This window comes from Collinsella sp. An268 (assembly GCF_002159765.1).
GTDB lineage: Bacteria > Actinomycetota > Coriobacteriia > Coriobacteriales > Coriobacteriaceae > Coprousia.
In genome coordinates, this window is record NZ_NFJH01000011.1 from 57,672 (window position 1) to 98,903 (window position 41,232).

Consider the following 41,232-nt stretch of genomic DNA (forward strand, 5'->3'; position numbering starts at 1 on the left):
GACACCGCTGATGGCTGAGACGCAAAAGGCACACGCACGCTACATTCGGGCATCGTTGGATCCGCACCACCGACCTTCCCCTCATTCTCCAGCGCGGCGACCAATCGCGTGACCATGCGCGCCTTCACCTCAGGCGCAAGCGCAAAACCGTCGAGAGCCTCCCGATACAGCTCAGAAGTCGAACTCATCCCCTACAACCCCCTTCAACATGCCGCGCAGCCGCCTGCGACCGCGCGAGAGCCGTGCCGCGACCGCGGCCTCGGTGCAGCCGAGCGCACGGGCAATGTCACGGACCTCGTACTCTTCGTAATAGCGCAGGTAGATGGCAATGCGCAGAGATGCCGGCAACCGCATGACCGCATCTAGAACACATGCCATCCGGTCTTGCTCCGCCGCCTCGCTCTGCACGCGCGGCGCGACAAGCTCCGGAGCATCCTCCAGCGAGACCGAGCTGCGCAGCCGATTGCGCCGCAGAATGTCCTTGCAGGCGTTCATGGCCACGCGGAGAACCCAGGCGCGCTCGTGTTCCTCGCTCTCAAAAGGCTCCTGGCGTCGCAGGGCCTTCAAGAGCGTCTCTTGGCAGATGTCCTCCGCATCCTGCGTAGAGTGCAGATAGGTGTAGCTCAGGCGCAAGATGCAGTCCGCATACCTCTGCACCAACTGCTCGGCCCGAGCCGCCGCGACATGGCCCCTCAAAAGCTGCCGGTCTCTCCCGTCGCCCGAAGTAGACAGCTCCTCTTCGCCACGCATCGTCTCACCCCCCCCCTGAGGAGATTGCCTCCCTTTACCTACTACACGAAGAAAGCCCTCGGTTCTGACAGATTATTTCGGCGTCGGCGCTTGTGCACTTTGCCCGCGCCGCGCACGACGGAAAACCGAGCACCGGAGCGGAAGGCGAAGGTGCGCGACATGGGCTTTGCAGGGAGATGGCACACTCGCGACGGAAAACTGCACGAGAGACGAGGCACCCCGCGCAGCCGCATAACAAACAACGCCCTGACCTACAGCTTCATCATGCAGATCAGGGCGTGTACGCGGGCAGGTCCCGTTCTTACTCAGTTTTCCGTCGCGAGTGGGCCAGAGGGCGCGCGGCACTCGGCAGGCACCCCACGCGCAGGGCGCGCGATCTGCGCGGCGGCCGCAGCTGCGCCTCCGTAGGACTCTACAGGTGCGCCACCACCTGGTCTCCCATAGCTGCCGTGCCGAGCACCCGGTCGGCGGGCGTCGTGGCGTCGGCGATGTCGCGCGTACGCCAGCCCTCGTCGAGCACCTCGGTCACCGCCCGGCGGATGTCGTCGGCCGCCGCGGCCATGTCGAAGCTGTAGCGCAGCATCATCTCCACCGAGAGGATCTGCGCGAGCGGGTTCGCGATGCCCTGCCCCGCGATGTCCGGGGCGCTGCCGTGACTCGGCTCGTAGAGCGCCACGCCATCACCCAGGCTCGCCGAGGCGAGCATGCCGAGCGAACCGGTGATCTGCGCCGCCTCGTCGGAGAGGATGTCGCCGAACATGTTCTCGGTCACCACCACGTCAAAGGTCGCCGGGCGGTTGATGAGCTGCATGGCGGCGTTGTCCACCAGCACGTCCTCGAGCTCCACGTCGGGGTATTCCTCCGCGCCGATGCGGTGGACGATCTCGCGCCACATGCGGCTCGTCTCGAGCACGTTGGCCTTGTCGACGCTCGACACCTTGCCGCGGCGCTTGCGCGCCGCCTCGAACGCCTGCCGGGCGATCCGCTCGATCTCGTACTCGCGGTACTCGAGCGTGTCATAGGCGCGCTGCCCCGGCGCACCGTCCGCACCGGCGCCGGGCTCGTTGAAGAAGCGCTCGCGGCGACCGAAGTACAGGCCGCCCGTGAGCTCGCGCACGATCATCATGTCCACGCCGTCGATGACCTCGGGGCGCAGCGTCGAGGCGCCCGCAAGCGCCGCGAAGATCTGCACGGGGCGCAGGTTGGTGTAGAGGCCGAGCTCCTTGCGGATGCGCAGGAGCCCCTGCTCGGGGCGGGGCGCCGCGGGGTCGGTCGAGTCCCATTTGGGCCCGCCGACCGAGGCGAGCAGCACCGCGTCGGCCGCGCGGGCGGCGTCAAGCGTCTCGTCGGGCAGGGGGTCACCGGCAGCATCGATGGCGGCGCCGCCGATGAGCGCGTCGGCGCAGGCAAACGCGCAGTCGTACTTGTCACCCACTGCGGTGAGCACCTTCTTGCCCTCGGCGATAATCTCGGGGCCGATGCCGTCTCCCGGCAGGCAGCAGATCTGATAGGTCTTCTTCACGTTACAGCTCCAATCGATTGACGAGGGGCCGGCGGCAAACGGGTTATCGAGCGGCATCTTGCGCTCCGTCCGCCAGCTTCCTGCGCGTGCGCTCGACCAAGCCGCCCGCCTCGATGATCTCGGCGATAAAGGGCGGGAACGGCTCAGCCGTGAAGGTCGCACCGGTATCGAGATTCGAGATGGTGCCGGTCTCGGTATCCACCGCCACGCGTGCGCCGTCGGCGATGGCGTCGACCGCCTCGGGGCACTCGAGGATCGCGAGGCCGACGTTGATGGCGTTACGGTAGAAGATGCGGGCGAAGCTCTTGGCGATGACGCAGGAGACGCCCGCCGCCTTGAGCGCGACCGGCGCGTGCTCACGGCTCGAGCCGCAACCGAAGTTCTCCTCGGCAACGACGATGTCACCCGGCTGCACCCGCGTGGCAAACGTGGGGTCGAGGTCCTCCATCGCGTGCGCCGCCAAGTGCGCATGGTCGGAGCTGTTGAGGTAGCGCGCCGGGATGATCACGTCGGTATCGACGTCTCGGCCATAGCGAAATACGGTGCCTTCAAAATGCATGGGTTATCCCTCCGCAATGGGTTAAAACGAACACGTCCCCAAATGGGTCATGGGCGCGGGACGAGATGAGTCATAACGACCCCGTCCCCAAATGAATCACAGGTCGCTCGGCAGGGCGATGTGGCCGGCGACGGCCGAGGCCGCCGCCACCGCGGGGCTCGCAAGGTAGACCTCAGAGGTGGGGTCGCCCATGCGCCCGACGAAGTTGCGGTTGGTGGTCGAGACGCAGCGCTCGCCCGCCGCGAGGATGCCCATGTAGCCTCCCAGGCACGGGCCGCACGTGGGCGTCGAGAACACGCAGCCGGCATCGATGAAGACATCGGCCAGGCCCTCGGCCATGCACTGCTTGAAGACAGCCTGCGTCGCGGGAATCACGATGCAGCGTACGCGCTCGCTTACGCGGCGGCCGCGCAGCACCTCGGCTGCGGCGCGCATATCCTCGATGCGGCCGTTGGTGCAGCTGCCGATAACCGCCTGGTCGATGGCAATGTGGCGGCTCTCCTCCACGGGATGCGTGTTGGAGGGAAGGTGCGGCCAGCTGACGCAGGGCTTGATGTCGGCCGCATCGATGTGGATGACCTGGGCGTACTCCGCGTCCGCGTCGGCATGGTACTCCACGCCAGCGCGCTCGCCGCGGCCCGCGAGCCAGGCGCGCGTCACATCGTCGACCTCCATGATGCCCGCCTTGCCGCCCGCCTCGATCGCCATGTTGGAGATGCACATGCGCCCCTCCATGGAGAGGTTCGCGATGGTGGATCCGGTAAACTCCATCGCCTGGTAGAGGGCCCCGTCGACGCCGATCTGGCCGATGATGTGGAGGATGATGTCCTTGGCGGTGGCCCCGTCGGCGAGCTCTCCCTCGATGACGAACTTGATGGTGGGCGGTACCTTGAACCACGCGCGCCCCGTGGCGAGGCCCACGCCGGCGTCCGTCGACCCCACACCGGTGGAAAACGCGCCGAGGGCACCGTAGGTGCACGTGTGGCTATCGGCGCCGATGATAAGGTCGCCCGGCACCACGACGCCCTGCTCCGGCAGCAGCGCATGCTCGATGCCCGCGCACCCCTGCTCCCAGTAGTGCACGATCTTCTGCTCGCGGGCGAAGTCGCGCATCTTCTTGGTCTGCTCGGCACTCTTGATGTCCTTGTTGGGCGCGTAGTGGTCGGGCACGAGGCAGACGCGCTCGCGGTCGAAGACCTCGGATGCGCCGAGCTCGCGAAAGACGTCGATGGCGATGGGCGCGGTGATGTCGTTGGCGAGCACGATGTCGAGGTCGCATTCGACGAGCTGACCGGGGCGCACCTCATCGAGCTCGGCATGGGCCGCCAAGATCTTCTCGGCAACGGTCATGGGACGTGGCATCCTAGTTCTCCTTCGCTTCGCGTTGATCTGAAATGAGACGGTTGAGCGCGTTGATGTAGGCCTTGGTGGAAGACACGATGATATCGTTGTCGGAACCGCGGCCCGTGTAGACCTGGCCCGAGCCCGCCGTCACGCGGACGGTGACCTCGCCCAGCGCATCGATACCGCGGGTGATGGCCTTGATGGCGAACTCCGAGAGGTCGTTTTCGACCGAGACGATCTGGTTGACGGCCTTGTAGACGGCGTCGACGGGGCCGGTGCCAAACGCGGCGACCGTGTGCTCCTCGCCGTCCTCGCCCACGAGGGTGAGCGTCGCTGTGGGCGTGAGCGGGAAGCCGCAGGACACCTGCACGGCGCCCAGCGTCCAAATGGCCTTCGTCTCGCGCTCGCGCTCGTGCACGATGGACTCGAGGTCCTCGTCGTACACTTCCTTCTTCTTGTCCGCAACCTCGAGGAAGGCCTGATAGATGCCCTCAAACTCCTCATCGGCAAACGTGTAGCCGAGCTCGGCCATGCGATGGCGCAGCGCCGCGTGGCCGGAGCGCGCGGAGAGGATGATCTGCGAACCGCCGGCGCCCACGTCGGCCGGGTCGATGATCTCGTAGGTGTCGCGCGCCTTGAGCACGCCGTCCTGGTGGATGCCCGAACTGTGGGCAAACGCGTTGGCGCCCACGATCGCCTTGTTGGCCTGCACGGTCATGCCGGTGATGGAGCTTACGAGCTTGCTTGCGCGCGTCAGCTCCTGCGTGACGATATCGGTGTGCGCGTCGAGCTCGGCACCGTGCATCTTGATGGCCATGACCACCTCTTCGAGCGCCGTGTTGCCCGCGCGCTCGCCCAGGCCGTTGATGGTGCACTCCACCTGCGTGGCGCCGTTGCGCACCGACTCGATGGCAAGGGCCGTCGCCATGCCGAGGTCGTTGTGCGTGTGGACCGAGATCGTCACGTCCTCGATGCCCGCCACGCGCTCGCGCAGGTCCTTGATGCGCGCGCCGAAGGCCCACGGCATGTTGTAGCCCGTGGTGTCGGGGATGTTCACCACCGTGGCGCCCGCCTTGACGGCCGCCTCCACAATGCGGCAGAGGAAGTCCTGGTCGGCGCGGCCAGCGTCCTCCGCATAGAACTCGACGTCGTCCACAAAGCTGCGCGCGAGCTTCACGGCGCGGACGGCGCGCTCTATAGCCTCGTCCTCCGTGAGATGCAGCTTGTCGCGCAGGTGGCTCGGGGATACGCCCAGACCGGTGTGGATGCGGGGGCGCTTGGCACACTTGAGCGCCTCGGCCGCCACCTCGATGTCCTTATCGACGGCGCGGGTGAGGCCGCAGACGACGCAGCGGTCGCCCGCGAGGCGGCCGATCTCGGCCACGCTCTTGAAGTCGCCCGGGCTCGAGATGGGGAAACCCGCCTCGATCACGTCGACGTTCATGCGGATGAGCTGCCGCGCGACGATGAGCTTCTCCTCGGTGTTCATGCTGGCGCCGGGCGACTGCTCGCCGTCGCGCAGCGTGGTGTCGAAGATGGCGATCTTTCTGGTCATGTGGTCCTCCTGCTCTTGGGGCGGCCCTTGTGCCCGCCGGGGTGACGTCAGGCGTTGCAGGAGGTGACGGTTGGCATGAGAACCGAAAACGGAAGAAGCACCCCGTCGCGCGTCACGTCCTGCAAGGCGTCGGGTAGATGCGCGTCGGGGTGCTTCTGAAAAGACGGGCGGCTGCGAGCCACAAAGGCGAGAAGACCCTAGCGCGCATCGGCGCGTAGTAGCGCTAGGGTTAGAAGCGAGCAGGCGGCAGCAGGCCAAGCGGCCTTCTCTACCGTATGGATGCCCCTCGTCATCATAGCGCCCTCAAGTCCTCTCGTCGTGCGCGCCACACACGGCGCTGCATTGGAATAAAGTGTAGCAAAGGCTTAACCCCGCCGCCGCCCACAATCCCGCAAACGGTCGCCTTGTTTCCAACCGGTTACCGATGCGCAGAGAGCGGGCCCGCCGGCCCCCTCTAAGAGCCGTCGGCCCGCAACCTCATCCCGCCCCGCCGGCGCCGTCAAGCGAAGGCGCCCACGGCAGGGGCGCCTACTCCCGCGCGAAGGCGGCGAGGCGCCGGACCACCTCGCGCATCTCCCCCTCATGGGTGCGGGGGTGGATGGCGCAGAGCCTGAGCACCTTTTTGCCCGAGAGCTCGGTCGTAAACACACCGGCATACCCGCTCGCGCGCATGCGGGCGGCCGCACGGGCGCAGATCTCGTCGCGCTCCTCCTCGGACGTGCCCGCCGGGGCGAAGCGGAAGTTCACCATCGCCATCTGCGCGGGCGAGACGATCTCCACCTCCGGCGTCGCGCGCAGCTCCTCCTCGGCCCAGCGCGCCAAGTCAAACCCGTGCTCGATGCAATCTGCCATGCCGTCGGCACCCATCACCTGCAACGTGAACCAGAGCTTGAGGCCGCGCGCGGGACGCGTGAGCTCCGGCCCGAGGTCCCACGGATTCACCAGGCTCTCATCCCCCTCGAGGTCAGCCAGATACTCGGGGTGCGCGCTGAAGCTCTTAAGCAGCGTCCGCTCGTCGCGGACCAAGAGCATGCTGCACGAGTACGTCTGGAACAGCCACTTGTGCGCGTCCCAGCTGAGCGAATCCGCGCGCTCGATGCCCTTGAGCATGTCCCGGTAGCGCGTAAGAAGCACGCTTGCGCCAAAGGCGCCGTCGACGTGCATCCAGAGGCCCTCGCGCCGGCAGATGTCCGCGACCTGGGGCAGCGGGTCCACGGACCCGGTGTTGGTGGTTCCCGCCGTGGCGATAACCATAAACGGGGCGAGCCCCGCGCGCCTGTCTGCCGCAATCGCTGCCGCGAGCGCATCGGTCTTCATGCGGAAGCCCTCATCGACGTCGATCGTGCGGATCCGCGCGTCGGTCACACCCATCATGCGCAGCCCCTTGGCGACCGAGCTGTGCGTCTGGGTGGAAACGTAAGCCACCGCGCGCGGCCAGTCGCGCTCGTCGAGCACCGTGTCGCGCGCGGCCACGCACGCCGTGAAGTTGGCCATCGAGCCGCCCGACACAAACGTGCCGCTCGCCCCCGCGGGAAAACCCGCCCGGTCGCAGAGCCACCGAATGAGCCCCTCCTCCACCGCATGGCCCGCCGGATAGTTGGCGACGCTGCCCGCATGGCGGTTGTATCCCGCGGAGATCATGTCGCCGAGCCATGAGATAGCCGATGTCGGCCCCGGCACGAAGCCCATGAAGCGCGCGTGGTCCGCATTGTAGCCGTACCCGATGACATCGCGCTCCATCTCGCGCACGACCTCCTCGAGGGGGCGCCCCATAGCGGGGATGCCCCGCTCGGCGAGCTCCTCGAGGTGCGTCGGCTCCGGCTCGTTGATGACCGGACCGTCGGAGAGGGTGCGGTTGCGCTCGAAGAGGTCGCACACGAAGCGCACTGCAGCGCGCTCGACTTCTTGCTCCATCTGCGTCTCACGGGTATACATGGGCGTCCTTTCCTCGTCAGGCTGCTGGGTACCATCCCATCTTCTCCGCGTAAGAGCTATTTGTACAATTCATAGTTGCTATACTTGATTCATTTATTTTGATATCTGATCTGGATGGATCTGCCGCCCGAGCTGGCGGCCCCAAAGGAAAGGAGCGCCGTGGAGCTGCGCGTGGTTGAGACCTTCCTCAAAGTCGCCGAGACCGGCAGCCTGTCGCGCGCGGCGGACAGGCTGGGGTACTCGCAGTCAGCGGTGACCATGCAGATCAAGCAGCTCGAAGCCGAGCTCGGATGCGCCCTTTTCGATCGCATACCGCGCGGCGTGGTGCTGACCGATGCGGGACGCACCTTCGCCTTCCACGCCCATGCCCTCATCGAGGCGGCGGATACCGCCCGGTCATGCCTCTCCTCCGCTGACGGCGAGGGTGCGCTTTCCGGCCCTCTCCGGATCGGCAGCGTGGAATCGCCGGCTGCCGCGCTCCTGCCACCGGTGCTCGCCGCGTTCGCGCGACGGAACCCCGCCGTGGAGACGGTCGTTCAAACTTCTGAGTTCGACAAGCTCATCGAGCGCTGCCGCAGAGGGGAGCTCGATCTGGTGCTCACCTTTGAGCAGCCTCTCGTGCTGCCCGGCTTCACGCGCGAGGTGCTGTGCGAGGACGAGACGGTCCTCGTCGCAGCTCCCGAGCTGGTTCCCCCTGCCGAGGGGCCGTTGACACCCGAGGAGCTCGTGCGGCTCCCCTTCGTCCTCACGGAGCGCGGAGAGAGCTACCGGCAGGACTTCGACCGCGCCCTCGCCGAGCACAACCTCGGCGTCACACCGGTCATCGAGACCGGGAGCACTGAGATGCTCCTCCGCCTGGCGCTGGGCGGGGCGGGCGTCGCCCTCGTACCGCGCTTCTCGGCGAGCCGAGATATCGCGCGCGGCGCGCTCGTTACGCTTTCGACGACGCTCGCCCTGCCCGCTATGGCCGTTCAGATGCTTTATCGCGAGCAGAAATGGGTCACGCCCGCCATGAACGCGTTCATGCGGGACCTTCGGCTTGCCATGCAAACCGTCCCCTAAAGCGGGGCCCTGCCCTTACGCAACCAGCGAGAAGGCCTGCGCCGCCGCGGCGCTCGAGCGCATCAGGCACTCGTGCACGTTTTCGGTGTCCTCACCGGCTGCGAGCGCTGCCAGGCTGTTTACGAGGTACACGTTCACCTCGTCGGACATGGCGCCCATGGCCATTCCGCGCTGCGCGGCAAGGGCGATGCCCATGAGCTCGGCCAGCAGGTGCGCGCGCATGGTCGCCACGCCCGCGGCCTTGCCCATCGCGGTGCGCACATACGCCGCATCGCCCTGCGACACGCCGCGATGCGCCGCCACGTGCTCGCTGCGCGCACGGGCGGCCCCGGCGAGCGCCTCGAGCTCTGCGGCGTCCGTCGCCGTGGCAGCGCCCGCCAGCCCGTCGATCACCACGGCAAACGCATGCCCGCAGGGGACAAAGCCCGGATGGGCGTCCATCGCCGCGGTCATCGTGACGCCCAGACCCGCCAGCTCCGCCACGAGCACGCGCCGCGCCTCCTCGGCGCGGACGAGCCCGTCGCGGACCTCCGCAGGCGCCTCTTCCACCGTACCGTGCTCCACCGTATTCTCAGCCATGACTGGCACCTTCCTCTTTGGCGCTTGCGCGCTTGTATCGTCCCTGTCTCGAAGACAGTCGCCGTATTATGCCGTCTTTGGGCGGCTCTCAAACCGCCTTCATCCTTTCTCCCCATCCGCTTACGAAACTCCTAAGTCCCCGTGGCGGGCGCATGCGAAAGGGGGCGCCATCGCCGTTGCGACAGCACCCCCTCGCTCGTGGAGACAGATTGCTCTCAGATGTTGGACGACCCGCTACCGGTCAACTTCGGCAAATTCCACCTGCCGCTCGCGGAAGTTCTCGCGAAAGACGTAGTCGCGCACCTGGTCCCACGCCTCGGCGCTCTCAAACAGCGAGCTGTTCAGCTGCGCGATCGCCCCGTTACTTGCGTTGCTGAAGGCATGCTCGAGCGTCGAGCGGTCAAAGACGTACCGGTCGGCGTCGTAGACGCTGTCGTACTCCTCCTGCACGGTGAAGTCAACGCGGTCAAGCGCGGGGTAGACGCTCATCAGCGTCACCGCGTTGTAGAGCAGCGCCCGCTCGATCGCGTCGCCGTCGATAAGATCGGAGACGTTCTCATAGCTGATCGCAAAGGAGGTCTGCGCCTCCGGTGCGCCCGCCGATCCCAGATACGCCCCGAGGGGCAGCTCGGCCACGAACGCCGCGGTATCGGTGCCGTTGCCCACCGCCTGCTGCAGCGCGGCGACATCTTGGTTGGCGATGGCGTCGTCGACGGCAACCGTCGCCTCGTATTCCGCCTGGTCCTCAGGGTCGCTGAAGGTGGGCGTCGCCTGACCAGAGGCGCCCTGCCCCTGGTCTTGCGCACCCTGCTGGTCTCCCGCAGAAGTCCCCTGACCCGTCCCGTTGCCCGTTGTTTGGTCGACGGAGGAGACCGTCTGATCGTTCTCATACGACTCATGCGCGCGATCCGCCACAAACATGTTGCAGCCCATAAAGCCGAGGATCACGATGACAAAGAGCGCCGCCACCGCGATGACCGCGATGACTGCCGGCGACAGGTGCTTTCGCGCCGGGGCCGTCTCCGCCCCCTGCTGCACCGGGGGCTGCGGGGAGCCCTCAGCGCGTGCGGACCCGGTGCCCTCAACCGCAGAATCCGCAACGGGCATTTCCACCGTCTCGGCAACCGGCTGGCTGTCTTGACCGGCCTCGAGCACATCATCGAGGCTCGTCATGCTCGCCTTCGTCTTCTCAAGGGCGTCCTCGGCGCTCATACCGCCCGCTACGTAGTCCTCATAGCGCGCGACGAGATTGCCGTAGATCTCCTCCTTGAGCTCTATCATCTCGGGCGTCAGCACCTTGCCTTCAAATAGGCGCTCGACGTACATGCGCAGTTCGCTCATCGCTCTCCCCCGTTCGCGCCCAGCAACCGGTCGATGATGCGCCTCACGCGCATCCAGCGCTCGGTGGCTTCCTGTAACTCGGTGATACCCGCATCGCAGATGCGGTAATACTTGCGTCGCGCGCCCTGGGTCTCGTCGCCCCAGTAGCTCGATACAAACCCTTGCGTCTCCAGACGCTTCAGGCTCGTGTAGAGCGATGGCTCCTTCATCTCGTAGTCGCCTTGGCTCGCGGTCGCGATCTCTTTGAGAATCTCGTAGCCATAGCTGTCACCCTGGCTCAGCACGTGCAGGATGATGGCGTCGATGTTCCCCCGGATCAGATCGCTCACGGCATCTCGGGCAGCCATACCGTCACCTCCTTGGTGGCAGCTTATCCTGTCACGGAGAGCATATCACATAGTACTTCGGCTGTCGATGTACTATTTTTCCCATGGATTCTCGCTACAAAAAAGCCCGGCTCCGCAGAACGGAGCCGGGCGAGTCGCACAACCTATGCTGTGCCAAGTGCCTATGGAGCCAGACGGGCTACTCGGCCATGAAGTCGCGCTGGATGGAGGAGTCGACCTTCACGCCGGGGCCCATGGTCGAGGAGAGCGAGATGCTCTTCACGTAGCGGCCCTTAGCGGAGGACGGCTTGACGCGCAGGAGCTCGGTGTAGAGAGCAGCGTAGTTCTCCACGAGCTTCTGGTCGTCGAAGGAGACCTTGCCCACCGGCACGTGGCAGATGCCATAGCGGTCGGCACGGTACTCAACACGACCGGCCTTGAGCTCGGCGACCATCTTGGCGACGTCCATGGTCACCGTGCCGAGCTTGGGGTTCGGCATAAGACCGCGGGGGCCGAGGATCTTACCGATGCGGCCGACCTTGGCCATCATGTTGGGCGTAGCGATGGCGGCGTCAAAGTTGATCTCGCCGGCCTGGATCTGAGCGACGAGGTCGTCGGAACCGATGACGTCGGCGCCGGCCTCCTCGGCCTCACGAGCCTTCTCGCCCTCGGCGAAGACGGCGACGCGGACCGACTTACCGGTGCCGTGCGGCAGCGAGATGGAGCCGCGGACGTTCTGGTCGGCCTTGCGGGTGTCGATACCCAGACGGAAGTGAGCCTCAACGGTCTCGTCGAACTTGGCCGGAGCAACCTCCTTGACGAGCTTCACCGCCGCAAGCGGGGTGTAGAGCTTCTGGCTGTCGACCTTCTCTGCCGCAGCGCGGAAATTCTTTCCATGCTTTGCCATATCAATACCTCCTGTGGTCATCGGGCAGGACGCCCTCCCACATCGAAGCGCACGCTAAAGGTGCGCAACCTACCTGCGGGCGTCCATGAGGACGCCCGTAATACACGAGAGTTACTCGGCGATGGTCACGCCCATGGAGCGGGCGGTACCGGCGACGATCTTCTTGGCGGCCTCGATGTCGTTGGCATTGAGGTCGGGCATCTTGATCTCGGCGATCTTGGTGAGCTGCTCCTGGGTGAGCTGGCCGACCTTGTCGCGCTGCGGCACGGCGGAACCGCTCTTGAGCTTGAGCTCCTTCTTGATGAGGTGCGCCGCTGGCGGAGTCTTGGTGATGAAGGTGAACGAGCGATCCTCGTAAACGGTGATCTCAACGGGGATGACGTCGCCCATCTTGTCCTGCGTAGCGGCGTTGAACGCCTGGCAGAACTGCATGATGTTCACCTGCGCGGCACCAAGGGCGGGGCCGACGGGAGGAGCCGGGTTGGCCTGACCGGCGTTGATCTGCAACTTGATGACGGTTGCAACCTTCTTCTCAGCCATCTCAAAACCTTTCTTTCAATGTGCTTCTAACATGAGCTATATCGTTAACGAGCCCGTGTTAGAAGCACCCGGAGCGGTGAGCGGCCGCAAGGGAACACAAGCTCGAGAACGGACGAACTTAACTGATGACGGCCACCTGATCGAAGCCGAGCTCGACCGGCGTCTCGCGGCCGAAGATCACGAGAGTGACCTTGACCTTGCCGGCGTTCGCATCAACCTCGGCGACCTGACCGTCGAAGTCTGCGAGCGGGCCCGAGGTCACGCGGACCGAGGTGCCGACCTCCAGGCCGACCGCGGTGCGCTTGGGCGCCTCGCCCTTCTTCGACTTGCGCATCATCTTGTTGTACTCATCGCGCGAGAGCGGAGAGGGCTTGCCGTTGGCACCGAGGAACCCGGTGACACCCGGCGTGTTGCGGACGCACGTCCAGGCATCGTCGTCCATCTCCATACGCACGAGCACGTAGCCCGGGAAGATCTTGACGTCCTTGGTCTCGCGCTTACCGCCCTCTTTGATCTCGGTCACGCTCTCCATAGGGATCTCGATATCAAAGATACGATCCTGCATCCCCATGGTCTCGATACGATGCTCGAGATCGGTCTTGACGCTCTTCTCGTAGCCGGAGTACGTATGAACCACATACCAACGCTTCGTCATGCTTTACCCCCTCAGACCCGAGAAGAGGACCAGGCCCTCGCCGATAACAAAGTCAAGTGCGGCGATAACCACGCCCACCACCACGAGGGAGACGCAGACCGCAACGGAATAGCGAATGAGCTCCTCTTTGGTGGGCCAAGTGACGCGCTTCATCTCGGTGCGGACCGAGGCGAAGTAATTCTTAACGCGGGTAAGGAAACCGGGCTTGGCAGCCTTGCCGTTCTTACCCTTGGCGGCCTTAGCGGGAGCCTTGCTCTGCTTTGCCTTCACAACCTTCTGAGAGGTATCGGCCTTCTTGCCATGAGCCTGGGAGGAAGCGGTCTGAGTGGCCGCGCCCTTCTTAGGTGACTTCTTGTTTGCCATATGTGATACCTCCGGCAAAACACGCTCAAACATGGGAAAACCGTAAGCCCCAACGTTCGGGGCTTACGGATTGATTACTGGCACGCCAGGAAGGACTCGAACCCTCAACACTCGGTTTTGGAGACCGATGCTCTACCAATTGAACTACTGGCGTATATCAGAAGACTAGCGGGTCTCCTTGTGGACCGTATGACGGTGGCACCAGGGGCAATACTTCTTGATCTCCATGCGGTCAGGCATGGTGGCCTTGTTCTTGGTCGTCGTGTAGTTGCGACGCTTGCACTCGGTGCATGCAAGGGTGACTAGGGTACGCATGAAACTTATTACCTCCAATACCGCCCGGACGGGCACGGTGGAATACATTATCATCTCGAAGATGGTACGTCAACGGTCAGTTGCGCCGGGCGGTGTGTCTGCAAAAACGGTACATAACCTGATCCCACCCTGATGGTAAAGGCTAAGTAGCCCTCTTAGGGATCGTCATGACCGGCAGACGGATAATCAACGGACAGCGACAGAAAAACCCGGCTCCCCCGTGAGGGAACCGGGTTGCACAAGCTCTAGATTACCGAATAACGGAAGTTACTCGATGATCGTGGAGACAACGCCCGAGCCGACGGTGTGGCCACCCTCGCGGATAGCGAAGCGCAGGCCCTCCTCCATGGCGATCGGGTGGATGAGGTCGCCCTCGATGGTGATGTGGTCACCAGGCATGGCCATCTCGGTGCCCTCGGGGAGCTTGACGGTGCCGGTCACGTCAGTGGTACGGAAGTAGAACTGCGGACGGTAACCATCGAAGAACGGGGTGTGACGGCCGCCCTCCTCCTTGGTGAGGACGTAGACCTCGCCGGTGAACTTGGTGTGCGGGTGCACCGAGCCGGGCTTGCAGAGAACCTGGCCGCGCTCGATGTCCTCGCGCTTGATGCCGCGGAGCAGGATGCCGACGTTATCGCCAGCCTCGCAGAAGTCCATGGTCTTGCGGAACATCTCGATGCCGGTGGCGACGGAGGACTGGGTCTCCTTGATGCCGACGATCTCGACGGGCTCGTTGAGCTTGAGCACGCCGCGCTCGACACGACCGGTAGCGACGGTACCACGGCCGGAGATGGTCATGGTGTCCTCGACGGCCATCAGGAAGGGCTTGGCATCGTCACGCTCGGGGGTCGGGATGTACTCGTCGACGGCAGCCATGAGCTCGCGGACGGAATCCATCCACTTCTCCTCGCCGTTGAGGGCGCCGAGAGCGGAACCGCGGATGACGGGGATGTCGTCTCCCGGGAAGTCGTACTCGGAGAGGAGCTCACGGGTCTCCATCTCGACGAGGTCAATGAGCTCCTCGTCGTCGACCATGTCGCACTTGTTCAGGAACACGACGATGTAGGGCACGCCGACCTGACGGGCGAGCAGGATGTGCTCGCGGGTCTGGGCCATGGGGCCGTCGGTGGCAGCGATGACCAGGATAGCGCCGTCCATCTGGGCAGCACCGGAGATCATGTTCTTGATGTAGTCGGCGTGGCCGGGGCAGTCAACGTGAGCGTAGTGACGGTTGGCCGTCTCGTACTCGACGTGAGCGACGGAGATGGTGATGCCGCGCTCGCGCTCCTCGGGAGCCTTGTCGATGTTCTCGAACGCCGTGAAGTCGGCCTTGCAGCCCTCGGTCTCGGAGAGAACCTTGGTGATGGCGGCGGTCAGCGTGGTCTTACCGTGGTCCACGTGGCCGATGGTGCCGATGTTAACATGCGGCTTAGTGCGCTCGAACTTTTCCTTGGCCATTTAGCCCTCCTCCTTCAAAGGTCGTCCCCGGCGGGGACAATGCCTTCTTAACCTAAGTGGCTCCCCCATGATGGGAAAGCCACCGTGTTACCTTGGTAGCGGTGACTGGATTCGAACCAGTGACGCCACGGGTATGAACCGTGTGCTCTAACCAGCTGAGCTACACCGCCTTACTGGAGCCTGCGACCGGACTTGAACCGGTGACCTCCTCGTTACCAACGAGGTGCTCTACCGACTGAGCTACACAGGCACTTGCTGGTGGGAGCGCAAGGATTCGAACCTTGGTAGGCAGAGCCAACGGGTTTACAGCCCGTCCCCATTAACCACTCGGGCACACTCCCTTATAGCAAGCCTCGCAACGCACCTGCCCAAAGGGCAAGCTCCTTGCGAGCGAATGAATAGTACGACGTCGCGCCCGCGGCTGTCAACCACTTTACTCAAATACACGCGCCCGGGCGTATCCATCATCTCTCACCTGCGGTTTTATTGAATCACCTTTTCTCGCGCGCCCCGTTGTCGTGAACGTGTTGTGAAGGCAAGACAAGTTCGCGCGCGTTACACTGACACCAACCAACCGATTGGAGGCATCGTGAACACATCGTCCCCCACCCTCGCCTGGCTCCAAGATCCTGAGGTCTTTGAGGTGAACCGGCTCCCCGCGCACTCCGACCACACCTGGTACGGCGCGCAGCGCATCTGCACGCGCACGCTCGACGGTAGCTGGCGCTTTGCCTACACCCCCTCCATCGACGAGCGGCCGCGCAACTTTTGGCACGAGGACGCCGACCTCTCCACCTTCGGCACTATCCAGGTGCCCGCCCATATCGAACTCCAGGACTACGGCCAGATTCAGTATGTGAACACGCAGTACCCCTGGGACGGTGTCTCCAGCCTGCGCCCGCCCGCCATCGACACCGACCGCTGCGCCGTGGGATGTTACGTGCGCAACTTCGAGCTCGACTCCGCATGGGAGGACATGCGCGTATGTATTTCTTTCCAGGGTGTCGAGCGCGCCTTTTTCCTCTGGGTAAACGGGTGCTTTGTAGGCTACGCCGAGGACAGCTTCACCCCAAGCGACTTTGACCTCACCGACTATCTGCACCCGGGGATAAACCGTCTTGCTGTCGAGGTTTTTCAACATTCGAGTGCGTCGTGGCTAGAAGACCAGGATATGTTCCGGTTCTTTGGCATCTTCCGGCCCGTGGTGCTCTACGCCAAGCCGCGGCTGCACGTTGAGGACATATGGCTGAGAGCCAAACTCGACACGGACAACATCACGGGCATACTCGACCCGCGCATCACCATTAGCTCTGCGGACGATGCTGAGACGCTCGCGTCGTGCATCGTGCGGCTGCGCGTAACGGACGCAAACGGGACAAAGCTATATGAGGGGGCGCCGGACTTTACGACCGTCGAACAGGCGAACAGTCCCTGGGAGGATGCGCGCACGGTCGAGCTCGATTGTCCCCTGCGACTCGAGAACATCGTCCCGTGGAGCCACGAGCAACCGGCGCTCTATACGGTTGAGGTGGCGCTCGTCGACTTCCACTCCGGACGCGAGGTGGAGCGCGCAACCGTGCGGACGGGCTTTCGCCGTGTGGGGATTGAGGACGGCGTCTTGCGCCTCAACGGGCAGCGCCTGTTCTTCTGCGGCGTAAACCGCCACGAGTGGAGCGCTGAACACGGCCGCGCCATTGCGCATGACGACATGATCCGCGCGATGGAGACCTTCAAACGCAACAATATCAACGCCGTGCGCACCTGCCACTACCCAGATCAGACGCCGTGGTACGACCTCTGTGACGAGAACGGCGTCTATATGATCGACGAGGCCAACCTCGAGACCCACGGCAGCTGGCAAAAGCTCGGAGCCGTGGACCCTGCCTGGAACGTACCGGGCAGCCTCGCCGCGTGGACGCCCGCTGTCATCGACCGCGCGCGTTCGATGTTTGAGCGCGACAAGAACCATCCTGCGGTCCTCATGTGGAGCTGCGGCAATGAGTCGTACGCAGGCGATGCCATCCTCGCCATGAGCCGCTTCTTCCACGAGACGGACCCGAGCCGTCCTGTCCATTACGAAGGCGTGTTCCAAGCGCGGGGGCGCGAGGGCTACGATCCCGCATGGGAGGAGGCCTCAGATGTAGAGAGCCGCATGTACGCAACGCCGGCCGACATCCGTCACTACCTCGAGAACTCGCCTAAGAAGCCCTTTATACTCTGCGAATACATGCACGACATGGGCAACAGCTTAGGCGGCATGGAGAGCTACATGCGCTTGGGCGAGGAGTTTGAGCAGTACCAAGGTGGCTTTATCTGGGACTACATGGACCAGGCCCTCTGGCGGCGTGACGCGCTCGGACGGCGTTCTCTGGGCTACGGCGGAGACTTTGGCGAACGGCCGAGCGACTACGCGTTCAGCGGCGACGGCGTTGTCTTTGCCGATGGCACCGAGAAGCCTGCGATGCAGGAGGTGCGCTACTGGTACGCGGATGCCTCCACGCGCGCCGCGCACGATGCTGCGTGCGATGCCGCCGAAGCAGAGAGTGCACGCGCGATTGCCGCGCAGGCAGCGACACGACGCGAGCGTGCCGCAGAGGCACCCGACCTTGTGATCGCGCAGGGCGACGTGAACCTCGGTGTTACGTGCGGCGAGCTCTCCATCCTCTTCTCGTGGGCGGAGCACGGGCCCGTGAGCCTGCGAGTAAACGGACGCGAATGGCTCTGGCGGGCGCCGCGGCCCGCACTTTGGCGCGCCTCGACCGATAACGACCGCGGATGCGGTTTCCCTGCAAGAAGCGCAGCGTGGCTCGCCGCGGAGGCGTTCTGCCGCTGCACGGACCAGCGCGTGGAGGAGCTCGGCCCACGCCGCGTGGTGGTGGCGTACCGCTTTGCGGCAGACGTTGTCCCCGGAGCGGAAATAGTCCTGCGTTACACCGTTGAGGCCGGGACGGGCATGCTTGTCGAGGCGCTCTACACCGGTGTCGAGGGACTGCCGGAGCTGCCCTGTTTTGGCGTGCACCTGGTGACCCCGGCGCCTGTCGCGGACGTTGCTTGGACGGGTCTTTCGGGCGAGACGTACCCCGACCGCTGGCGCGGCGGCACCTTTGGCCGCCACCATGAGGAGCCGCACGTACCCGCCTACCTCGTCCCACAAGACTGCGGCTGCCACGTACGCACGCACGAGCTTGAACTCTCGGCACGCGACGCTGGCGGGCACTGCTGGGGCAAGATCGCGTTTGTTATGGAGGAGGAGCCGTTCGCGTTCTCGGCGCTTCCCGCAAGCGCGCTCGAGCTCGAGAGCGCCGCACACCCCGAGGAACTCCCCGTAACGGAGCGCACGCATCTGTGCCTGTATGGAGCGATGCGCGGTGTGGGCGGCATCGATAGCTGGGGATCGGACGTGGAGGAGCCGTACCGAATCGACGCCGCGGGAACGTATCGTGTGGAGGTGCGCATCCTCGGCTAGACCTTGCGCGCGGGCGCAGCGCGGACTGCCGACGCCTGTTTGCGGTTGATGTACACCGATTTGGTCAAATTACCCTGTGAGGGGGCATTTGCACCGCGCTTTATCGAGCTACACCACAGCCGTCGACCGTTCTGCTCTAGGGCAAAGCGGTCGACGGTGATGTTTTGACGCGATTTGGCATGGACGACGGCGCATAAGCGCCGCTTGCGCGCAATCGATTATGGACAGGATGCCCTTTCATGAGGCAATTTGACCAATCCGGCCGATACCAACTCCATGGATCACCCTCATCGCACGCATCCACCTTAGCCCTTTGAGATTGGTGCACGGTCAACACCGAAAGGTGCCGCGCCTACGCCGCGTTCCGAACAGGGAGGGTTCGCAAAAAACGAAAGCCCAGAGACCCCGTCGGTCTCTGGGCTTGATGTGTGAGGGAGCCAGCGACAGGAATCGAACCCGCAACCCAGTGATTACAAATCACTTGCTCTACCGTTGAGCCACGCTGGCGCGAGCATTTAGGATACTCAAAGGCCGCATGCTACGCAAGCGGAGCGCGCATTACGAGCGCAGGCTGTCGCGGAGCGCCGCTAACTTTGAGAGGGAATCCCCGCCGAGCCTGCTGCCGAGGGTGAGCTTGATGTCGGGCGCCGCCTCGGCCTCAGCAACATCGGCATCGACCTGCTTGACCTCGCCCGCAAACATGCGCGCCGAGATACGCGTGACGCCCTTGCCCATAACCGTCGCCTGAATCGTACCGTCGCTCGTAACAACCGAGCAGGCGCGGCCATGCTCGCGCGCATCGGTGCACAGGCGCTGGATGACGGTGTCGGCCGAAACCCCCGTGGGCGAGAACTCGATACGCACGCCCGCTTGGGGAAGGTTCGGGCGGTCGGGATTCACGTTGCCCGCGCCATCGAACACGATTACCGGCTCGTAGCGCCCTTGGGCAAAGGCGGCAACGTCCGCGATGAGCGAGGTGCGCGCAGCGTCGTAGACATCGCGCGAATAGGGATCGTCCGAGCGATCGAAGATAAGGCGCTCGTAGCGCGGGTCGGCGTGGATGACGTTGTAGCCGTCGACCACGAGGAGTTCCTTTTGGCCGCGCGCGTTGGTACCACGCGCCGGCTCAGCTACCTCACCAAACGCTGCCGAGAAGGCGTTGCCAACCCCAAAGGTACTCGCCGAGACAATGGGCTTTGCCGAGCCCTCGCCAAAGCGCTTTGCCTTGGCCTTCGCACGGTTCTTTTTGGACATGGGCTACTCCCCCGCACCTACCGCGGCAATCTCGCGGCCCTGGTCGGAGACTGCGGCGCCAGCGTCACCGAGCTCGGCGATGTTCACGCGGAGCCATTCGTAGGCGAGTGCCGTGGTTGCCTGCGCCACGTTCAGGCTCTCGGTCACCCCGCGCTGCGGCAAGCGCGTGAGGTCGTCGCAGGTTTCGAGCACCAAGCGCGAGATGCCCTCGCCCTCCGACCCCATCACAAGTGCGATGCGCCCAGTAAGCGGCGACTCCCAGCAGGACCCTTCGGCATGCTCGCTCGCGCCGACGCACCAAAATCCCGCCTGTTTAAGACCCTCGAGTGCACGAGCGATGTTGGGCACGCGGGCGATGGGCAGGTGCATGACAGCGCCGGCGGAGGTCTTGTAGGTGGCAACCGTCACCTCGGCCGCGCGCTTGTTGGCGATGACCACGCCCGCGGCACCAACAACCTCCGCGGAGCGCACGATGGCGCCAAAGTTGCCGGCGTCGGTCACATGGTCGAGCACCACCACGAGCGCGGGCCCTTCGCCGGCGCGTGCAACGATATCGGAAAGCTCGGCGTATGGGAAGGCGCCAACTTCAAGCACGATGCCCTGGTGCGCGCCGTGCGCGGAGATGGCATCGAGCTCGGCGCGGGGACGGGTAATGACGGGCACGCCGGCCGCGTGTAGGTAGTCGACGAGCTGGCCAAGCGCGGCGTCCTTGCCCTCGCCCTCGGCTACTAGCGCGCGCTTGACGGGGAAGCCGGCACGCAGCGCCTCCGTTACCGCACGGCGCCCCTCAATGAAGTCACCTGTTGGGCGAATGACCGAACGCTTGGCCGCAGAACGAACGCCTCCTCCCTTTTCGGCATCCCGCTTCCGCGCGTCATCTGTTCCAAACGCGCCACCGCGATCGCGAGAATCTTTGCCTCCGCCGAGAGCCTTCTCGCTATCGCCCTGCTGACGCATACCGCGCCCGCCGCGCATGTCACGACCACCGGGCCGCTGACCGCGCCCACCTTGCTGCCTGCCCATGAATCTCCTCACACGTCCTGATTCTTACTGCAGTATAAACCGGCATGCATCAACACAAATCGACTGCAAAAGCCCCGACGCCATACACCTACCTAAATAACCCATCATCCCTACTGGAAAAGCGGCACACGACCCAGCAGGAAATCATCAACGGGAAACTCATTCGACCCGATCACGAGCGCATAGGTTCCCGGATAACGTTGGACGAACTCCCCAAGCCCCTTCAAACTCTTGACGCGCCCGCTTTTCACCTCAATCGCTGTTCTCCGTCGACCTTTCGTCACCACAAAGTCAACCTCATAGGAGCCATTGCGCCACCACGTCACCGTAAAGCCCTCGCGGCTGGCCCGCGCAAGCAAATACGCCCCTACCGCTGTCTCGACCAAGTGGCCCCGATATTCGCTGTTCTCGCGCAAGCGTTCGCGCCGTTCACCAGAAGCGGTAACCATGAGCGCGGTGTCATGGGCCAGCAACCTAGGCGAACTAGCGCGCTCCTTCAGCACCTTTTCATCGTACTTGGGAAGACCGCTCAACAAGCCGGCGCGTGAAAGCAACTCAAGATAGTGCGCTATTGTGTCGGTGTTCCCGCGATCGTCAAGCTGGCCAAGTAGCTTTCGGTAGGATATTTCTTGCGCAGAATAGACCGCACCCACCTCGAAGAGGGCGCGAAGCAACGCGGGCTTGCGTACCACTTCCATCTCGAGCACATCTTGGGTGAGCGTTGGCTCAACAATCGCCTCCCTCACATACGCCAGCCAACGATCTTCGTCGTCCTTGAGCGACGCCGCTCCGGGATACCCGCCAAAGAAGAGAAAATCCTCGTACGTAAAGCCAAACGCCTCGCGGCATTCATCAAAGGTCCACTGCGTTGAGGGAATAACCTCGTAGCGGCCCTTGAGTGAGTCGGCCATGCCTTTTCGCAACAGCAGGGTCGAAGAGCCGGTGAGGACCACTCTAAGATCAAGCCCATTTCGAGAATCCTCGTCCCACAGGTACTTGACCGTTGCCGACCAATCGGGAACCTTTTGGACTTCATCTAGAGAGAGAATGGCACCGGGAGTTTGGCGGGCCATTGAACGCGCCTGCTTCCACAGATCTTCGAGCGTGCGCGGGAGCTGGTCACGCGGACGGTCGAACACGAATTCCTGTACGGGAGTATCAAGCTTGCGCAAAGCTTGCGCAACCGCCGTGCTTTTTCCCGTTTGCCGAGGCCCTTCTACTATCTGGAGAAATCGACGCGGCTCCAACAGGCGGTTCGCGAGCATAGGAACGATATAGCGTTCATACATGAGCAATCCCCTCTCGCACGTTTTATCTCCTGTCATTATTGCCATATTATATTTTTGACAGGATAACCTATCAAAAATTAGATTTCTCAATTTTGATAGGTTTCATAACGCCTGCATTTTTTCAGCGCTCTGTAAGGCTTCTCCCACTACGATCATGCATGCAACTGCATGGGGAACAAATGCCTATAAACCGCGAGCCCCGGGAGGATGGATGAAAGCCGCTGTTGTGTACTGCTCGCAAACGGGATCGGCGAAGACGTACGCTGACTGGATGGCCGAAGAGCTGAGTTGCACGCCTGAACCGCTTGATCGCATCGAGGCGGTTGCCACGGATGCCGAACTCGTAGTGTTTGCCAGCTGGTTCCATGCGGCGAGCATCAAGGGCGTCAAGCGTTTCCAAGCGTACATGGCGAAACATCCCGAGAAGCGCTACGCCGTGATCGCGGTGGGTGCGACGCCCATGCCATGCGACCTGTGGCCAGCAAGCGAGCACAAAGAGGCGTTCCGCCGCTCCTTCCCGGAAAATCGCTACCCCGACCTGCCGTGGGTGTACTGCCGCGGTGGATTCCACTTCGAGCGGCTCGGTGCGTTGGATAAAATCGCCATGTGCATCTACTTCAAAATGCTCGAAGACGAGATCGCGCGCGGCAATGAACGCGAGAAGATCTCGCTCGCAGGCATGCGAGAGGGCTTCGACGGCTGCAATCGCTCGTATTTAGAGCCATTACTCGAACAGCTGAGGCTACAGGGATAACGGGCGGCTATCGTAAGGCACCAGGTCTTGTGCAACCCTATCGCTTTGCTGCACCGCCTACGCCAATCGACGATACTTCGTCCCCCTTGCTACGCCACTTGTTTCAACCACGCCAAGGGAAACAAGTTGCTGAAGAATCTTCGTGAGCTTCGACCTGCTGAAGTCAACTTCTTTCAGAATCTCTCCCACCGCCATGGGGCGTACCGCGTTCAGTAGGTCGTACACGCGCTGCTGGTCATCCGTGAGCCCGATATCACTTTTCATGAGGGGCAGCGCCACCAGCTACGCATACAATTACGCAAGAAATATTCTGCGTACTTTTATGCGTTAAAAAAAGCCGCCCTTCCCCAATGGAAAGAGCGGCTCGCGTTCCTGTAGAAGAGTAGACGTCGAGATTATGCGTGCTTGATGCGGCTGCCAGCGGCGGTGTCCTCAATCACGAGGCCCATGTCGCGCAGCTGGTCGCGGATGGCGTCGGCCACGTCCCAGTTCTTGGCGGCGCGGGCCTCGGCACGGGCTGCGAGGATCTTCTCGGCAGCCTCGGAAACGTCGTCTCCCGTGTAGGCGCAAAGCCCCGCGGCCACGCCGAGGAGCCCCACCGGCAACTCCTCCTCGGGCTCGGGCAACTCGATACCCAAGATCTTGAACGCCCCGGCGATGCTCGCCGCAGCACCGGTCGCCGCGTCCGCATCGACCGCGGAGCCCGCCTGGTCAAGATACGTGTTAGCGTCGGTCACCAGCTGGAAGTACGCCGCGAGCGCGCCCGCGGTGTTGAAGTCGTCGTTCATCTGGCGCTCAAACTCATCGCGCGCCGCGAGGACCGCGGCATCGAGCTTCTGCGCGAGCGCGGCGTCGGGCCGCCCTTCAGCATGGCGCGTCGCCCACACGAGGTTCTTCACCGTGCCGGCGATACGGCCGAGCGAGTTCTCGGCACCCGCCAGGCGCTCCCAAGAGAAGTCGAGCGGGCTGCGGTAGTGGGTCTGCAGCATGAGCAGGCGCAGAGCCGCCGCGGAGTGCTTCTCGAGCACCTCCTCGAGCGTAAAGAAGTTGCCAAGCGACTTCGACATCTTCTCGCCGTCGACGAGCAGCATCCCCGTATGCATCCACGTGTTCGCAAAGCCCTCGTGCCAGGCGCAGGTGGCCTGGGCGCACTCGTTCTCGTGGTGCGGGAAGGCGAGGTCGGAGCCGCCGCCGTGGATGTCGATGGGGCAGCCGAGGTAGCGGTGCACCATGGCGGCGCACTCCGTGTGCCAACCCGGGCGCCCCTCGCCCCACGGGCTCTTCCAGCTGGGCTCGCCGGGCTTGGCCGCCTTCCAGAGCGCGAAGTCGAGCGGGTCGCGCTTGGCCTCGCCCGCGGCGATGCGCGCGCCCACCATGAGGTCATCGATCTTGCGTCCGGAAACCTCGCCGTAGGTGGGATCGCTTCGCACCGAGAAGTACACGTCGCCGTTATCGGCCGCGTAGGCATGACCGCCCTCGATGAGCGTCTTGATCATGCCGATCATGGAGCCGATTTCCTTGGTGGCGCGTGGGCGCACATCGGGGTCCATCACGTTTGCCGCATGCATGACGTCGATGAACTTCTTCGAGAACTCCTCAGCCACCTCGGCGGCAGTGCGTCCCTGCTCGTTGGCGCGGTTGATGATCTTGTCGTCCACGTCGGTGAGGTTCTGGGCGAACGTGACCTCGTACCCGCTCGCGATGAGCCAGCGGCGGATCACGTCGAAGCTGATGAACGTGCGCGCGTTGCCGATGTGGATGTTGTCATAGACCGTCGGGCCGCACACGTACATGCGGACCTTACCCTCTTCGATGGGGATTAACTCCTCTTTTTTGTGCGTGGCCGAGTTGTAGATAAGCATGAGATCTCCTCGCGTTGCCTCGCCCGTGATGCTCGCGCAGGTTTGCCGCGGCGGCAGGGCGCGATACTGCTCGATTATACGCGACCGGGCCCGGAAAGACCGGGCCCGGTACGTAAGAGCGAACAATCTGACGTTCTGAGAGATAGCGCCTAGTCGCTGTTGGTGCCTAGTTGCTGTTTGCTCGCCAGAGGTCGACGAGCTCCTTAGCTGCCGCATACGGGTCATCGGCGCCCGCCACGGCGGACACCACAAAGAAGCCCTCCACACCGGTTGCTGCAAGTGCGGGGATGTCGGCCGCCTTGACGCCGCCGCCCACCACGATGGGGCGCGGGCTCACCTGGTGCAGCTCGGCGAGCTCGGCCAAGCTGCGGGTGATTACGTGCCCGTCGTCGTCAAGACCGCAGTCGGGCTTGGTAGCCGTCTCGTGCAGGGGGCCCACACCAAAGTAGTCCACCGCCGAGACATCGGCTGTCTCGATATAGCGACGCATCTCATGCGCGGCGGCAGAGAGCCCCACCACCGCATCCTCGCCGAGGAACTTCCGGCAAATCTCGGGTGGAATATCAGACTGCCCCACATGAACACCGTCCACCTTGATGCCCATCTCGCGCGCGGCGAGCGCCACGTCGAGCCGGTCATCGATGAGCAGCGGCACGGTGTCTGACTTGCCGGCAGCGGCAATGACGTCGGCCACGCGGCGTGCGCAGTCGATCATCTCGCGCGCGCCCGCCACCTTGGAGCGCACCTGGATGATGGTGAAGCCGGCGTCGAGCGCCTGAGCAACCACCTCTTCCACAGGTCGACCGCAGGTATTCTCTGGCCCCAGCACCAGATATGCAGAGATATCCAAGTTGTCACGTATGCTCATAGTGCACTCTCCTATGCCTTGCAGCCGCACGCGCCGGCGCCGTCCGCCGCGGCACCATCGGAGCCCGCGCCGTCCAGAATCTCGTCCACCACGCGCACCTTGCGCTCCATCATGTTCTCAAAGCCAGGGCGGATATCGGCCTTGAGCACCACCTCGGTGCGGATGCCGCGCTCCGCGAGCACAAAGGTCGCGTCGCGCACGGTGCGCATCACATCGTCCCACTCGCCCTCGATCTCGGTGAACATGGAGTTGGTGCGACAGGAAAGGCCACTCTCGCGGATAACGCGGATGACCTCCGCCACGTACTCCTTTAGCTCGTCGCCCACGCCCACCGGCGCGATGGCCACGGCAACCAGCGTGTTCATTTACGCCTCCTCGATCTCAAAGGTGTGGTGTGCGATGTCCTCGGGCGTGGCGAGGTAGAGCTCGTCCAAAAACGCCACCTGGAAGCTTGCCGGGGCGTTCACCCGCGCGCCAGCGCGCTCGCCCGCCACGTTATACACGCCCACCGCCGCGAGCGCCGCGGCAAGCGGGGTCTCCGCACACGCGGCATACACGGCGCACACGCCGCCCAGACTGCAGCCGGAGCCCGTAATCTGCGTCATGAAGGGCGAGCCGCCGTAGCTGCGCACCACGGTCTCGCCATCGGTCACCAAATCCACCGCACCAGAGACCGCCACCGCGCCGCCGGTGTAGCGGGCGAGCGCCACCGCCGCGGCGCGCGCCGCATCGACCTCCTGCGTGGAATCCACACCGCGCACCGTCGCGTCTGGGGCGGCCGTCTCAAGCCCCCACAGATTGGCGAGCGTAATGACCTCGGATGCATTGCCGCGCACAATGGTGGGCTTGCGCGGCTTCATGTCCGCCAGAAGCTGCGTGCGCATCGCGCCCACGCCCACGGCCACGGGGTCGATGACCCAGGGCTTGTTGAGCTCGTGCAGGCGGCGCGTGGTGGCGGGCAGCGTCTCGGTGTAAATGGGCAGAAGCGTGCCAACGTTCAGATACATGGCACCGCCGAGCTCGGCCATCTTCTCGCCCTCATCCGGCAGATAGACCATCGCGGCCGAACCGCCCACGGCAATCTGGGCGTTCGCCACAAAGTTGATGGTCACCGTATTGGTGATAGACGGCGTCATGGGGCACGTCTCACGTACCTTCTGCGCCGCACGCGTCACCTGTGCTTCCAGCGTTTCCTTCTCGATCATCAAAGATCCTTTCCGGAGCAACGAAAAAAGCGCCCACCCGAGGTTGTACGCGTTGCCCTCTGCTGATGCCCGCAGACGGCAACGCCCCCAGGGAGCGCCTTGTGTTCGCGTCCATGCTCCCTACGACAGCATTACCTGACAGGTTCGAAGGGTTGGGCAGAGCGCCCTCTCAACTCGGCATGCGCCCACGCGCGCCGGGTACCCCTGCATCGGTGTCTATGATAGTGCGCGCGGCGTCATCTGGGCGCGGCAATCAAAACGTTTTCTTACGCGTTTTGACCCCGTACGTTTTGGCCCCGCCCAAAAGTGGCGTTTTGACCCCGTCCCCAAATGTGCGGCTACGCGTGGTCAAGCAGACATACGGCCCAGGCACCAATACCGGCACCCTCGCCCTCCCAGCCAAGGTGCTCGGTGGTAGTGGCCTTCACGCCCACCTGGTCGACGGAAACACCGAGGGCACGCGCCAGGTTCTCGCGCATTGCCTCGCGATGCGGGCCGATCTTGGGCTCCTGGGCAGCGATGGTGCAATCCGCATCCACAAAGGTATAGCCGCGTTCACGGGCATAGGCCATCACGCGGCCGAGCAGCACGAGCGAATCCGCTCCCTCATAAGCCGGATCATCGTCGGGAAAGAGCTTGCCGATGTCGCCCCCGCGGCACGCACCGAGGATCGCATCGGCAAGGGCATGGGCGAGCACATCGGCATCGGAGTGGCCGAGCAGCCCCTTGTTGTGCGGAATGTCGACACCACCGATGATACAGCGGCGACCCTCCACCAAACGATGCACGTCGTATCCGTGTCCTATGCTCAGCACGGCAATCCTCCTTTTAGTTTGCGCGCGCCCGCAGCAGCGCCTCCACCAGCGGCAAGTCCTCGGGAACGGTCACCTTGATGTTGTCGCGCGGCGCCTCGACGCCCACAACGACTCCGCCCGCGTGCTCTACCACCGAGGCGTCGTCCGTTCCCGCAAAACCGTCTGCCGCTGCGCGCTCGATAGCCTGCACAAGCACGTGGGTGCGAAACACCTGCGGCGTCTGCACACACCAGAAGCGCGAGCGCGGCGGGGTATCGACAAAGCGGGCGCCCACCTCCTGCTCTTCGACCGTCTTCAACGTGTCGATGGCGCCCTGGCCGCAAACCACACCGTCGCGGCGCGGGTCGCGCAGAAGCTCTGCCACCGCCGCGTCGATGGTTGCCGGGCTGATAAGCGGTCGAGCGGCATCGTGTATGGCGATAACGTCATATCCTGTGGGAGCGGCCGCAACGCCCGAGACAGTTGAATCCTGCCGCTCGGCACCCGCGTCCGCAAAGGTAACCGGTGTCGCGAGTGGATAAGGATCGATAGCGACCTCGCGCATCTCTTGGCGGCGCGCGGGCTGGCAGACGATAACGATATGGCCAATCGTACGTGCACGGTCAAACGCCGCAAGCGTCCAAGCGATGAGTGGCCTACCCGCCGCCTCGACCAAAAGCTTGCCACCGGGGTTACCAAAGCGCGTGCCCGAGCCCCCGGCAACAATCACCGCACAGGCAGCGCCCTCCGGCGCGCCGCCACACGCGCACGACGCGGCGCTATCCGTCACAGGAGCGGTGCCGATGCCCTCCATCAGGCGTTACCCCGCTTACCCTGGATGCGGTACAGCGAATCGGCGAGAATCGTGGGGTTGTTGACGCCGATGTCGACCAGGCGCTCGGGATTGGTGCGGATATCGTCCATCAAGTCCTGAAGCGAGCCGTACTCGTCCACGATGCGCTCGGCAACGCCGTCGCGCACCACGGAGACCTGGGAGAGGGTGCGGAGCCCGAGCGGCGTCATGACGGAGTCCTCGTCGAGGTCGTCGTAGCCGAGCACCTCGGCTATCCGCTGGGGATTGGTGAGGTCCTGCGGCGTCATCTGCGCAAACTTCGTGCGAATCGTACGGGCGTTTTCCTCCGAGGAGTCGCGCGCGTAGTCGCGGATCATGAGGTCGTACTCGCTGTCGATGGATTCGCCCGCGAGCTGCTCGAGCTGCAGGCGCACGATCTTACCCTGCGTGCCGAGCTTGACGATGCAGCGCTTGAGCTCGACTTTGGCCTGCTGGAGGATCTCGAAGCTCGAGAAGATATCCGTGATATCCGCGAGCGTCACGTAGTCGTCGAGCTCGAGTCCCGTCAGATGCAGCAGCTTGCGGTCGAGCTGGGTGCGGGTGGTCTGGAGCGTCGATACGAGCTGGTTTACAGAGCTCATGACCTCGGGCACCGTCTGAATCTGATAGCTTTTGCCATGTACGTACACGTTCACCACGGCGCGGCGGGACGATACCGAGATGACGATCGCGTCGGTCAGGACGCTCATGCGCGCCGCGGTGCGGTGGCGCATGCCCGTCTCGCTCGTGGCGAGCGACGGGTCGGGGTTGAGGTGAAAGTTGGCGCGCAGGATCTGCGTCACGTCGCCGTCGATGACGATGGCGCCGTCCATCTTGGAGAGCTCGAACAGACGGTTCGAGGTGAACGAGATGTTGAGCGGGAAGCCGTCGTTGCCGGCGGCGAGCACGTTCTCCACGTCGCCCACGCAGATGAGGGCGCCGAGATGCCCCGCGATGATCATGTCGAGGGCAGCGCGGATGGGCTGGCCGGGCGCGGTCAGGCGGATGGCTTCGTCCATACGTTTGTTGAGCGTTTCCTTATCCAATGTGCTACCCCCGTCTCATACCTACTCGTCACAGCCACATTTATTGTCGCATGAAAACGCCCCCGGCAAAAACCGCGCGGGGGCGTTTTGACAAAAAGTTTCACTTGTGACGCGAGCGACGGGTTAGCGGCTGCCGGATCCCATCTGGGCGATACCGCCCGAGCCGCCCACCGTGAGGGCGGGAGCACCCCCGCCCGAGCGGGGCGCGGGCTCGAAGCTCGCCCCCAGCGCCCCGTGCGCGCGCGGCGCCGGAATCTCGCCCGTGCCATGGCTGAACACAAAGCCGCCGTCCACCACGTCGCAGAGCACGGTGTCGCCGGCACCCCACTCACCGGCGAGCAGCTCCTCGGAAAGCGGGTCCTCGATGAGGCGCTGGATGGCGCGGCGCAACGGACGGGCGCCGTTGGTGAGGTCGGTGCCCTCCGCCACGATCTTGGCGATGGCGGCGTCGGTGAGCTTGATGTTCATGCCGTTCATGATGAGGCGCTGGCGCAGGTCGTCGACGAGAAGCTCGGCAATGCGCGTCAGGCTCTCGCCGGTGAGCTTCTGGAAGACGACGATGTCGTCCACGCGGTTCAAGAACTCGGGGCGGAACAATCGCTTGAGCTCGCCCATCGCCCGGCTCTTGATCTCGGCGGACGTGAGGCCCGCCTCGCCCGTGGAGCCAAAGCCGACGCTCGAGGTCGCCGCGATCTCGCGTGCGCCCACGTTGGACGTCATGATGATGACGGTGTTGCGGAAGTCGACCGTCTTGCCCTGACCGTCGGTCAGGCGCCCCTCGTCGAGCACCTGCAGCAAGATGTTGAAGATGTCCGGGTGCGCCTTCTCGATCTCATCGAAGAGCACGACCGAGTACGGGTGCCGGCGCACCGCCTTGGTGAGCTGGCCGCCCTCCTCGTGGCCCACGTAGCCCGGGGGGCTACCGATGAGCTTGGAGACCTCGTACTCGCTGGCAAACTCGCTCATGTCGAAGCTGATGAGCGCGTCCTTGCTGCCAAACAGGTACTCGGCGAGCGTCTTGGCGAGCTCGGTCTTGCCCGTACCCGTGGGGCCGAGGAAGATGAACGAGCCGCCCGGGCGCCGCGGGTCCTTGAGCGGAGAGCGGCTGCGCCGGATAGCCTTTGCCACGGCGCAGACGGCCTCATCCTGCCCGATGATGCGCGTCTTAAGAACGTTTTCGCAGTTGAGGAGCCTGCGACTCTCGTCTTCGGTGAGCGAGGAGACCGGCACGCCGGAGGTGGCGGACACGATGTCGGCGATCTCGGCCACGTCGATGGTGAGCGGGCTCGCGTCCATCTCGGCCGTCCACGCGGCGCGCGCCTCGGCGAGCGCGATCTCGGCGGCCTTCCCCTCCTCTTTGAGCTCGGCGGCGCGGTTCATGTCGTCGCGCTCCGTGGCGTCGTCGGCCTCGTGCGCGAGCTCGGCCACGCGGGCCTCGGCCGCACGGACCGCCTCGGGCGCGCGGTTCTTGGCGATGCGGGCGCGGGCACCCGCCTCGTCGATGAGGTCGATAGCCTTGTCCGGCAGGTAGCGATCCTGGATATAGCGGGCAGATAGGCTCGCGGCGGCCTCGATCGCGGCCTCGGTGTACCGCACGTGGTGGTGCTCCTCGTAGCGACCCTGAAGCGCATGGAGAATCCTGATGGTGTCCTCCACGCTCGGCTCGGGAATGTCGATCGTCTGGAAACGGCGCTCAAACGCCGGGTCCTTGGTGAGGTACTTGCGGTACTCCTCCGCCGTCGTCGCACCGATGATCTGAAAGGAGCCGCGGGCGAGCACGGGCTTGAGCATCGAGCTCGCGTCGATGGAGCCCTCCGCCGAGCCCGCCCCGATGAGCGTGTGCATCTCGTCGATGAAGAGGATGGCGTCGTCGGCGTCGGTCGCCTCTTGGATGACGCCCTTCAGGCGCTCCTCGAACTCACCGCGGTACTTGGCGCCCGCCACGAGACCGGGCAGGTCGAGCGACCAGATATTCTGGTTCATCAGGTTCTCGGGCACATTGCCTGCCGCAACCTCCTGCGCCAGCCCCTCGACGATGGCCGTCTTGCCCACACCGGGGTCGCCCAAGATGAGCGGGTTGTTCTTGGTGCGGCGGGAGAGGATCTCCATCATGCGGGAGATCTCCTTCTCGCGGCCGATAACCGGGTCGAGCTCGCCGGCGCGCGCCTTCTCGGTCAGGTTGGTGGCATAGCGCTTGAGGGCAGAGGCGTCCTCGTCGCCCTTGCCCGGCGCCGCCGCGCCCGAGAAGAACGGCAGCCCCGCGCCGGGACGCCCCGCGCCGGCGCCCGCGAGCGGACGCTTACCGTCCTTGTCCTTGGACGTGAGCTTCTCTACGGCCTGACGGACCGACGCCGCCGTCACACCGAGGCGCATCAGCAGGTCCATGCCGCGGCACTGCGCCTCGTCCACCATGCCCAGAAGCAGGTGCTCGGTGGAGACGTAGGTCTGGTTGTTCTCGCGCGCCAAGCGGAAGGCACGCTCCATCACCGTGATGACCAGCGGGGTGAAGGCGAGCTTCTGGCGCGCGGAACCCGCGGGGGCGGAGCTGTCCGCGGAACCGGCGGCGTCGGCATCCGCACCGGCGGCGTCTGCCGCGGCGGAGCCGGCATCGGCCGGCACCTCCGCGGACGCGTCGGGTGCATCCGCGACGGCGTCGGCAGCCGGGGCGTCGGAAGCCGACCGCTCAGCCACCGCGGCGCCGCCCTCGGCCACAGGCTCCGCCGGGCCCTTGGTGGTCGCCGAGCTCTTGAGCTCCTCGAGAATCTCGTCGTAGGAAATATCGAGCGAGCGCAGCGCCTCGGCGGCGATGCCCTCGTCCTCTTTGGCAAGCGCGAGCAGCAGATGCTCGGTTCCGACTTTGGTGGTGTCGAGCGCAAGCGCCTCCTGCTTGGCGATTGCCATAACGCGCCGAGCGCGATCGGTGAATCTGTCCAGCATAGGTACCTTCTTTACGTGCGCAGTCCGTCCGCGCGCGGCGGGCGGACCTGATGGGTGCAGTCTCTTCCGAAGATGATCGATTGCGGTGTACCCGTAAGTTGAGGAATCATAACCCATCTTGTACCAATTCCACAACTCGCCCTGCGCGCACCGAAGAGCGCGGGCGTGCCCGGCCGCGCCCGCATCAGGAGGCGGACGCGGCGTCGCGGGCGTTCATGATGAGCATCTGCAAGCGGTTCTCGACGTTGGCGAAGCTCACGTCCGGATCGTAGTCGAGCGGCAGGATCTGCGCGTCGGGATAGCGCTCCTTCAGCGCGCGGATGAGGCCGCGGCCCACCACGTGGTTGGGAAGGCACCCAAACGGCTGCAGGATAACGAAGGCGCGGCAGCCCTGCGCGGCATGCTCGAGGATCTCCGCGGGGATGAGGATGCCCTCGCCCGCATCAAACGTGTGGTGGAGCACCTCGTCGCTCACCGCGGCGAGCTCGGGCAGCCGGACGGGGGGCTCATAGAGCGGATGCGCCCGGGCAATGCGGTCCGCCCGGTCGTGGGCCACGTCGAAGAGCCTGTCGGCCGTGGCATACCAGGCGCGCTCGGCTACCGGCAGGTCGACGTGATGCTCGCGCACCTGCGCGTGCTTGTAGAAATAGCTCTTGCGTATGACGTCGGTCATGCGCGCCTCGATCACCTCGAGCCCGTTTCGCTCCAGATAGCGCTCGATGTCGTGGTTGGCACCGGGGTGGAAGTTGAGCAGGTACTCGCCCACGATAAGCACCGTGGGGCGCGGGTGGGAGCGGTCGTAGGGCACGCCTTTCATGATATCGATGGCCCGTGCGAAGCCCTCCTCCGCCCCGCGCAGACCATGGGCCTCGATACCGTTCATGACCTCGTCGAGGGCGCGCTCGAAGGCAGCGTCCGCCGCACCGGGGACCGTCTCGTACGGACGCATGCGGCGCAGCAGCGCCTCGAGCGCATCGATCATGGGCAGGCCCCAGGCGATCTCCATGCTCGCGGCGAGGGAGAGCTTGAAGCCGGGATAGGCGCCGTGCGTGTCCGCATCGTCGTTGGTGGCGATGGGCACGTCGGCAAACCCGGCGTCGTCAAGCGCCTGGCGCAAAAGCGGCATGTAATGCGTGAGGCGGCAGTCGCCGATGTACTTGCCCGTGATGATGGCCACGTCGCAGTCCTTATAGCGCCCGCTCGTGAGCGCCTCGAGCGATTCGCCGATGGTCATCTGCGCCGGGAAGCAGATGTCGTTGTGCACATAGCGCTTGCCCAGGCGGATGGCCTCCTCATGGCCGACGGGCAGCGGCTCGGCGCGTACGCCCTCGCGTCGCATGGCAGCGGTCATGAGCCGGCAGAAGGCATGGCTCGTGTTGGGCACGAGCATCACCTTCTCGCGCCGCATGGGGCGGGTGTACTTGACGGGATAGGGGTCGGGCAGCGGTCGCGGGCCGGTTGCGGCAGCCGGGCGGCCCGCCGAATCGCGACGGCGCCGTGCCACCGTCTCGATAAACGAGCGCACGCGGATGCGCACGGGGCCCGTGGCGTCGCTCTCGTCGACCTTGAGGATGAGGGGCGCCTTGTCGGCGATCTCGCGCATAAGGCGGACGATCTCGTCGGAGAGGTACGCGTCATGCCCGCACCCAAAGCTCACGAGCTGCACGTACTCGAGCTCGTGCGTGCTCGCCGCGATGACGGCGGAGGCGAGCATGCGCGCGTGGAAGTTGTTGACCACGTCGAGCCGGCTCCGGCTGAGATCGACCTCGCGCACACCGGGCACCGCGTCCGGCGGGATGACGGCGATGCCCGCATCGGAGAACAGCTTGGGGATGCCGTGGTTGACGAGGGGGTCGTTGTGGTAGGGACGCGATGCCAGCACCACCGCGTAGGTCCCGCGCCGGCGCACGTCGGCGAGCACCTCCTCCCCGCGGCGGGAGAGCTCCTCGGCAAAGGAGCGCTCGGCGGCGTCCGCCTGCGCGATGGCGCGCCGCGCCGCCGACTCGCCCACGCCGTAGGTATCGTGCAGAAACGCCGTCAGCTGCCGGTCGCGGTCGCGGCGGGTGTACCAATGGAAGAGCGGCGTGTCGAAGGGGATGCCAAAGCGGCGCGCCGGGTCGTCCGAGTTCTTGAGCACGTAAGGATAGCCCTTGACGACGGCGCACATCCATTCGCTCGTCTTCATGACGTTCTCGCTCGGCACCGCCGTGATGATGGGCATGAGGATGCGGTCGACGTGCGCGTCGGCCAGGTCGCGGATGTGCCCGTGCACCAACTTGGCGGGAAAGCAGATGGTATCCGACGTCACGTGAGCGAGGCCCCGCTCGTACATGCGCCGCGTCGAGGGGCGCGAGATGCGCACGGTAAAGCCGAGCGCGCGCAGAAGCGTCGACCAGAACGGCATCTGGTCCCAAAACGCGAGGACGCGCGGTATACCGATGGTCTCGCCGCGGGACGGCGCGACGGGCTTGCACGGCCAATCCTTGAACAGGAGGCGGGCGCGCTCGTCAAACAGGTTGGGCGCCGGAGCGGGCGTGCGCGCCGGGGCGGGGCCCTCGAGCTGATCTGTGTCCGCCGCGCGGCGCTCCTCGGCTCGACGGGACGCGCGCGGGGCGGCGTCCGCCGCGTCCTCCGGGCTCGCCGGGGCGCAGGCATCGGCCGCGGTAGCATCGCCCTGCTGGACGGTGAGCGAGCTCGCCGCCGGCACCTCGCGTACGAGCTCGTCGTAATCGATCGCCTCACCGCGGGGGCAGCGGTTGCCCGTCACGTAGAGCGAGCCGTCGCCAAACGCCACCACCGAGCGTGCGCAGCGGTTGTTGCAGCGGCGGCAGGTCACGCCCGAGAACTCCGTATGCGTGAAATCCTCGAGCGCATCGAGCCCGATGAACGTCGACGCCGTCTGCCGGGTCGCGCGCGCCTCGGCGCCATCTGCCTCCTCCGCCGCCAGAAGCGCCACGCCGATGGCGCCCATGAGGCCGGGATGCGCCGCACGCACGACGGGGCGGCCGAGGTACTGCTCGAACGCGCGCAGCACGGCGTCGTTTTGGAAGGTCCCGCCCTGCACCACGACGCACCCGCCCAACCGGTCGAGGTTGGCGACGCGGATAACCTTGGTGAAGACGTTCTCGATGATGGAGCGGCAGAGCCCCGCCATGATGTCGTCGGGGCCCTTGCCGCGCCGCTGCTCGGACACCACGCTCGAGTTCATGAACACGGTGCAGCGGCTGCCGAGCGCCGCGGGCTCCGTCGAGCGGAACGCCGCCTCGGCGATGCCCTCGACGGGAATGCCGAGATTGGCGGCAAAGCCCTCCAAAAACGAGCCGCACCCCGCCGAGCACGCCTCGTTGACCACGATGTCGGTCAGCACCCCGTCGCGCAACCAGATGGCCTTCATATCCTGCCCGCCGATATCGAGCACAAACGTCGCATCCGGCACCGCAAGCGCCGCCGCGCGCGCATGGGCGACGGTCTCGACGGTGTGGTAGTCCGCATGAAACGCGCGGGCGAACAGCTCCTCACCGTAACCCGTCGTGCCCACGGCGCTTATGACGAGGTTCACTCCCGCGGCACGCCACCGGTCGCGCAGGGCGATGAGGCCCGCGCGGGCCACGTCGAGCGGCTTGCCCTCGTTGGAGGCGTAGAACGAATCGATCAGCGTGCCCGCGCGGTCGATAAGGGCGAACTTGGTGGTCGTGCTGCCCGAGTCGATACCGAGGTAGGCGTGCACGGTCTCGCCCGGGCGATACGCCGCCGGACCCGGCGCGGGCACCTCTGCCGGATGCCGGCGCGCAAAGGTGGCGCGCTCGGCATCGTCGGCAAAAAACGGCGCGGCCGCCGCCTCGTCTGTCGCGGGCGGATGCGCCGAGAGGTCGTGCAGCGCGGCAATGCCCCGGGCAAGGTCGAGGTCGCAGGCGTTGTCCGCAAAGAGCTCGTCTAGGGCGAGGGCCGCCCCGCGGGCGATCATGACCTGGGGGTCCTCGGGCACCACGGCGTCGGCCCCACCGAGCTCCAGCTGCTCGGTAAACACGCGCACGAGCGTGGGGTGATAGGCGAGCGTCCCTCCCTCAAAGATGACGGGGGCCTCGATATCGATGCCCTGCGCCAGGCCGCCGATGGTCTGGCGCGCCACGGCGTGGAGCGCCGAGAGCGCGAGGTCGGCACGGGAGATGCCCTGATTGAGCAGGGGCTGGATGTCGGTCTTGGCGTAGACGCCGCATCGACCCGAGATCTCGTACACGCGCGAGCCCGCCGCCGCGAGCCCCTCGAACTCCTCCGGCGTCACGCCGAGGAGCTTTGCCATCTCGTCGATAAAGGCGCCGGTGCCGCCCGCGCACGAGCCGTTCATGCGCATGTCCGCCACCTGCAGCTCGCCGGTCGCCTCATCCGTGCGGAAGAAGATCATCTTGGCGTCCTGCCCGCCGAGCTCGACAGCACAGCGAACCTGCGGGTACAGCGCTCGGATGGCGATGGCGTTTGCCACCACTTCCTGCACATACGAGGCGCCGAGGGCACGGGCGATATCGCGCGCGCCCGACCCGGTGACCGCGATGCGGGCCTGCGCTTGGGAGAACCGCTCGGCCACCGCCGAGAGCGCGTCGGCCGCGCTCTCGGCCTGCCGCGCCCCGTGGCGGCGGTAGCGCCAGTAGCGGACCTCCCCCGTCCCGGCATCGAGGACGACGACCTTGGTGGTAGTCGACCCGATGTCGAGACCGATTCGCATCGCCTCCGGGGCGCGCTCCGCCCCGGGGTCGCCACACGATCCCGCACCCACTGCCCCAAGGGCGCTCTTCGCCGTGTCCTCTCGCTCCGTATGCAGCATATCTCACCAACACATCGAGCGCCGCAGCGCATATGCGGCGCACCTCGTCCTTTGATAAAACGCACGTCTCTATACCCCGCCGCCGACCTCCTATGCGGTGTTTCGCAATTCTCTTTCGGTACCTCATTATTGTTGACGAAGCGTCTCCTCCATAGGGCTCTGCTACCATAGGAGACCCTGCTCACCCGTACGAAAGGTGCTCCATGCCCCTCTTGTTACGCGCGCATGACGCAACGTCCTCCCCCCGCTCGCTCCACGCTCGCATCTGCGCGCTCGCCTGCCTTATCGCACTCACGCTCTCCGTGCTCGCCCCCACCGCCGCCGCGGCGCTCACCGACCCGGCCATCCAGGCGACCTCCGCGCTCCTTATCGAGCCCACCTCGGGGACCGTTCTCTACGAGCTCAACGCGGACGAGACGCGCTACCCCGCCTCCACCACCAAGATCATGACGGCGCTCGTAACGCTCGAGAACGCGGACCTCACCCAGCAGATCACCGTCGAGGAGGGCGACTTCACCCACGTGACCGCCGATAGCTCCGTCGCCGGCTTTAAGCCGGGCGAGGTGCTCACCGTCGAGCAGCTGCTCTACGGTCTCATGCTCCCCAGCGGCAACGACGCCTCCTATATCCTCGCGCGCGCCGTCGCCGGCGACGTCGACACCTTCGTGCAGATGATGAACGACCGGGCCGCCGAGCTCGGCTGCACGGGCACGCACTTTGCCAACCCGTGTGGCCTGCATGACGACAACCACTACACCACGGCGCGCGACCTCATGCGCATCACCCAAGCCGCCATGGCCAACCCCACGTTCGCGCAGATCGTCTCCACGCCGAGCTACGAGCTCCCCGCGACCAACCTGCAGGGGGCGCGCACCCTCGAGAACTCCAATCTGCTGCTCGACAGCACGTCCAGCGTCTACTATGCACCCGCCCAAGGCATCAAAACGGGCAACACCACCGAGGCCGGCCGCTGCCTCGTGGCCGCCGCCAGCCAAAATGACATCACACTCTACTCCGTCGTGCTCGGCTGCGCGGACGCCGAGATTCCCGCGAGCCTCACCGAGACGAGGCGCCTGTTCGAGTGGGCGTATGCCGAGTGGTCCGTGCAGGAGATCGTCACGGCGGGCACAACGCTTCAATCCGTCGACGTCGTCGATGCCCACCAGGACGAGCAGCTCCAAATTACCGCCGACGGCACCCTCGCCAAGCTGCTGCCCAACGACACCGACCACGCGGCCATCACCGTCTCCTTCGACCTGCCCGAGGAGTTCTGCGCGCCCTACACGCAGGGCGACGTTATCGGCACAGCGACCTATACGCTGAACGGCGAGCTCCTCGGCAAGGTCACGCTCTCCGCCGGCAACGACGTCGAGCTGTCGGCGCTGGCGCAGATCCGCAACTTCGCCCTCGGTGTCATCACCAATCCCATCACGTGGATCGTCCTAGGCGTCTTCGTTGTCCTCATCATCGTGAGCATCGTGCGCGGGTGGCGGCGCCGGCGCTCCTCATCCCAGCCGCTCCACCATCGCTCCCCATCCCAACCGCTCAACTCCACACCCCCGCGCTCGCGCGGCACACACTTCAAATAAGGCGTACCGCCGTCTCGCCCCACGCAAGCGCGCCTCTTACTAGCGACCCGGCGCCGCGAGTCTTGTGGCCGCGTTTCACATCCCGCGCGACCGGCGCTGTGCGATCCTCAGGAAATCGCGTTTAGGCCCGCTTTCGGTCTCCCTAGGGGACCTAAACGCGATTTCCTTTGCAGGGCCGGGCTGCAAGCCCGGAAACGAAGCCGGACAGATGCGGCGGATGGTATACCCGCACGGAAAAGGAAAGAAACGGCGGATAGTATGAAGGCTGGGGCGAAGATGGGGCAGGTTGCTTTTTCATGCCATCCGCCCGTTCTTTGCAACTCTCTGAGCTGGTCTTTTGTCGCGTCGGAATCGGAGCATACAATCTGTCCGCTTTGCCTCCCCCGCCCGCACGCAGGAGACCAAACCGCCCTCGCCTCGGCCGCGGGCACGCGCCCCGCTCGGCCCGGGGCAACCCTTACGCCGCTCGCGCCGCACCCCGCCCAGAATACCCCGGGCGCTCCGGGCTCATCCGCGCCCTAATATGCGCCGCACGCCCTTCCCGACGCCTGCCCTACCGTTCACCAATCAGCCGTTGCCCTCGCCGCGCGCGCGGGGCTAGAGTTGAGACGATGCGTTGTCACATCGTCACTTAGGCGCCTGTCTCCCGTAGCGGCGCCTTCGGATACGGCTAGGAAACGGCAACGAAAGGAGGCAGGGCTTATGGCTGGAAATCGTCTCCGCATCATGGACACCACCATCCGCGACGGTCAGCAGTCGCTCTGGGCGACCCGCATGACCACCGCGGAGATGCTGCCCATCTTGCCCAAGATGGACGAAGTCGGCTATTGGGCTATCGAGGCATGGGGAGGGGCGACCTTTGACACATGCCTGCGCTTTTTGGACGAGGACCCGTGGGAGCGGTTGCGCCTCATCAAGGAGCGCTGCCCCAACACGCGTCTCGCCATGCTCGTACGCGGCCAGAATCTGGTGGGCTACAAGCATTATTCGACCGACGTGGTCGAGCGCTTCATCGAGCGCGCCCACGCGAACGGCATCGACGTCTTCCGCGTGTTCGACGCCCTGAACGACATCGACAACATCCGCGACTGCGCGGCGGCCATCAAAAAGGTCGGCGCGCATTTTGAACCTGCCATCTCCTACACGCGCAGCCCCGTCCACACGCTCGACAGCTACATCGCCTACGCGCGCCAGCTCGCCGAGCTCGGCGCCGACTCGCTCTGCATCAAGGATATGGCGGGGCTCCTTGTTCCCTATCGCGCCGCCCAGCTCGTGAGCGCCTTGCGCACCGAGATCGGGCTGCCCGTGCACATGCACTGCCACTTCATCGGCGGCATGGCGAGCGCGAACTACCTGCGCGGTGCCGAAGAGGGTGCCGAGATCGTGGACTGCGCGCACGCGCCGCTCGCGTTTGGCAACTCGCAACCGGCCGTGGAGATGACGGTGTCCTCGTTTGGCGGATCGCCTTTCGACACCGGGCTCGACCTCGACCTCCTCTTCGAGATCGCTGACTATTGGGACGGCGTGCGCAAGGCCGGCGGCCATCAGCGCGGCATCACCACGCTCACCCACATGCGCATCTACAAGCATCAGATCCCCGGCGGCATGATGAGCAATCTCGTGGGCCAGCTCGACCTGCAGAACATGCACGACCGCCTGCCCGAGATCGTGGCCGAGATCCCGCGCGTGCGCAAGGAGGTCGGCTACCCGCCGCTCGTGACGCCCATGAGCCAGATCGTGGGTACCCAGGCCGTCATGAACGTGCTCACCGGCGAGCGCTGGAAGATCGTCTCGACCGAGATGCGCGAATACCTCATGGGCTTCTACGGCAAGACCCCGGCCCCCATCGATGACGCCATCCGCGAGAAGGTCCTGGGCCACATAGACGTCGCCAAGCTCCAGGAAGAGGCCAGAAACGTCCACCTGCAGACCTACGACGAGGCCAAGGCGGAGATCGGCGACCTCGCCGAAACCGAGGAGGACGTGCTCTCCTACGCGCTCTTCCCCAACGAGGCCCGGGCACTTTTGGAGAAGCGCCGCGCCGGCACCCTGCGCGACATCACCCAACCCATCGACGCCGACGCCTCCGCGCCGGCCGCGACCGATACCGAAGGAGATACCGATATGAACGTTTCCCAGATCCGCGACCTCATCGAGGCCCTCGACAAGAGCTCCGTCGCCGAGGTGACCATTAAGGACGGCACCACCGAGGTCTCCATCAGAAAGCCCGTCGCCGCCACGGCTGCCGCCGGCGCAAGCGCCCCCGCTCCCGAGGCGCCCGCC

32 protein-coding genes, 5 tRNA genes and 1 riboswitch are annotated in these 41,232 nt (G+C 65.0%); of the genes, 5 read left to right on the top strand and 32 right to left on the bottom strand.

Annotated elements, in window-relative coordinates; all coding sequences use genetic code 11:
- Positions 1-171: 171 nt before the first annotated feature.
- The 6 genes from B5F70_RS08950 to B5F70_RS08975 all read right to left on the bottom strand — a co-directional run bounded on the left by B5F70_RS08950 (position 172) and on the right by B5F70_RS08975 (position 7,665).
- A complete protein-coding gene (locus B5F70_RS08950; protein WP_239286818.1) occupies positions 172-657 on the bottom strand; it encodes a sigma-70 family RNA polymerase sigma factor in 486 nt (161 codons plus the stop codon).
- Positions 658-1,162: 505 nt separating this feature from the next.
- The gene (gene leuB, locus B5F70_RS08955) at positions 1,163-2,272 is read right to left on the bottom strand and encodes a 3-isopropylmalate dehydrogenase (protein WP_087205259.1); all 1,110 of its coding nucleotides are present in this window, start codon (positions 2,270-2,272) and stop codon (positions 1,163-1,165) included.
- A 43-nt stretch (positions 2,273-2,315) separates the two neighbouring features.
- The gene (locus tag B5F70_RS08960) at positions 2,316-2,831 is read right to left on the bottom strand and encodes a 3-isopropylmalate dehydratase small subunit (protein WP_087205228.1); all 516 of its coding nucleotides are present in this window, start codon (positions 2,829-2,831) and stop codon (positions 2,316-2,318) included.
- 96 nt (positions 2,832-2,927) lie between these two features.
- Positions 2,928-4,193, bottom strand: coding sequence for a 3-isopropylmalate dehydratase large subunit (gene leuC, locus B5F70_RS08965; RefSeq protein WP_164476607.1), 1,266 nt, complete (start codon positions 4,191-4,193; stop codon positions 2,928-2,930).
- A gap of 1 nt (position 4,194) precedes the next feature.
- Positions 4,195-5,730, bottom strand: coding sequence for a 2-isopropylmalate synthase (locus tag B5F70_RS08970; protein WP_087205229.1), 1,536 nt, complete (start codon positions 5,728-5,730; stop codon positions 4,195-4,197).
- 528 nt (positions 5,731-6,258) lie between these two features.
- On the bottom strand, positions 6,259-7,665 hold the full coding sequence (locus B5F70_RS08975) for an aminotransferase class V-fold PLP-dependent enzyme (RefSeq protein ID WP_087205230.1): 1,407 nt from the start codon (positions 7,663-7,665) through the stop codon (positions 6,259-6,261).
- 159 nt (positions 7,666-7,824) lie between these two features.
- Here B5F70_RS08975 and B5F70_RS08980 point away from each other — a divergent pair, with 159 nt between their 5' ends.
- Positions 7,825-8,727: a LysR family transcriptional regulator gene (locus B5F70_RS08980; protein WP_158094977.1), complete on the top strand. Its 903-nt coding sequence runs from the start codon at positions 7,825-7,827 to the stop codon at positions 8,725-8,727.
- Between the two features lie 15 nt (positions 8,728-8,742).
- On the opposite strand, the gene B5F70_RS08985 is transcribed toward B5F70_RS08980, so the two are convergent.
- From B5F70_RS08985 to B5F70_RS09045, 13 genes are all read right to left on the bottom strand, one after another.
- Positions 8,743-9,306 (bottom strand): hypothetical protein, encoded by a 564-nt coding sequence (locus tag B5F70_RS08985; RefSeq protein ID WP_087205232.1) that lies wholly within the window; start codon positions 9,304-9,306, stop codon positions 8,743-8,745.
- A 234-nt stretch (positions 9,307-9,540) separates the two neighbouring features.
- The gene (locus B5F70_RS08990) at positions 9,541-10,647 is read right to left on the bottom strand and encodes a permease prefix domain 1-containing protein (protein WP_087205233.1); all 1,107 of its coding nucleotides are present in this window, start codon (positions 10,645-10,647) and stop codon (positions 9,541-9,543) included.
- The gene (locus B5F70_RS08995; RefSeq protein ID WP_087205234.1) at positions 10,644-10,994 is read right to left on the bottom strand and encodes a PadR family transcriptional regulator; all 351 of its coding nucleotides are present in this window, start codon (positions 10,992-10,994) and stop codon (positions 10,644-10,646) included. Before B5F70_RS08995 ends, B5F70_RS08990 begins: the two co-directional genes overlap by 4 nt.
- Before the next feature lie 178 nt (positions 10,995-11,172).
- Positions 11,173-11,880: a 50S ribosomal protein L1 gene (gene rplA, locus B5F70_RS09000; protein ID WP_087205235.1), complete on the bottom strand. Its 708-nt coding sequence runs from the start codon at positions 11,878-11,880 to the stop codon at positions 11,173-11,175.
- A gap of 111 nt (positions 11,881-11,991) precedes the next feature.
- Positions 11,992-12,420: a 50S ribosomal protein L11 gene (rplK, locus tag B5F70_RS09005; protein WP_087205236.1), complete on the bottom strand. Its 429-nt coding sequence runs from the start codon at positions 12,418-12,420 to the stop codon at positions 11,992-11,994.
- A 118-nt stretch (positions 12,421-12,538) separates the two neighbouring features.
- The gene (gene nusG, locus B5F70_RS09010; RefSeq protein ID WP_087205237.1) at positions 12,539-13,075 is read right to left on the bottom strand and encodes a transcription termination/antitermination protein NusG; all 537 of its coding nucleotides are present in this window, start codon (positions 13,073-13,075) and stop codon (positions 12,539-12,541) included.
- 3 nt (positions 13,076-13,078) lie between these two features.
- Positions 13,079-13,438: a preprotein translocase subunit SecE gene (gene secE / locus B5F70_RS09015; RefSeq protein ID WP_204574126.1), complete on the bottom strand. Its 360-nt coding sequence runs from the start codon at positions 13,436-13,438 to the stop codon at positions 13,079-13,081.
- Between the two features lie 78 nt (positions 13,439-13,516).
- Positions 13,517-13,592: transfer RNA gene (locus B5F70_RS09020), tRNA-Trp, on the bottom strand.
- Positions 13,593-13,603: 11 nt separating this feature from the next.
- On the bottom strand, positions 13,604-13,753 hold the full coding sequence (gene rpmG / locus B5F70_RS09025; protein WP_087205239.1) for a 50S ribosomal protein L33: 150 nt from the start codon (positions 13,751-13,753) through the stop codon (positions 13,604-13,606).
- Between the two features lie 267 nt (positions 13,754-14,020).
- Complete coding sequence (gene tuf, locus B5F70_RS09030; protein WP_087205240.1) at positions 14,021-15,211, bottom strand: elongation factor Tu; 1,191 nt, start codon at positions 15,209-15,211, stop codon at positions 14,021-14,023.
- Between the two features lie 93 nt (positions 15,212-15,304).
- Positions 15,305-15,381 (bottom strand) — tRNA-Met (locus B5F70_RS09035).
- Positions 15,382-15,385: 4 nt separating this feature from the next.
- Positions 15,386-15,461: transfer RNA gene (locus tag B5F70_RS09040), tRNA-Thr, on the bottom strand.
- Between the two features lie 6 nt (positions 15,462-15,467).
- A tRNA-Tyr gene (locus B5F70_RS09045) sits at positions 15,468-15,552 on the bottom strand.
- 248 nt (positions 15,553-15,800) lie between these two features.
- On the opposite strand from B5F70_RS09045, the gene B5F70_RS09050 reads away from it, so the two are divergent.
- Positions 15,801-18,677 carry a glycoside hydrolase family 2 TIM barrel-domain containing protein gene (locus B5F70_RS09050; RefSeq protein WP_087205241.1) on the top strand — a complete coding sequence of 959 codons (2,877 nt, stop codon included), beginning with the start codon at positions 15,801-15,803 and terminating at the stop codon, positions 18,675-18,677.
- A 435-nt stretch (positions 18,678-19,112) separates the two neighbouring features.
- Here B5F70_RS09050 and B5F70_RS09055 read toward each other — a convergent pair.
- The 4 genes from B5F70_RS09055 to B5F70_RS09070 all read right to left on the bottom strand — a co-directional run bounded on the left by B5F70_RS09055 (position 19,113) and on the right by B5F70_RS09070 (position 22,243).
- Positions 19,113-19,184 (bottom strand) — tRNA-Thr (locus B5F70_RS09055).
- 51 nt (positions 19,185-19,235) lie between these two features.
- Complete coding sequence (locus B5F70_RS09060) at positions 19,236-19,931, bottom strand: NYN domain-containing protein (RefSeq protein WP_087205242.1); 696 nt, start codon at positions 19,929-19,931, stop codon at positions 19,236-19,238.
- 3 nt (positions 19,932-19,934) lie between these two features.
- Complete coding sequence (rlmB, locus tag B5F70_RS09065; protein ID WP_241145964.1) at positions 19,935-20,954, bottom strand: 23S rRNA (guanosine(2251)-2'-O)-methyltransferase RlmB; 1,020 nt, start codon at positions 20,952-20,954, stop codon at positions 19,935-19,937.
- A 110-nt stretch (positions 20,955-21,064) separates the two neighbouring features.
- On the bottom strand, positions 21,065-22,243 hold the full coding sequence (locus tag B5F70_RS09070; protein WP_087205244.1) for an ATP-binding protein: 1,179 nt from the start codon (positions 22,241-22,243) through the stop codon (positions 21,065-21,067).
- A gap of 211 nt (positions 22,244-22,454) precedes the next feature.
- Here B5F70_RS09070 and B5F70_RS09075 point away from each other — a divergent pair, with 211 nt between their 5' ends.
- On the top strand, positions 22,455-22,997 hold the full coding sequence (locus B5F70_RS09075) for a hypothetical protein (RefSeq protein ID WP_087205245.1): 543 nt from the start codon (positions 22,455-22,457) through the stop codon (positions 22,995-22,997).
- Positions 22,998-23,392: 395 nt separating this feature from the next.
- On the opposite strand, the gene cysS is transcribed toward B5F70_RS09075, so the two are convergent.
- The 9 genes from cysS to B5F70_RS10805 form a co-directional block, all read right to left on the bottom strand.
- A complete protein-coding gene (gene cysS, locus B5F70_RS09085; RefSeq protein ID WP_087205247.1) occupies positions 23,393-24,859 on the bottom strand; it encodes a cysteine--tRNA ligase in 1,467 nt (488 codons plus the stop codon).
- 166 nt (positions 24,860-25,025) lie between these two features.
- A complete protein-coding gene (locus B5F70_RS09090) occupies positions 25,026-25,727 on the bottom strand; it encodes a thiamine phosphate synthase (protein ID WP_087205248.1) in 702 nt (233 codons plus the stop codon).
- An 11-nt stretch (positions 25,728-25,738) separates the two neighbouring features.
- The gene (locus B5F70_RS09095; RefSeq protein ID WP_087205249.1) at positions 25,739-26,092 is read right to left on the bottom strand and encodes an MTH1187 family thiamine-binding protein; all 354 of its coding nucleotides are present in this window, start codon (positions 26,090-26,092) and stop codon (positions 25,739-25,741) included.
- Positions 26,093-26,932 (bottom strand): hydroxyethylthiazole kinase, encoded by an 840-nt coding sequence (gene thiM, locus B5F70_RS09100; RefSeq protein ID WP_087205250.1) that lies wholly within the window; start codon positions 26,930-26,932, stop codon positions 26,093-26,095.
- 100 nt (positions 26,933-27,032) lie between these two features.
- A riboswitch (TPP riboswitch) is annotated at positions 27,033-27,148 on the bottom strand.
- A gap of 122 nt (positions 27,149-27,270) precedes the next feature.
- On the bottom strand, positions 27,271-27,747 hold the full coding sequence (gene ispF, locus B5F70_RS09105; RefSeq protein ID WP_087205251.1) for a 2-C-methyl-D-erythritol 2,4-cyclodiphosphate synthase: 477 nt from the start codon (positions 27,745-27,747) through the stop codon (positions 27,271-27,273).
- Between the two features lie 13 nt (positions 27,748-27,760).
- The gene (gene ispD / locus B5F70_RS09110) at positions 27,761-28,540 is read right to left on the bottom strand and encodes a 2-C-methyl-D-erythritol 4-phosphate cytidylyltransferase (RefSeq protein WP_087205252.1); all 780 of its coding nucleotides are present in this window, start codon (positions 28,538-28,540) and stop codon (positions 27,761-27,763) included.
- Positions 28,540-29,604, bottom strand: a complete 1,065-nt coding sequence (disA, locus tag B5F70_RS09115; RefSeq protein WP_087205253.1) for a DNA integrity scanning diadenylate cyclase DisA — start codon at positions 29,602-29,604, stop codon at positions 28,540-28,542. Before disA ends, ispD begins: the two co-directional genes overlap by 1 nt.
- 123 nt (positions 29,605-29,727) lie before the next feature.
- Positions 29,728-32,541 carry an ATP-dependent Clp protease ATP-binding subunit gene (locus B5F70_RS09120; protein WP_087205254.1) on the bottom strand — a complete coding sequence of 938 codons (2,814 nt, stop codon included), beginning with the start codon at positions 32,539-32,541 and terminating at the stop codon, positions 29,728-29,730.
- Positions 32,542-32,725: 184 nt separating this feature from the next.
- The gene (locus B5F70_RS10805; protein WP_206383543.1) at positions 32,726-37,360 is read right to left on the bottom strand and encodes an acyl-CoA dehydratase activase; all 4,635 of its coding nucleotides are present in this window, start codon (positions 37,358-37,360) and stop codon (positions 32,726-32,728) included.
- A gap of 203 nt (positions 37,361-37,563) precedes the next feature.
- Between B5F70_RS10805 and B5F70_RS09130 the strand changes: the two genes are divergently transcribed.
- On the top strand, positions 37,564-38,949 hold the full coding sequence (locus tag B5F70_RS09130) for a D-alanyl-D-alanine carboxypeptidase family protein (RefSeq protein WP_087205255.1): 1,386 nt from the start codon (positions 37,564-37,566) through the stop codon (positions 38,947-38,949).
- A 702-nt stretch (positions 38,950-39,651) separates the two neighbouring features.
- Positions 39,652-41,232, top strand: a 1,581-nt coding sequence (locus tag B5F70_RS09135; protein WP_206383544.1) for a pyruvate carboxylase subunit B, incomplete at its 3' end; no start/stop codon positions are given.

Coding starts and splice junctions, on each gene's coding strand:
- B5F70_RS08960 (WP_087205228.1), bottom strand. CDS start 2,831: ATGCATTTTGAAGGCACCGTATTTCGCTATGGCCGAGACGTCGATACC.
- leuC (WP_164476607.1), bottom strand. CDS start 4,193: ATGCCACGTCCCATGACCGTTGCCGAGAAGATCTTGGCGGCCCATGCC.
- B5F70_RS08970 (WP_087205229.1), bottom strand. CDS start 5,730: ATGACCAGAAAGATCGCCATCTTCGACACCACGCTGCGCGACGGCGAG.
- B5F70_RS08975 (WP_087205230.1), bottom strand. CDS start 7,665: ATGTATACCCGTGAGACGCAGATGGAGCAAGAAGTCGAGCGCGCTGCA.
- B5F70_RS08985 (WP_087205232.1), bottom strand. CDS start 9,306: ATGGCTGAGAATACGGTGGAGCACGGTACGGTGGAAGAGGCGCCTGCG.
- B5F70_RS08990 (WP_087205233.1), bottom strand. CDS start 10,647: ATGAGCGAACTGCGCATGTACGTCGAGCGCCTATTTGAAGGCAAGGTG.
- B5F70_RS08995 (WP_087205234.1), bottom strand. CDS start 10,994: ATGGCTGCCCGAGATGCCGTGAGCGATCTGATCCGGGGGAACATCGAC.
- rplA (WP_087205235.1), bottom strand. CDS start 11,880: ATGGCAAAGCATGGAAAGAATTTCCGCGCTGCGGCAGAGAAGGTCGAC.
- rplK (WP_087205236.1), bottom strand. CDS start 12,420: ATGGCTGAGAAGAAGGTTGCAACCGTCATCAAGTTGCAGATCAACGCC.
- nusG (WP_087205237.1), bottom strand. CDS start 13,075: ATGACGAAGCGTTGGTATGTGGTTCATACGTACTCCGGCTACGAGAAG.
- secE (WP_204574126.1), bottom strand. CDS start 13,438: ATGGCAAACAAGAAGTCACCTAAGAAGGGCGCGGCCACTCAGACCGCT.
- rpmG (WP_087205239.1), bottom strand. CDS start 13,753: ATGCGTACCCTAGTCACCCTTGCATGCACCGAGTGCAAGCGTCGCAAC.
- tuf (WP_087205240.1), bottom strand. CDS start 15,211: ATGGCCAAGGAAAAGTTCGAGCGCACTAAGCCGCATGTTAACATCGGC.
- B5F70_RS09060 (WP_087205242.1), bottom strand. CDS start 19,931: ATGTCCAAAAAGAACCGTGCGAAGGCCAAGGCAAAGCGCTTTGGCGAG.
- rlmB (WP_241145964.1), bottom strand. CDS start 20,954: ATGGGCAGGCAGCAAGGTGGGCGCGGTCAGCGGCCCGGTGGTCGTGAC.
- B5F70_RS09070 (WP_087205244.1), bottom strand. CDS start 22,243: ATGTATGAACGCTATATCGTTCCTATGCTCGCGAACCGCCTGTTGGAG.
- B5F70_RS09075 (WP_087205245.1), top strand. CDS start 22,455: ATGAAAGCCGCTGTTGTGTACTGCTCGCAAACGGGATCGGCGAAGACG.
- cysS (WP_087205247.1), bottom strand. CDS start 24,859: ATGCTTATCTACAACTCGGCCACGCACAAAAAAGAGGAGTTAATCCCC.
- B5F70_RS09090 (WP_087205248.1), bottom strand. CDS start 25,727: ATGAGCATACGTGACAACTTGGATATCTCTGCATATCTGGTGCTGGGG.
- B5F70_RS09095 (WP_087205249.1), bottom strand. CDS start 26,092: ATGAACACGCTGGTTGCCGTGGCCATCGCGCCGGTGGGCGTGGGCGAC.
- thiM (WP_087205250.1), bottom strand. CDS start 26,932: ATGATCGAGAAGGAAACGCTGGAAGCACAGGTGACGCGTGCGGCGCAG.
- ispD (WP_087205252.1), bottom strand. CDS start 28,540: ATGGAGGGCATCGGCACCGCTCCTGTGACGGATAGCGCCGCGTCGTGC.
- B5F70_RS09120 (WP_087205254.1), bottom strand. CDS start 32,541: ATGCTGGACAGATTCACCGATCGCGCTCGGCGCGTTATGGCAATCGCC.
- B5F70_RS10805 (WP_206383543.1), bottom strand. CDS start 37,360: ATGCTGCATACGGAGCGAGAGGACACGGCGAAGAGCGCCCTTGGGGCA.
- B5F70_RS09130 (WP_087205255.1), top strand. CDS start 37,564: ATGCCCCTCTTGTTACGCGCGCATGACGCAACGTCCTCCCCCCGCTCG.